This is a genomic window from Nocardioides silvaticus, from assembly GCF_003160695.1.
Lineage (GTDB): Bacteria > Actinomycetota > Actinomycetes > Propionibacteriales > Nocardioidaceae > Nocardioides > Nocardioides silvaticus.
The window spans coordinates 224,398-281,241 of sequence record NZ_QGDD01000003.1 but is presented as its reverse complement, the minus strand read 5'-3'; the positions used below and the strand labels follow the sequence as shown (position 1 = coordinate 281,241).

At 72.1% G+C, this 56,844-nt stretch carries 50 protein-coding genes (2 of these 50 cut by a window edge); 23 read left to right on the top strand and 27 right to left on the bottom strand.

What is annotated here, in order from left to right; all coding sequences use genetic code 11:
* Window positions 1-590 carry the 5' portion of a magnesium transporter gene (locus DJ010_RS09420; RefSeq protein WP_211318730.1) on the bottom strand. Its footprint begins 319 nt before the window's first position, so the window shows 590 of its 909 coding nt (coding positions 1-590); the start codon lies at window positions 588-590; its stop codon lies beyond the left edge, outside the window.
* 67 nt (window positions 591-657) lie between these two features.
* Window positions 658-1,245: a CBS domain-containing protein gene (locus DJ010_RS09415; RefSeq protein WP_158282982.1), complete on the bottom strand. Its 588-nt coding sequence runs from the start codon at window positions 1,243-1,245 to the stop codon at window positions 658-660.
* 198 nt (window positions 1,246-1,443) lie between these two features.
* On the opposite strand from DJ010_RS09415, the gene DJ010_RS09410 reads away from it, so the two are divergent.
* From DJ010_RS09410 to DJ010_RS09400, 3 genes are read left to right on the top strand one after another with little or no spacing between them, the layout of a single operon-like run.
* Window positions 1,444-3,948 carry a cation-translocating P-type ATPase gene (locus tag DJ010_RS09410; protein ID WP_109693408.1) on the top strand — a complete coding sequence of 835 codons (2,505 nt, stop codon included), beginning with the start codon at window positions 1,444-1,446 and terminating at the stop codon, window positions 3,946-3,948.
* Window positions 3,912-4,457 carry a flavodoxin family protein gene (locus tag DJ010_RS09405; RefSeq protein ID WP_109693407.1) on the top strand — a complete coding sequence of 182 codons (546 nt, stop codon included), beginning with the start codon at window positions 3,912-3,914 and terminating at the stop codon, window positions 4,455-4,457. The genes DJ010_RS09410 and DJ010_RS09405 overlap by 37 nt, the downstream gene beginning before the upstream one ends.
* 31 nt (window positions 4,458-4,488) lie before the next feature.
* Entirely contained in the window at window positions 4,489-6,906 is a 2,418-nt protein-coding gene (locus DJ010_RS09400) for a phosphoketolase family protein (RefSeq protein WP_245927393.1), read from the top strand.
* Here the strand turns inward: DJ010_RS09400 and DJ010_RS09395 are convergent.
* The 5 genes from DJ010_RS09395 to DJ010_RS09375 all read right to left on the bottom strand — a co-directional run bounded on the left by DJ010_RS09395 (window position 6,874) and on the right by DJ010_RS09375 (window position 15,036).
* A complete protein-coding gene (locus DJ010_RS09395) occupies window positions 6,874-8,031 on the bottom strand; it encodes an acetate/propionate family kinase (RefSeq protein ID WP_109693406.1) in 1,158 nt (385 codons plus the stop codon). The genes DJ010_RS09400 and DJ010_RS09395 overlap by 33 nt on opposite strands.
* A 75-nt stretch (window positions 8,032-8,106) precedes the next feature.
* Window positions 8,107-9,096 (bottom strand): Acg family FMN-binding oxidoreductase, encoded by a 990-nt coding sequence (locus tag DJ010_RS09390; RefSeq protein WP_109693405.1) that lies wholly within the window; start codon window positions 9,094-9,096, stop codon window positions 8,107-8,109.
* Between the two features lie 138 nt (window positions 9,097-9,234).
* Entirely contained in the window at window positions 9,235-12,537 is a 3,303-nt protein-coding gene (gene cydD, locus DJ010_RS09385) for a thiol reductant ABC exporter subunit CydD (RefSeq protein ID WP_245927392.1), read from the bottom strand.
* Between the two features lie 17 nt (window positions 12,538-12,554).
* Window positions 12,555-13,583, bottom strand: coding sequence for a cytochrome d ubiquinol oxidase subunit II (cydB, locus tag DJ010_RS09380; RefSeq protein ID WP_109693403.1), 1,029 nt, complete (start codon window positions 13,581-13,583; stop codon window positions 12,555-12,557).
* A 13-nt stretch (window positions 13,584-13,596) separates the two neighbouring features.
* Complete coding sequence (locus tag DJ010_RS09375; protein ID WP_109693402.1) at window positions 13,597-15,036, bottom strand: cytochrome ubiquinol oxidase subunit I; 1,440 nt, start codon at window positions 15,034-15,036, stop codon at window positions 13,597-13,599.
* 250 nt (window positions 15,037-15,286) lie between these two features.
* Between DJ010_RS09375 and DJ010_RS09370 the strand changes: the two genes are divergently transcribed.
* On the top strand, window positions 15,287-16,570 hold the full coding sequence (locus DJ010_RS09370) for an ArgE/DapE family deacylase (protein WP_109693525.1): 1,284 nt from the start codon (window positions 15,287-15,289) through the stop codon (window positions 16,568-16,570).
* Between the two features lie 135 nt (window positions 16,571-16,705).
* Window positions 16,706-18,952 (top strand): catalase, encoded by a 2,247-nt coding sequence (locus DJ010_RS09365; protein ID WP_281271131.1) that lies wholly within the window; start codon window positions 16,706-16,708, stop codon window positions 18,950-18,952.
* A 15-nt stretch (window positions 18,953-18,967) separates the two neighbouring features.
* Here the strand turns inward: DJ010_RS09365 and DJ010_RS09360 are convergent, their stop codons facing one another.
* Window positions 18,968-20,350: an NAD(P)/FAD-dependent oxidoreductase gene (locus DJ010_RS09360; RefSeq protein WP_109693400.1), complete on the bottom strand. Its 1,383-nt coding sequence runs from the start codon at window positions 20,348-20,350 to the stop codon at window positions 18,968-18,970.
* 67 nt (window positions 20,351-20,417) lie between these two features.
* On the bottom strand, window positions 20,418-21,452 hold the full coding sequence (locus tag DJ010_RS09355; RefSeq protein WP_109693399.1) for a quinone oxidoreductase family protein: 1,035 nt from the start codon (window positions 21,450-21,452) through the stop codon (window positions 20,418-20,420).
* A gap of 58 nt (window positions 21,453-21,510) precedes the next feature.
* On the opposite strand from DJ010_RS09355, the gene DJ010_RS09350 reads away from it, so the two are divergent.
* Window positions 21,511-22,125 (top strand): acyl-CoA-like ligand-binding transcription factor, encoded by a 615-nt coding sequence (locus tag DJ010_RS09350; RefSeq protein WP_109693398.1) that lies wholly within the window; start codon window positions 21,511-21,513, stop codon window positions 22,123-22,125.
* Window positions 22,122-23,312: a sulfotransferase family protein gene (locus DJ010_RS09345; protein ID WP_109693397.1), complete on the top strand. Its 1,191-nt coding sequence runs from the start codon at window positions 22,122-22,124 to the stop codon at window positions 23,310-23,312. The genes DJ010_RS09350 and DJ010_RS09345 overlap by 4 nt, the downstream gene beginning before the upstream one ends.
* 3 nt (window positions 23,313-23,315) lie before the next feature.
* Here DJ010_RS09345 and DJ010_RS09340 read toward each other — a convergent pair whose 3' ends face one another.
* Entirely contained in the window at window positions 23,316-23,606 is a 291-nt protein-coding gene (locus DJ010_RS09340; protein WP_109693396.1) for a hypothetical protein, read from the bottom strand.
* A 10-nt stretch (window positions 23,607-23,616) separates the two neighbouring features.
* Window positions 23,617-25,341 (bottom strand): sodium:solute symporter family protein, encoded by a 1,725-nt coding sequence (locus tag DJ010_RS09335; RefSeq protein ID WP_170124628.1) that lies wholly within the window; start codon window positions 25,339-25,341, stop codon window positions 23,617-23,619.
* A 127-nt stretch (window positions 25,342-25,468) separates the two neighbouring features.
* Between DJ010_RS09335 and DJ010_RS09330 the strand changes: the two genes are divergently transcribed.
* Window positions 25,469-26,179 (top strand): VOC family protein, encoded by a 711-nt coding sequence (locus tag DJ010_RS09330; protein WP_109693394.1) that lies wholly within the window; start codon window positions 25,469-25,471, stop codon window positions 26,177-26,179.
* An 80-nt stretch (window positions 26,180-26,259) separates the two neighbouring features.
* Window positions 26,260-26,826, top strand: coding sequence for a type 1 glutamine amidotransferase domain-containing protein (locus tag DJ010_RS09325; RefSeq protein ID WP_109693524.1), 567 nt, complete (start codon window positions 26,260-26,262; stop codon window positions 26,824-26,826).
* Window positions 26,827-26,865: 39 nt separating this feature from the next.
* Here the strand turns inward: DJ010_RS09325 and DJ010_RS09320 are convergent, their stop codons facing one another.
* Both DJ010_RS09320 and DJ010_RS09315 read right to left on the bottom strand, forming a co-directional pair.
* Window positions 26,866-28,170: a cation:proton antiporter gene (locus DJ010_RS09320; RefSeq protein ID WP_109693393.1), complete on the bottom strand. Its 1,305-nt coding sequence runs from the start codon at window positions 28,168-28,170 to the stop codon at window positions 26,866-26,868.
* 7 nt (window positions 28,171-28,177) lie between these two features.
* Window positions 28,178-28,369: a hypothetical protein gene (locus DJ010_RS09315; RefSeq protein WP_109693392.1), complete on the bottom strand. Its 192-nt coding sequence runs from the start codon at window positions 28,367-28,369 to the stop codon at window positions 28,178-28,180.
* Between the two features lie 60 nt (window positions 28,370-28,429).
* On the opposite strand from DJ010_RS09315, the gene DJ010_RS09310 reads away from it, so the two are divergent.
* Genes DJ010_RS09310 through DJ010_RS09295 form a run of 4 tightly spaced genes read left to right on the top strand, consistent with a single transcriptional unit; the run spans window position 28,430 to window position 30,526 of the window.
* Complete coding sequence (locus DJ010_RS09310) at window positions 28,430-28,642, top strand: hypervirulence associated TUDOR domain-containing protein (protein WP_109693391.1); 213 nt, start codon at window positions 28,430-28,432, stop codon at window positions 28,640-28,642.
* A 4-nt stretch (window positions 28,643-28,646) separates the two neighbouring features.
* Complete coding sequence (locus tag DJ010_RS09305) at window positions 28,647-28,982, top strand: DUF3140 domain-containing protein (RefSeq protein WP_245927391.1); 336 nt, start codon at window positions 28,647-28,649, stop codon at window positions 28,980-28,982.
* A gap of 9 nt (window positions 28,983-28,991) precedes the next feature.
* Entirely contained in the window at window positions 28,992-30,245 is a 1,254-nt protein-coding gene (locus tag DJ010_RS09300; RefSeq protein ID WP_245927390.1) for an MFS transporter, read from the top strand.
* On the top strand, window positions 30,242-30,526 hold the full coding sequence (locus tag DJ010_RS09295; protein ID WP_109693390.1) for a hypothetical protein: 285 nt from the start codon (window positions 30,242-30,244) through the stop codon (window positions 30,524-30,526). The genes DJ010_RS09300 and DJ010_RS09295 overlap by 4 nt, the downstream gene beginning before the upstream one ends.
* Here DJ010_RS09295 and DJ010_RS09290 read toward each other — a convergent pair.
* Genes DJ010_RS09290 through DJ010_RS09280 form a run of 3 tightly spaced genes read right to left on the bottom strand, consistent with a single transcriptional unit; the run spans window position 30,504 to window position 32,511 of the window.
* Window positions 30,504-31,331 (bottom strand): DUF72 domain-containing protein, encoded by an 828-nt coding sequence (locus DJ010_RS09290; RefSeq protein ID WP_109693389.1) that lies wholly within the window; start codon window positions 31,329-31,331, stop codon window positions 30,504-30,506. The two genes, DJ010_RS09295 and DJ010_RS09290, sit on opposite strands and share 23 nt — an antisense overlap.
* Window positions 31,328-31,528, bottom strand: coding sequence for a CDGSH iron-sulfur domain-containing protein (locus DJ010_RS09285; RefSeq protein ID WP_109693388.1), 201 nt, complete (start codon window positions 31,526-31,528; stop codon window positions 31,328-31,330). Before DJ010_RS09285 ends, DJ010_RS09290 begins: the two co-directional genes overlap by 4 nt.
* Window positions 31,525-32,511: an iron-containing redox enzyme family protein gene (locus tag DJ010_RS09280; protein ID WP_109693387.1), complete on the bottom strand. Its 987-nt coding sequence runs from the start codon at window positions 32,509-32,511 to the stop codon at window positions 31,525-31,527. Before DJ010_RS09280 ends, DJ010_RS09285 begins: the two co-directional genes overlap by 4 nt.
* 90 nt (window positions 32,512-32,601) lie before the next feature.
* Here DJ010_RS09280 and DJ010_RS22045 point away from each other — a divergent pair, with 90 nt between their 5' ends.
* Window positions 32,602-32,751, top strand: a complete 150-nt coding sequence (locus tag DJ010_RS22045) for a hypothetical protein (protein WP_158282981.1) — start codon at window positions 32,602-32,604, stop codon at window positions 32,749-32,751.
* A gap of 16 nt (window positions 32,752-32,767) precedes the next feature.
* On the opposite strand, the gene DJ010_RS09275 is transcribed toward DJ010_RS22045, so the two are convergent.
* From DJ010_RS09275 to DJ010_RS09255, 5 genes are all read right to left on the bottom strand, one after another.
* Window positions 32,768-33,394 carry an ANTAR domain-containing protein gene (locus DJ010_RS09275; RefSeq protein WP_109693386.1) on the bottom strand — a complete coding sequence of 209 codons (627 nt, stop codon included), beginning with the start codon at window positions 33,392-33,394 and terminating at the stop codon, window positions 32,768-32,770.
* 192 nt (window positions 33,395-33,586) lie between these two features.
* The gene (locus DJ010_RS09270; RefSeq protein WP_109693385.1) at window positions 33,587-34,051 is read right to left on the bottom strand and encodes a hypothetical protein; all 465 of its coding nucleotides are present in this window, start codon (window positions 34,049-34,051) and stop codon (window positions 33,587-33,589) included.
* A gap of 1 nt (window position 34,052) precedes the next feature.
* On the bottom strand, window positions 34,053-36,395 hold the full coding sequence (locus DJ010_RS09265) for a molybdopterin oxidoreductase family protein (RefSeq protein WP_109693384.1): 2,343 nt from the start codon (window positions 36,393-36,395) through the stop codon (window positions 34,053-34,055).
* Window position 36,396: 1 nt separating this feature from the next.
* Complete coding sequence (locus DJ010_RS09260) at window positions 36,397-37,071, bottom strand: DUF6766 family protein (RefSeq protein ID WP_109693383.1); 675 nt, start codon at window positions 37,069-37,071, stop codon at window positions 36,397-36,399.
* Between the two features lie 89 nt (window positions 37,072-37,160).
* On the bottom strand, window positions 37,161-37,565 hold the full coding sequence (locus DJ010_RS09255) for a hypothetical protein (RefSeq protein ID WP_109693382.1): 405 nt from the start codon (window positions 37,563-37,565) through the stop codon (window positions 37,161-37,163).
* Between the two features lie 60 nt (window positions 37,566-37,625).
* Here DJ010_RS09255 and DJ010_RS09250 point away from each other — a divergent pair, with 60 nt between their 5' ends.
* From DJ010_RS09250 to DJ010_RS09225, 6 genes are all read left to right on the top strand, one after another.
* Entirely contained in the window at window positions 37,626-39,428 is a 1,803-nt protein-coding gene (locus tag DJ010_RS09250) for a thiamine pyrophosphate-requiring protein (protein WP_109693381.1), read from the top strand.
* Window positions 39,425-40,387: a TIGR03557 family F420-dependent LLM class oxidoreductase gene (locus DJ010_RS09245; protein WP_109693380.1), complete on the top strand. Its 963-nt coding sequence runs from the start codon at window positions 39,425-39,427 to the stop codon at window positions 40,385-40,387. Before DJ010_RS09250 ends, DJ010_RS09245 begins: the two co-directional genes overlap by 4 nt.
* An 837-nt stretch (window positions 40,388-41,224) precedes the next feature.
* Window positions 41,225-42,604, top strand: a complete 1,380-nt coding sequence (locus DJ010_RS09240) for an HNH endonuclease signature motif containing protein (RefSeq protein ID WP_109693379.1) — start codon at window positions 41,225-41,227, stop codon at window positions 42,602-42,604.
* Window positions 42,605-42,702: 98 nt separating this feature from the next.
* Window positions 42,703-43,074: a hypothetical protein gene (locus DJ010_RS09235; RefSeq protein ID WP_109693378.1), complete on the top strand. Its 372-nt coding sequence runs from the start codon at window positions 42,703-42,705 to the stop codon at window positions 43,072-43,074.
* Between the two features lie 539 nt (window positions 43,075-43,613).
* Entirely contained in the window at window positions 43,614-45,749 is a 2,136-nt protein-coding gene (locus DJ010_RS09230) for an MMPL family transporter (RefSeq protein ID WP_109693377.1), read from the top strand.
* 23 nt (window positions 45,750-45,772) lie between these two features.
* The gene (locus DJ010_RS09225) at window positions 45,773-46,501 is read left to right on the top strand and encodes a hemerythrin domain-containing protein (protein WP_109693376.1); all 729 of its coding nucleotides are present in this window, start codon (window positions 45,773-45,775) and stop codon (window positions 46,499-46,501) included.
* A gap of 11 nt (window positions 46,502-46,512) precedes the next feature.
* Here the strand turns inward: DJ010_RS09225 and DJ010_RS09220 are convergent, their stop codons facing one another.
* From DJ010_RS09220 to DJ010_RS09200, 5 genes are all read right to left on the bottom strand, one after another.
* Window positions 46,513-49,851 carry an ATP-binding protein gene (locus DJ010_RS09220; protein WP_158282980.1) on the bottom strand — a complete coding sequence of 1,113 codons (3,339 nt, stop codon included), beginning with the start codon at window positions 49,849-49,851 and terminating at the stop codon, window positions 46,513-46,515.
* A gap of 72 nt (window positions 49,852-49,923) precedes the next feature.
* A complete protein-coding gene (locus tag DJ010_RS09215) occupies window positions 49,924-50,613 on the bottom strand; it encodes a PaaI family thioesterase (protein ID WP_109693374.1) in 690 nt (229 codons plus the stop codon).
* A gap of 34 nt (window positions 50,614-50,647) precedes the next feature.
* Entirely contained in the window at window positions 50,648-52,114 is a 1,467-nt protein-coding gene (locus DJ010_RS09210) for a hypothetical protein (RefSeq protein WP_109693373.1), read from the bottom strand.
* 7 nt (window positions 52,115-52,121) lie between these two features.
* A complete protein-coding gene (locus DJ010_RS09205; protein ID WP_109693372.1) occupies window positions 52,122-52,748 on the bottom strand; it encodes a hypothetical protein in 627 nt (208 codons plus the stop codon).
* 124 nt (window positions 52,749-52,872) lie between these two features.
* Window positions 52,873-53,169: a hypothetical protein gene (locus DJ010_RS09200; protein ID WP_109693371.1), complete on the bottom strand. Its 297-nt coding sequence runs from the start codon at window positions 53,167-53,169 to the stop codon at window positions 52,873-52,875.
* 196 nt (window positions 53,170-53,365) lie between these two features.
* Here DJ010_RS09200 and DJ010_RS09195 point away from each other — a divergent pair, with 196 nt between their 5' ends.
* Together DJ010_RS09195 and DJ010_RS09190 are read left to right on the top strand one after the other, a co-directional pair.
* On the top strand, window positions 53,366-54,778 hold the full coding sequence (locus DJ010_RS09195) for an NAD-dependent malic enzyme (RefSeq protein WP_109693370.1): 1,413 nt from the start codon (window positions 53,366-53,368) through the stop codon (window positions 54,776-54,778).
* A gap of 39 nt (window positions 54,779-54,817) precedes the next feature.
* Window positions 54,818-55,819 carry a zinc-binding dehydrogenase gene (locus DJ010_RS09190; protein WP_109693369.1) on the top strand — a complete coding sequence of 334 codons (1,002 nt, stop codon included), beginning with the start codon at window positions 54,818-54,820 and terminating at the stop codon, window positions 55,817-55,819.
* A 1-nt stretch (window position 55,820) separates the two neighbouring features.
* On the opposite strand, the gene DJ010_RS09185 is transcribed toward DJ010_RS09190, so the two are convergent.
* Window positions 55,821-56,516 (bottom strand): TetR/AcrR family transcriptional regulator, encoded by a 696-nt coding sequence (locus tag DJ010_RS09185; protein ID WP_109693368.1) that lies wholly within the window; start codon window positions 56,514-56,516, stop codon window positions 55,821-55,823.
* A 124-nt stretch (window positions 56,517-56,640) separates the two neighbouring features.
* Between DJ010_RS09185 and DJ010_RS09180 the strand changes: the two genes are divergently transcribed.
* Window positions 56,641-56,844 carry the beginning of a VOC family protein gene (locus DJ010_RS09180; protein WP_109693367.1) on the top strand. 930 nt of this gene lie beyond the right edge of the window, so 204 of the gene's 1,134 nt are visible here — the first part of the coding sequence; the start codon lies at window positions 56,641-56,643; its stop codon lies beyond the right edge, outside the window.

Sequence of the window (56,844 nt, the reverse complement as noted above, 5' to 3'; positions counted from 1 at the left end):
CGGACGATGAGGGCCTCGGTCTGCGTCCCGACCGCGTCAGCCAGGTAGACGACACCGGGGACGAAGAAGGCGATCAGCACCTCCTTCTCCAGCTGGGCCTGGAACAGACTGACGAGCAACGCGGAGAGGACGGCGCCGGCGAACCCGACGACGAGCCAGGGCAGCCGGACGGCCAACCGGTGCCGCACCGGCGCGGTGGTCGCCGCCCGCGCCTGCGCGGATGTGGCGAGGAACCCGCCGACCCGGGCGACGTCCTCGTCGTGCTCGCTCAGCAGCACACCGAACAGCTGTTGCGGCGAGATCAGTCCGACGAACCGGTCGTCGTCGTCGACGACCGCCAGGCCGGGCTCACCGTGCTGGAACGCCACCCACGCCGCGTGCTCCTGATCGGTGGCTGGTGTGACGACGGGTGGATCGGGATCCATCACCGCCGCCATGCTGGCGCCGAGCGGGGCGGCGAGCAGCCGCTCGATGGTGACCAGGCCCTCGAGCCGCCCGTGCTCCACGACGGCCACGACCGAGGCGGCGTCGAACTGTCGGCCGCGAAGCCCGGTGAGCACGGCTTCGACGGAGTCCCTGCGCACGGCCATGGGCACCCGGTCCGTGGCGTGCTGACGTGCGGTGCCGAGGAAGGGGGGCCGCAGGACCGGTGTCGGGTCAGGCGACATGGACCTCGACGATCCCGGGCACGGCGCGGGCGAGGACCCTGGCGAGGATCCGCTCGTGGTGGTCGGCTGCCCCGGTGATCTCGGCGACCCCGTCTTTGATGTCGACCAGGCAGTCGCGCATCCCGGCAGAGACCAGGAGGGCGTCCACCTCCTGCTCGAGGAGGTCGTCGCTGCGTGCGAGCATGCGGACGATGTCGCGGCGGCTGATCATCCCGACCAGTCGGTCGTGCTGGTCGACGACCGGCAGGGACTTCACCGCGGTGGAGGTGACCAGGTCGACAGCCACGGCCAGATCCGTCTCCTCGTGCACCGTGATGACGTGCGTCGTCATCACGTCGCCGACGCAGTGAGGACCGTCGAGGAACGTCTCCCCGGGCGGGATCATCAAGCGCGGGTCCTTGTCGACCAGGTCGCGGAGGAGGTCGGCCTCGCTCACGACACCGCGCACCTTCCCGTCGGAGGTGACGACGGGAAGCGCCGTGATGTCGTTCTCGTCGAGGAGGGCGAGGGCCTCCTTCACCTTCGTGCTGGGGCGGACCGACACCGGGTCGGTCGTCATCAGGTCCCTGACGATCATGGCTCTTCCTTTCGACGTTGACGTGGAGAGGGTCCGCCCTGGAGGCTCTGGCAGACAGGGACGAAGGTCACCGACCGGTCGGGACACCTGAGATGGATCTCGATCGCTCCCCGACCCCTCGGCGGACTGGTCGTTGGTCGCCGTGCAGTGGGACCTTTGCCCCTTCGGCCGGTGCCGGAGGAGCAGAAGCATGGGGGCATGACCAGCGACCTGGTGGCCGGCGCCGGAGCCCACCGCGGGCTCACGACGGCCGAGGCGGCCGCGAGGCTGGCCGCCGACGGCGCCAACGTGGTGCCCGCTGCACCGCGCCGAGGCGTCGGAGCCCGCCTGTCGGCGCAGCTGCGTGACCCGATGATCCTGCTGCTCTGCGTCGCCTTCGTGGTCGTCCTGCTCCTCGGGGACGTCTCCGACGCCGTGATCATCGCGCTCGTCGTGGTGCTCAACAGCGCGATCGGGGTGATCCAGGAGGTCAGGGCCGAGAACGCGATCTCCGCGCTGGACCGGATGGCCGCCCCTCGGGCGCGGGTCCGGCGAGATGGCAACGTGCACGAGATCGCCGCTGCCGACCTCGTGGTGAACGACGTCGTCCGGCTCGAGGCAGGAGACGTGGTGCCCGCGGACCTGGTCCTCGACGAGGCGGTCGACCTCGAGGTCGACGAAGCAGCGATGACCGGCGAGTCGGTCCCGGTGCCGCGGACGGTCGGCGACGTGGCGATGTCGGGAACCACCGTGACGCGCGGCCGTGGTTTCGGCGTGGTCGTGCGGACCGGCGCGGACAGCGGCCTGGGTCGGATCGCGGCCCTGATCGCGTCGACCCGGATGCGTCCGACGCCCCTGCAGCGACGGCTCGCACGACTGTCCCGCGAGCTCGTCGCCGTCACTGCGGCGCTGTGCCTGGTCGTACTCGTGCTGAGCGTGCTGCGGGGCGGGTCGTGGGTCGACGGACTGATCCTCTCCGTCAGCCTCGGTGTGGCGGCGATCCCCGAGTCGCTCCCAGCCGTGGTGTCGGTCGCGCTCGCCATGGGGGCCTATCGCATGGCCCGCCGCTCGGCCCTCGTCCGCTGGCTCCCGGCGGTCGAGACGCTCGGGTCCGTCTCGGTGCTGGCGTCCGACAAGACCGGCACCGTCACCGAAGGTCGGATGACGGTCGAGCGGTTGTGGACCGGAGAATCCGACGATGCCGCCGCCACCGAGCGGTTGCTGCGCGACATGGTGCTCTGCAACGACGCCGGACTCCACCCCGGGTCCGCGACCGGGTGGTCGACCATCGGCGACCCGATGGAGGCCGCCCTCCTCGTGGCCGCCGCCGAACGAGGGGTCGCGCAGCCCGAGCTCCGTGCACACTGGACGCGCACCGACGAGACGCCGTTCGACAGCGGCCGGCAGTACATGCGCACGGTCGACCGCGGACCGCAGGGGCTCGTGGAGGTCGTCAAGGGCGCCCCCGAGGTGGTCCTCGCCCGGGTCGGTTCCGGCGACCACGTCGACCGTGCCCACCAGCGCGCGACCGAGCTGGCGGAGCAAGGCTTCCGGGTGCTCGCCGTCGCCGACCGCACCGTGACCCCTGGAGCCGAGCTCGAGCTGGTCGGCCTGGTCGGCATCACCGACCCGCCTCGCGCGGACGCCGCCGACGTCGTGGCAGCCTGCCGGGAGGCCGGGATCCGCACCGTGCTCGTGACCGGTGACCATCCCGCCACGGCCAGGGCCATCGCTGCGCGGATCGGTGTGGCTCGGGCTGACGGCGAGGTCGTGGACGGCGACGCCGTCGCGCGCGGTGAGCACGCCGATCGGGTCGAGTCCATCGACGTCTACGCCCGGATCCGTCCCGAGCAGAAGGTCGACATCGTCGACGCCTGGCGTGCCCGCGGACACGTCGTCGCCATGACGGGCGACGGCGTCAACGACGCCCCGGCACTCCGCAGGGCCGACATCGGTGTCGCGATGGGGGACCGGGGTACCGAGGTCGCCCGTCAGGCGGCCGACCTGGTGCTCGCCGACGACAACCTTGGCACGGTCGTGGTCGCGGTGGGCGAGGGCAGGCGGATCTACACGAACATCAGGACCTTCCTGCGTTACGGCCTGGCCGGCGGCCTCGCCGAGGTGCTGGTGATCCTGATGGCGCCCTTCCTCGGTGTGCTCGTCCCGTTGCTGCCCGGCCAGATCCTGTGGATCAACATGCTCACCCACGGCGTTCCGGGGGTGGCCTTCGGCAGCGAGCCGCTCGACCGACGCGTCATGCGCACACCCTCGCCCTCGCCCGAGCGGTCGGTCCTCGGCGGCGGCTTGGTCCGGCAGATCCTGTACGGCGGAGCATTGATCGCCACCGTGAGCCTGGCGGCCGCTCTCGCGGCGCAGAACCAGGGGTGGCACGTGCAGACCGCCGTCTTCCTGACCCTCGGCCTCGCTCAGCTGGGCCTCGCCCTGGCCCTGCGTGCGCCTCGCACCGGCTCGGCGTTGCGGCAGCGCTGGCTGGAGGCTGCCGTCGGCGTCGCCGCGGTCCTCCAGGGGTTGGCGGTCGCGTGGGCGCCGCTACGGGACCTGCTGGGCACCCAGCCGTTTCCCGCGGCCGGCGTTGCTGCGGTCGTCGTCCTGGCAGCGGTGCCGGGGGTGGCGACGGCGATCGGCCGTCGGACCACCCGCTCGATCCACACGGAAGAGGAGGAATCATGTGCACATCACCCGAGGAACCGCGCGCACTCGTGATCTACGAGTCGATGTTCCTCAACACCGAGAAGGTGGCGGAAGCAATCGTCCGCGGACTTCGCGACGCGGGTTGGGCCGCGAGCGACGTCGACGTGAGGTGGGCGCCCTCGACCTTCGACGGCGTGGACCTGGTCATCCTCGGGGCACCGACGCATGCGTTCTCCCTGAGTCGGCCGAGTACCCGAGCGGACGCGCTGCGGCAGGGTGCGGCACCAGGCCGGGTCGACCGCGGGCTACGGGAGTGGCTGGCCGGCCTGCCGCCCGCGGGTGACCCTGCGCCAGTGGTCGCGGTCTTCGACACGCGCGTCTCGAAGGTACGACGGTTGCCGGCTTCCGCTGCACGCACGATCGCCAAGCTCGTGCGCCGGCGGGGGCTGCGCTTGGTGGGCCGGCCCACAGGCTTCCTGGTCGAGGACGTCGCGGGTCCGCTGTGCTCTGGCGAGCTCGATCGCGCGATGGAGTGGGGCCGCGACCTCACCAACGCCCTCGGCCTGAGGCGGTTCGCTTGATGTTCGCTTCTCGGCGTGCTGTCGTGAGCGGGTGACCGAGGACAGCCGTACGGCGACGAGCATCGCGAGCGACCTGACCCAGCTGACCGATGCCGACCTGGCGGCGATCGACGCTTGGTGGCGGGCGAACAACTACCTCACCGTCGGTCAGATCTACCTGCAGGCGAACCCGTTGCTTCGGGAACCCTTGCGGCCTGAGCACGTCAAGCCGCGGCTGCTCGGGCACTGGGGCACCAGCCCCGGCCTGTCGCTGCTCTTCGCCCACGCGTCACGGCTGATCAGGCTCACCGGTCAGGAGATGATCTACCTCGCGGGTCCCGGTCACGGGGGTCCCGCGCTGGTCGCGGCGGGCTACCTGGAGGGCGCCTACACCGAGACCTATCCCGAGGTGACCCAGGACGAGGAGGGGATGCGGCGGCTGTTCCGCCAATTCAGCGCGCCCGGCGGGATCCCGAGCCACGTCTCGGTCACGACGCCCGGCTCCATCCACGAGGGCGGCGAGCTCGGCTACGTCCTGGTGCATGCCTTCGGCGCCGTCATGGACAACCCCGACCTCATCGCCCTCGCGGTCGTGGGCGACGGCGAGGCGGAGACCGGTCCGCTCGAGGGTTCGTGGAAGGGCATCTCCTTCCTCAACCCCGCCCGCGACGGAGCGGTGCTCCCCGTCCTGCACCTCAACGGCGCCAAGATCGCCGGGCCGACGGTGCTGGCGCGCAAGGACCCGGCGGAGGTGCGCCGCCTCTTCGAGGGCCACGGCTACGAGGTGATCGAGGTGTCCGGGGAAGACCTTCCCGGCATGCACCACCGGGTGGCCGAGGCGCTGGCGACGGCGTACCTGCGGATCAAGGAGATCCAGGAAGCCGCCCGCACCGGCGGCTGGGACGGTCGCCGGCCGCGCTGGCCGATGGTGGTCCTGCGCAGCCCCAAGGGGTGGACCGGCCCCGACGTCGTGGACGGCACCCAGGTCGCCGGCACCTGGCGAGCTCACCAGGTGCCTCTCTCCGGCGTGCGGGACAACCTCGAGCACCTGGCGATGCTCGAGGACTGGATGCGGTCGTACCGTCCGGAGGAGCTGTTCGGCAACGACGGTGCGCCCGCTGCACCGGTCCTGGCGGCCAACCCGGACGGGCCGCTCCGGATGAGTGCCCATCCGGCGGCGAACGCCGGCAGCGGCAAGGACGAGCTGGTCGTCCCGGACTTCCGGGACTTCGCCCTCGACGTCGCCGCGCCGGGCACGTCCCGAGCTGAGTCGACCCGGCAGCTGGGAGCGATGCTGGCCGAGACCTACCGCCGCAACCCGCACGACTTCCGTCTCTTCTGTCCCGACGAGACCAACTCCAATCGGCTGGGTGCGGTCTTCGACGTGTCCGACCGAGCGTTCGCCGAATCGGTCACTGCTGCCGACGTGTCCCTGTCGCGTGACGGTCGGGTGATGGAGGTGCTGAGCGAGCACAACTGCCACGGGTGGCTGGAGGGCTACACGCTCACCGGACGCCACGGCCTCTTCGCGACGTACGAGGCGTTCGCCATGGTCAGTGCCGCGCAGACGATCCAGCACAGCAAGTGGCTCGAGGAGTCGTCGGCACTCAGCTGGCGCAAGCCGCCGCCGAGCCTCAACATCCTTCTGACGTCGACGGCCTGGCGCAACGACCACAACGGGTTCTCCCACCAGGGGCCCGGACTGATCCAGAACGTGATCGCGCAGCGCGGGTCGGTCTCGCGGGTCTACCTGCCGCCGGACGCCAACTGCCTGCTGTCCGTCGCGGACCACGCCCTGCGGTCGCGTGGCTACGTGAACCTGGTCGTCATCGACAAGCAGCCGCAGCTCCAGTGGCTGAGCATCGACGACGCGGTCGAGCACTGTGCCCGGGGCGGCGGCGTCTGGTCGTGGGCCGGGTCCGACGACGACACGGTCGATCCCGACGTGGTGCTCGCCTGCGCCGGCGACGTCGTGACGATGGAGACGGTCGCCGCGGCCGCGATCCTCAAGGAGCGGCTGCCCCGGCTCCGGGTCCGCGTCGTCAACGTGGTGGACCTGATGGCACTGCCGCGTCCGGTCGACCACCCGCACGGGATGGCGGACACCTTGTTCCGGGAGCTCTTCACCGACCACGTCGACGTCGTCTTCGCGTTCCACGGTTATCCCGGGGCGGTGCACCAGCTCGTGCACGGGCGGCCCGACGCCGACCGGTTCCACGTGCGGGGCTTCATCGAGGAGGGTACGACGACGACGCCGTTCGACATGACCGTGCGCAACAGGACGTCGCGCTACCACCTGGTCATGGACGCAATCAACAACGCGGGGCGCACGCCCAGCGGCGCGACCGAGCTCAAGCGCTGGTGCGAGGAGCAGCTCCGGCTCCACCACGAGCACGTGATCGCGCACCTCGAGGACATGCCGGCGGTCCGGGACTGGTCACTGCCCGTTCCGGGGCCCGGGGAAGGCTGACGCCGCCTGCCGGGCGACCTCGGCGCCCTCGTCGGTCGGGACGACCAGAACGGTCGGACGGTCGCCGCGACCGATCCGGACCGGACCGTCCGGGCCGGTGGCCGACCGGTTGGCGTCCCGGTCCAGCTCGAGCCCGAGATGTGACAACGGTTCGATCACCTCCGCACGCAGCGCCGGGTCGTGCTCGCCGACCCCGGCGGTGAAGACCACCGCACGGAGGTCCGGCAGCAGTCCGACGTAGGACGCGACGATCCCGCGCAACCGGTGCGTATAGACAGCGAGCGCGAACGAGGCGTCGGCATCGCCGGCGTCCGCGCGCTCCCTGACCTGCTTCATGTCCGAGTCGCCACACAGGCCGAGGACCCCGCTCCGGTGCTGGAGGATGTCCTCGATCTCCTCCAGCGACAGGTCGGTCTGCCGGGCGAGGTGGAAGACGAGGCCGGGGTCGATGCTGCCGCTGCGGGTGCCCATCACGGCTCCCTCCATCGGGGTGAAGCCCATCGAGGTGTCGATGCTGCGTCCACCGCGGACGGCCGTGACCGACACCCCGTTGCCGATGTGGCAGATGACGAGGTCCGCCTCCTCGGCCGGGAGGCCGAGAGCCTCGGCGGACCGACGTGCGACGTACGCGTGGCTGATGCCGTGAAAACCCCACTTGCGGAGCTGGTGGCGACGGGCGAGGTCGACGGGAACGGCGTACGTGCTGGCCACCTCGTCGATCGTTTGGTGGAAGGCGGTGTCGAAGACAGCGATCTGCGGCAGCTCCGGCCACTCGGCCCGGACCGCACGGATGCCGGCGAGCGCGGCGGGGTTGTGCAGCGGCGCCAGCGCCGAAGCGTCGACGATCGCGCCCTCGCTGTCCTCGTCGATCAGCGCCGGGGCCGTCAGCGTTCCGCCGTGCACGACGCGGTGAGCCACGGCGACCAGCGAGTCGAGTCCCGGATCGCGCCGCAGGTCGTCGAGCGCGGAGCCGAGGGCCGCCTCGTGATCCGGGACCCGGTCGGTGCCCACGCCCTCGACGGCGCCGTGCGCGACCCGCGTGGGGTCGCCGTTCGCGGGCCAGGGCGCGAACACGTCGTACTTGAGGCTGGACGAGCCGGCGTTGAGGACGAGCAGCTGGCTCATGAGCGTGTCCGCCCCTCCGTCGGGTTCTCGGCGACCATGACCACACTACGGGCGGACGACCGAGGTGCCGGGGGATCAGACCGCCGAGGAAGTCCCCCGTGACGACGTCCCGGCGTCCTCGCCGACCACGAGCACGTCCGCGACCGGTCGCCGCGGGGTCCGCGGCAGCTCGCTCCGGCCGATGGCCTGCCAGCCGATCCTCAGCAGGATGTGGGGGACCACGTTCGGTTCCTCCAGCGCAGCGGTCAGCTCACCGCGGACCGAGGGCACCTCGACCGGCAGGCTGAGCGGTACGACGGAGAGGCCGTCCCTGGTGGCGCGCAACCACAGGGAGCTGAGGGCCTCTCCCGTGCGGAGCCAACCAGCCCGGTCGTCGTCGCGCCCACCCAGCACGATCATGCCGTCGGTGCTCTCGACGACGGCACGCTCCTCGGTCAGCGTCCCGGGGCCGAAACGGGTCGGAGCCGGCCCCACCTGGTCGGGGAGGACGCTCGACGGGATGCCGTCGGTCGGACGACCTGGACCCACCCAGGACGCCTGTTCCTCGAGCGCGGCCCGATTGAGGGACCGCAGGTGGTGGGCGCGCCGGGAGAGCAGCTCGAGCTCGATCCGTTGCCCGGGTTCGGTGACGGCGACCGCGAGCGCGCCCCGCCGCCGGGCGGCGGCGACGAGAACTTCGCGGGCAAGAGCGTGCACCGGCCACGAGGTGAAGCGCCGCCGGTCGGTGCAGCGTTGGCGGAGCAGCGCGATGTCCTCGGCGGCTGTCGGTGAGGGGAGGCCGTGGCGGAGGTCGACCACGGCAATGAGATCGCTCCGTGGACCGTCCGGGAAGCGGGTGATGTCAGCGGTCAGCCCTAGGGCACGCGCCGCGAACCGGAGGTGGTCGAGCGCGGCCCCGCAGCTGATGACCAGGTTCCGCCCCGACGGGTCCTCGTGGACGAGCTGTCGGCTTCGGTCGGCGTGCAGGAACAACCGGTCGCCGACCGCGTGCCAGCGCCACGGCTGTGTGTTGTGCACGCTCGGCGCGAGACAGGCGAGCTCGACCAACCGCTCGACCAGCAGCATCGTGTGTTCCCCTTGTCCTTCGCTGTCGATCCATCGTCGCCGCTCGGGGCAGCGAGCAGCAGGGACCAAAGTCCCGACCGGCAGGGCACGGCTACCCGTCCCGTCGCGAGACCCGCTGGCCGAGAGTGCGCCGGGTCGTCAGTGGCCGAGCGGCGACTCGTGGTCGTGACGGTGCCGCTCCCGGTCGAGGTCGAAGACCCGGTCGACGAGGTCGAGCCCGGCGGTGCCGTGGGTGATCCAGAGGACCGATCGGTCGCGGGTGGCCCCGAGGACCTCCCGGGCCAGCTCGGTCGCCGTCGCGTGGTCCAGGTGGGCGGCCGGCTCGTCGAGCACGAGCACCGGCTGGTCCGCCAGCAACGACCGGGCGATCCCGATCCGGGCGCGCTCGCCTCCGGACACCGCGGCGTGCCCGTCGCCGAGCCAGGTGTCCAGTCCCTGCGGCAGTGAGTCGAGCCACTCGCCGAGACGGGCACGGCGCAGCGCTGCCTCCACCTCGGCGTCCGTCGCGGACGGCCGCGCCAGCCGGACGTTCTCCGCCAGGCTCGTGGCGAACACGTGGGGATGGTCGTCGACCAGCCCGGTGAGTCGGCGGACGTCGTCGAGGGTCAGGTCGGGCAAGGACCGGCCGCCGAGCCGCACCTCCCCGCCGACGGGGTCGAGGAAGCGCATCAGCAAGGCGGCGAGGGTCGACTTGCCGGACCCCGAGGCGCCCACGACCGCCACCCGGTCGCCAGGGGACAGCCGGAGGTCGACTGCGGAGGTGATCCGTCCGCCGCGCTCCCACTGGCCGCGGGCTCCCTCGACGTCGACGTTCGTGCCGTCCGGGCGCCCCAGCGGAGCGGTGTCCCGCACGGCCGGTGAGGTCCGGGCGAGGATCCGCAGACGTGCGTCCGCGGCCCGGGTGCGCGCGGAGAGCGTCCCGGCATCGGCCATCGGCGCGACGACGTCGGCGAGTGCGAGAGGCAGCAGGACCAGCAGCGCCATCATCGGACCGGACAGGGTGCCCGCGGAGACCGCAGCCGCCGTCACCGCAGCAGTGGCTGCCACGCTGACGCCGCACGCCGCGAGCACGAGGGCCCGACCCGCAGCAGCCCAGGCGGCGGCCGCGGTGCCGGCGGCGGCCATCCGGGCGCTGGCGCCGGAGACCTTGCCCGCGGCCCGGTCACCCGCCTGCCACATCCGGAGGTCGTCGGCGACCTGGATCGACTCGACCACCGCGGTGGACAGGTCCGCCCGCAGGGTGACGAGCCGGCGCTCGGCCGCGCGTGCGCCCCGCCGGGCGAGGAGGAAGGCCCCGGGGCCGGTGGTGAGCAGGAAGGCGAGGACCACCAGCCCGGCCGTCGGCAGCAGGAAGGACGCCACGACCACGGCGAGCAGGCCGACGAGTACCAGCTGCCGCACGGGCATCCGCACCCGCAGCTCCCGGTCGACCAGCCCGTCCACGTCGTCGACGATCGTGCTCAGCAGGTCACCACGGCGCCGACCCAGCCGCCCGGGGACCAGTGGCACGAGCGCGTCGTACACCTCGACCCGGCGGCGGGCCAGCAGCCGTAGCGCGGCGTCGTGGGCACGCAACCGCTCGACGTAGCGCAGCACGGGTCGCGCCAGCCCGAAGGTGCGGACGCCGACGATCGCGACCAGGAGCGTGAGGACCGCCGGCCGGGTCGACGCCTGCACGATCAACCACCCGGCGGTCGCGGTCAGCGCCACGCCGGACGCCGAAGCGAGCGCGCCCAGTGCGGTCGCGACGAGGAGCGGTCGACGTCCAGGCTCCTCCACGTCCGCAGCAGGTGCCGAGGCGGGAAGAGGTACGACGGGCGCCGGCTCGTTCTCGAGCGGCCACCCCGCGGCGGGACCGGTCGGCCGGGTCAGCGCGATCTGGTGGTCGGCGAGGTGGAGCAGGGCCGGCTTGTGGGCGACGACGACCACGGCCGACCGGCGCGCGAGCTGGGCCACGGTGTCCACGATCACCTGCTCGGTGAGCTCGTCGAGGTGTGCGGTCGGCTCGTCGAGCAGCACCCACGGCCGCTCGGCGAGGACCACCCGCGCCAGGGCGAGCCGGGCCCGCTCGCCGGCCGACAACGTCGCGCCGTCCTCACCGAGCGGCGTGTCGAGACCGTGGGGGAGCGCCTCCACCCGGACCTCGAGCGCCACCTGACGCAGCGCGCTCCAGAGCGCGCGGTCGGGGGCGTCGGGACGGGCGAGTCGCAGGTTGTCGGCGATCGTGCCGGCGACGAACTGCGGCTGCTGCGGCAGCCAGGCGACCTGGGCCTGCCAGGGTGGGCCACCGACGGTCACCCCGGCGGCGGTCACCTCCCCGTCGGCGGGGAGCAGGCCGGCGAGCACGGCGAGCAGCGTCGACTTCCCGCACCCCGACGGTCCCGAGACCGCAGTGACCCCGCGCGACGGGATCCGCGCCGCCGGCAGGACCAGCGCCGGTGCTGTGCGTCCGGGGTAGGTGGCGCGGAGCCCGCGGAGCTCCAGGTCTGCGTCCGGCGCTGCGGCCGCACCGACAGACGCGCCCTGGGGGTGGTCGGCGAGGACGCCGTCGGCGGCCTCGAACGCGGCGGCTCCCTCCGCCGCGGCGTGGAACTCGGCTCCGACCCGTCGCAGCGGCCAGTAGGCCTCGGGCGCCAGCAGCAGCACGACCAGAGCGGTGCGCAGGTCCATGCTGCCGGAGGCGAGGCGGACGCCGACCGTCACCGCGATGAGTGCCACGGACAGGGTCGCGACGAGCTCGAGGACCGCGGACGACGCGAACGCCAGCCGGAGGGTGCGCAGCGTCGCCCTCCGGTAGCGGTCGGTGATCTCGGCGATCCGCCCGGACTGGACCCGCGCGCGGCGGTGGGCGACGAGCGTCGGCAGGCCGCGCACGACGTCGACGAAGTGCCCCGACATTGCCGAGAGCGCGCGCCACTGCTCCTCGGCCCGGTCGCGGGTGGCGAGCCCGACGAGCGCGCCGAAGACCGGCACGAGCGGCAGGGTCGCCAGCACGATCACGGCGCTGAGGACGTCCTGGGTCGCGATCGCGACGACGGTGAGGGGCGGCAGCACGGCCGCGAGCACCAGCGCCGGGAGGTATCGGGTCAGGTAGGGCTCGGTCGCGGCGGCCCCCCGGGTGAGGAGGACCGCGCGTTCCCCACTGGCGTCGGCGCCGCCGGACCCGTCGATCGTGGCCCGTAGCAGCCGGTACCGGAGGATCGTGCTGACGATCCCCGCCGCCCTGGCAGCCAGCACGTCGCCGGCCGCGCCGACGAGCCCGCGAGCAGCCAGCAGTCCGGCGGTCACGAGGCCCCAGCGGAGGACGTCGCCTCCGTCGAGGGCCGCCACCACCAGCGCCGCGACCGACCAGGCCTGGCCGATGACGAGAAGCCCGGTGACGACACCGAGCCCACCCACGGCGCCGAGCTGACGGCCTGCGGGCCGGAGCTGGGCCCGCACGCGGGGGTCCGACGGCCTCATCGGGCCGCCGGTGCCGGGTCGGTCGCGGGTGCCGTCGGGATGTGGTGCGCGGCGATCCGCTTGCGGAAGACCCAGTAGGTCCAGCCCTGGTAGATGAGCACGATCGGCGTGAAGCACACGGCGACGACCGTCATGATCTTCAACGTGTACGACGTCGCCGCCGCGTTCGTGGTGGTGAGCCCGGCGCCGTCGGCCAGCGTCGTCGGCATCACGTCGGGGAACAGCGCGAGGAACAACCCGGCGACGGCGAGCGCGATCGCCACGAACGTGCCGAGGAAGGCCCACCCCTCTCGCCGCCTGATCGTGGCGACGAGGGCGGCGCCCAGCGCTGCTGCTGCTGCCAGGAACGCGACACCAGATCCCATGGTCCCGGTCTCGGCCTGGGTCCACACCAGGAACACCGCAGCCGCACCGACCGCCGCGGCGGTCAAGGTCGAGGCGAGGGTTCCGGCCCGGTGTCGGATCGGTCCGTCGGTCTTCAGGGCGAGGAACACCGCACCGTGCGAGAGGAACAGGAGCAGCGTGGTGAGGCCCCCGACGAGCGCGTAGGGGTTGAGCAGGGTGAAGAACCCGCCGACGTACTCGTGGTCGGCGTCGATCGGCACCCCCCGCAGGATGTTGGCGAAGGCGACGCCCCACAGCAGCGCCGGGACGAAGGAGCCGACGACGATCGCGATGTCCCAGTTGCGCCGCCACTTCGCGTCGTCGCGCTTCGCTCGGTACTCGAAGGCGAGCCCCCGCACGATCAGCGCCACCAGGATGAGCAGCAGCGGCAGGTAGAAGCCGCTGAAGAGCGTCGCGTACCACTCCGGGAAGGCGGCGAACGTGGCGCCGCCCGCGACCAGCAGCCACACCTCGTTGCCGTCCCAGACGGGGCCGATGGTGTTGATCATGACCCGACGGTCGGTGTCGTCCTTCGCGAGGAAGGGCAGCAGCATGCCGACTCCGAAGTCGAAGCCCTCGAGGCAGAAGTAGCCGATCCAGAGGACGGCGATCAGGATGAACCAGATGGTGGTGAGCTCCATGTGTCTTCCTCGGTCAGTAGGCGAAGGCCAGCGGACGGTCGTCGCCGTCGGTCGCGGTCGGGTCTGGGTCCGGGAGCGGGTCGGCCCCGCGTCGGGCGTACTCGAGGAGCAGCCGGACCTCGACGACGGCGAGCACGCCGTACACCCCGGTCAGGACGATCAGTGAGGTGAGCACCTCGGCGGTGGTGGTGCCGGGTGAGACCGCCTGGTCCGTGGTCATCAGCCCGAACACTGCCCACGGCTGCCGGCCGACCTCGGTGAAGATCCAGCCGAACGCGTTCGCGGCGAGGGGCAGCAGCGGGAGGGTGACTGCCGACCACAGCAGCACGCGCCCGCGTGGCACCCGATCCCTCCTGGTCGCCCACAGGATCCATCCGGCGATGGCAGCGGCCGCGAAGCCGAGCCCGATCATGAACCGGAACGACCAGTAGGTCAGTGGGACCACCGGCGTGTAGTCGCCCGGCGAGTAGTACTTCTCACCAGGGTCCTGGCCGTAGGTCTCGATGTACTTCTCACGGAGCGGGTTGATGCCCTCGACCTTGCCGTCGGTGGTGCCCGTCGCCAGGAACGACAGCAGTCCGGGGACCTTGACGGCGAACTTCTCCTCCTTGCCGTCAGGCGTGCCGATGGTCAGCAGCGAGAAGTCGGCAGGGGCCTCGTCCTCGTAGAGGCCCTCGGCCGCAGCCATCTTCATCGGCTGGACCTCGGTCATGATCTTGCCCTGGACGTCACCGCTGACGGCGACGCCGATGCCGCTGGCGAGCACGATCGCCGCGCCGGTGCGGACCGCCTTGCGGTAGAGCGCCCGGTCGTCGTCGGTGCGCGCCTTGCGGACCAGCTGCCAGACGGCCACGCCCACGACGAAGGCGGCTCCGGTGAGGTACGCCGAGAAGATGACGTGCGGGAACGTCACCAGCTGCACCTTGTTCAGCAGGACCGCTGCGAAGTCGTTCATCTCCGCCCGGCCGGTGTCGGGGTTGTAGGCGAACCCGACCGGGTGCTGCATCCAGGAGTTGGCGGCCAGGATGAAGTACGCCGAGAAGAGCGTCCCGACGTGCACCAGCGCGATGCAGGCGGCGTGCAGCTTCTCCGGCAACCGGTCCCAGCCGAAGATCCACAAGCCGAGGAAGGTCGACTCGAGGAAGAACGCGAGCAGTCCCTCGACCGCCAGCGGAGCGCCGAAGACGTCGCCGACGAACCGGGAGTAGTCGCTCCAGTTCATGCCGAACTGGAACTCCTGGACGATGCCGGTCACCACGCCGATCGCGAAGTTGATGAGGAAGAGCTTCCCGAAGAACTTCGTGAGCCGGAGCCACTGCGGGTTGCGCGTCCGGAGCCAGGTGATCTCGTAGCCGGCGATGATGGCGGACAGGCCGATCGTGATCGGCACGAAGAGGAAGTGGTAGACGGTCGTGATGGCGAACTGCCACCGCGCGATGTCGGTCGGATCCACGAAAGTGCTCCTGGCGTGCGTGTCGGAAGAGACGACCTCACGCTAGGAATGGAGAAACCTCGGGAGCACGGCACGATGGCCCAGGTGCCCGGGACCTTGGTCCCAGGAGTCCCTGAGCCCGCGGTCAGGGCCGGGCCGTCCGTGCCAGCCTCCGCCGGAGAACACTGGTAACCGAATGACCAGGCGGATGGGTCAATTCGAGCTATTCCGCCGGAGGGCACCCACCCCGTAGGTTCCCGCGGTGACCACCATGGCGCGCCCGGACGAGGCGCTCACCCGCGTCGAGGCGCGCGTGCTCGAGGCGATCGACGAGCAGGCGCTCGTCGATGAGCTGGTCGCGCTCATCCGGGTCCCGAGCGTGACGGGCACCGACGCGGAGTCCGACCTCCAGCAGCGCCACGCGCGGGAGCTCGCCGACCTCGGGTTCGCCGTCGATCACTGGCAGCTCGACCTCGACCGGCTCGCCGACCACCCCGACCACCCGGGGACCGAGGCGCCCCGCACCGAGGGGTACGGCGTCGTCGGGGTGCTCGGCGACGGCACGCCCGCCCTCGTGCTGCAGGGGCACGTCGACGTCGTACCGACCGGGGACCTGGAGCAGTGGCCCGACCGCGACCCGTTCGGCGGCGCCGTGCGCGGCAACGCCGTGCACGGTCGCGGCGCCTGCGACATGAAGGCGGGGGTGGCCACCAATCTCGCCGTGGCCCGCGCCCTCGTCGCCTCCGGGGTGCGGCTCGAACGCGCCTTCGCGGTGCACGCCGTGATCAGCGAGGAGGACGGCGGGCTCGGTGCTTTCGCGACGATGCTGCGCGGCCACACCGGCGAGGCGGCGGTGATCACCGAGCCCACCAGCGGCAACGTGGTCGTCGCGAACGCCGGCGCACTCACCTTCGAGCTCCGGGTCCGCGGCCGCGCGACGCACGGCAGCTCCAAGCACGTCGGCGTCAGCGCGTTCGACGCGTTCCTGCCGGTGTACGCCGCGATCGGCAAGCTCGAGGCGCGGCGCAACCGGTGGCCGGACCCGCTCTTCGACGGCAACCCGCTGCCCTACCCGATCTCGATCGGCACCGTGCGCACGGGCGACTGGGCCTCCAGCGTGCCCGACCTGCTCGTCGCCGAGGGCCGCCTCGGCGTGCAGATCGACGAGACGCCCGAGGCCGCCCGCGCCGAGCTCGAGGCGGAGGTCGCCGCGGTGTGCGCGACCGACCCGTGGCTGCGCGACCACCCCGTCGAGGTCGCCTGGACCGGCGGTCAGTTCGGCCCCGGTCGGATCGCGACCAGCGACCCGCTCGTCGACCAGGTGGCCGAGGCGATCCGGTCCGTCGAGGGCCGCGACACCGCGCTGGCCGCGGCGCCGTACGGCAGCGACTTGCGGCTGTACGCCGGCATCGGCCGCATCCCGACCCTGCACTACGGCCCGGGGGACGTGCGGTTCGCCCACGGGCCGCGGGAGCAGGTCGACATCGACGAGATGGTCCGCTGCACCCGCTCGCTCGCCGTGCTGGCCGCACGCCGCTGCGGCGCCCACTTCTGAGCCTCTCCGGTTCCGGTCGCTCCTTGCCCGGATGGGCCGCCCCTGCCCGGGTATCCGCCCGGTCTGGGTAACGAGCCGATCGAGGGAGCGAAGATGGCGGACGCCGGCAGGACCGCACGAGTAGTGAAGAACGCAGTGCGCAGCGCTGTGACGCAGGCCGCCGAGGTGGCTTTGGAGAAGGTCGCCGGGCTCGACACCCCACGGGCGCCGGGGGTGCCGGCAGCGAAGCCGCCGAAGGTGGCCGAGCCGACCAAGCCGATCGAGCCGCTGCCGCCGAAGCCGGACCAGACCGGCCCGGACCGTCGTACGCCGACGGGCGCGGAGACCCTGGTGACGCGCGACCAGGTCGCGCAGCAGGGCAAGTTCCTCACGACCTCCACCGGTGCGCGGCTCCGCGACACCGACCACTCGCTCAAGGCCGGCGACCGCGGTCCGACGTTGCTGCAGGACCACCACCTCCGCGAGAAGATCACCCACTTCGACCACGAGCGGATCCCGGAGCGGGTCGTGCACGCGCGCGGGTCGGGCGCGCACGGCGTCTTCGTCGGCTACGGCAACGCCAAGCCGATCTGCCGGGCCGGGTTCCTCGCCCGCGGCAAGGAGACGCCCGTCTTCGTGCGGTTCTCGACCGTGCTGGGGTCGCGCGGGTCCGCCGACACCGTGCGCGACACCCGCGGCTTCGCCACGAAGTTCTACACCGACGAGGGCAACTTCGACCTGGTGGCCAACAACATCCCGGTGTTCTTCGTCCAGGACGGCATCAAGTTCCCCGACATCGTCCACGCCGGCAAGCCGCACCCGGACCGGGAGATCCCGCAGGCCCAGAGCGCGCACGACACGTTCTGGGACTTCGTGTCCCTCCACACCGAGGCCCAGCACCACACGATGTGGAACATGTCCGACCGGGGGATCCCGCGGTCCTACCGGACGATGGAGGGTTTCGGGGTCCACACCTTCCGGACGGTCAACCAGCAGGGCGAGACCGCGCTGGTGAAGTTCCACTGGAAGCCCAAGCTCGGCGTCCACTCCCTCACCTGGGAGGAGGCGCAGCTGATCGGCGGCATCGACCCCGACTTCCACCGCCGCGACCTCGCCGACGCCATCGAGTCCGGCGCCTACCCGCAGTGGGAGCTGGGCGTGCAGGTCTTCGAGGACACCGCGGACGAGACGTTCCAGGGCATCGACCTGCTCGACCCGACCAAGATCGTCCCGGAGGAGCTGGCCCCGGTGCAGCCGATCGGGCTGCTGACGCTGACCGGCAACACGACGAACTTCTTCGCCGAGACCGAGCAGATCGCGTTCCACGTCGGCAACCTGGTGCCGGGCATCGACGTCACCAACGACCCGCTGCTGCAGACCCGGCTGTTCTCGTACGTCGACACGCAGCTCACCCGGCTGGCGGGACCGAACTTCAACCAGATCCCGATCAACCGGCCCCACGCGCCGGTCAACGACATGTTCCGCGACGGCTTCCACCAGCACGCGGTGCACGCCGGCGTCGCGCCGTACAAGCCGAACTCGCTCGACGGCGGCTGCCCCTTCCACGCCTCGGGCCCGCGCGACGGCGCCTTCGTCGACGTGCCGGTGCGGGTCGCGGAGTCGGTCAAGGAGCGGGACGTGCCGGTGTCGTTCGCCGACCACTTCAGCCAGGTCCGCCTGTTCTGGCTGAGCATGACGCCGGTGGAGAAGCAGCACATCATCAACGCCTACACGTTCGAGCTGTCGCGCTGCTACGAGCAGGCGATCCGGGAGCGGCAGCTCCTGGCGCTCGCACGGATCGACCCCGAGCTGTGCGCCGAGGTCGCCACCGGGCTCGGGCTGCCGGCCCCGACAGCCGAGGAGGCGCTGCCGGTCGTCGAGGCCAGCCCGGCGCTCTCGCAGCTCGGCCAGGAGTGGCCGACCGACGGGCGGATCATCGGCATCGTCGTGGCCGACGACGGCGACCTGGACGGCGTGGACGACCTGGTCGACGCGATCACCGACCACGACATGGTGGCGTTCGTGATCGGGCCGCACGGCGGCAAGCTGTCGAACGGCACGGTCGTGCAGCGCACCTTCGCCGCGGGTCGCTCGGTCGAGCTGGACGCCGTGCTCGTGGCCGGCTGCCCGGCGCCGGCGCCCGACGCGTTCCCGGTGCGCGACGCGAAGGCGGACGAGCCACTCGCACCGCTCGACCCGCGGGTCCGGTTGATGCTCGAGGAGTGCTATCGGCACGCCAAGGCCATCGGCGCCTGGGGCAGCGGGATCGAGGCACTCGCCGCCGCCGGCGTGCCGGTCGACGTGACCGGGGTCGTCACCGGGACCAAGGGCAGCGACGTGCTCGCGGAGGTCGAGGTGCTGCTGCGCAGCCACCGGGTCTGGGAGCGGACGGTCGTCGGCTGAGCCGGGGCCGCCGGTTCAGTGCTGGCCGGAGATGAGGTTCGCGACGCGGGCGAGGGGTGAGGTCGTCGTACGCCCCTTGCCCTCGGCGCGGTCGGCGGCCCGGTAGGCGCCGTAGATCCCCTGCACCGCGAGCCAGCGCAGGGGCTCGACCTCCCACCGGCGGGCGCGGTGGCCGACCCAGGGCAGCCGGGTGATCTCGGTGTCACGGCCGAGCACGAGGTCGGCCAGGGTGCGCCCGGCGAGGTTGGTGGCGGTGACCCCGGTGCCGACGTAGCCGCCGGCATGGCCGAGGCCGGTGGCGCGGTCGAGGGTGACGGTGGACGACCAGTCGCGGGGAACGCCGAGGACGCCCGACCACGCGTGGGTGATCGGAACGTCGGCGAGAGCCGGGAAGAACGCGCGAAGCAGCCGGGTGAGGCTCTCGATCGTGCGGTCCTGGGTGCGACCGTCGGCGTCCACCCGGGACCCGTAGCGGTAGGGCACGCCGCGACCGCCGAACGCGATCCGGTCGTCGGCGGTGCGCTGGGCGTACATGTAGACGTGCGCCAGGTCGCCGAGCGTCTCGCGGCCCTGCCAGCCGAGGCGCTCCCAGAGCTCGGCCGGGATGGGCGCGGTCGCGACCATCGAGGAGTTCATCGGCAGCCAGGTGCGGTGCTCGCTCCGGATGCGGGCGGTGAAGCCCTCGGTCGCGCGGAGGACGTGGTCGGCACGCACCACGCCGCGCGCGGTGCGCGCCCGTCCGGGACCGATCTCCTCGACCGGGGTGTCCTCGTGGACGACGACGCCCAGCCGCTCGGCCGCTGCCGCGAGCCCGACCACGAGCTTGGCCGGGTGGATCCGCGCGCAGTGGGGGTGCCACGAGCCGCCGAGGGCGCCGGCGATGTCGACGCGCGCGGCGGTCTCCGCCGCGTCGAGGAGCTGGAGGTCCGTTGCCGGCCACTCCGCCTCGGCGGCGACCGAGGCCCGCAGCCGGGCCAGCTGGGGCTCGCTCCGCGCCACGTCGAGCTCGCCGCCCTTGACGATGTCGGCGTCGATGCCCTCGTCCCGGGTGACGGCGATGACCTCGTCGACGGTGGCGTTCAGCGCGCGCTGCTGGGCGATCGCCGCGTTGCGGCCATGGCTGCGCGCGTAGCGCTCCCGCCCGCCGGTGACCGAGTTCGTCAGCCAGCCGCCGTTGCGCCCCGAGGCCCCGAACCCGACGAACCGGCCCTCCAGCACGACGATCCGGAGGTCGGGCTGGGCCCGTTTGAGGTAGTAGGCCGTCCAGAGGCCGGTGAAGCCGCCGCCGACGATGCACACGTCGGCCGCAGTGGACCCCGGCAGCGGCGGACGGGTGACGCCCGGTGACCCCAGCTGCTGCCACCACAGGGAGACCCCGCCGTTGACGACGTCGCTCATCCCGGGCCCGCCCGCATGCCGCCCAAGCCTGTCCGGTGGCCCGCGGTCAGGCAAGGGCGGCGCGCGCTCAGCGGGCGATGCGGACCACCGTGCGACCGATGGAGCGGCGGTGCTGGTGGTCGGCGAGGGCGGCGGGCGCCTCCTCGAGCGACACGACGCGACCGACGTGCGGCCGGACGGTGCCGGCGGCGACCCACTCCAGCAGGGCGGCGTGCACCTGGTCCCCGGTCTCGCGGAGGAAGGGATGGAGCCCGAAGCGCCGCAGCATCGGGTCGACGTGCTCGACCCAGGCCGACAGCACGCCGACGACGGAGAAGTTGCCGATGCCGACCATCCGCAGCGGGTGACCGGACATGCCGGCCTCCGGGTCGCCGGTGAAGCCGAGCGGCAGGTAGCGGCCCTCGCGTGCCGTGCACGTCCACAACCGACCGGTCAGCTCGCCGCCGACCAGGTCGGCGACCACGTCGGCGCCCGCGTCGTCGGTGGCGGTGAGCACGGCCTCGGGCAGCGAGGCGGGGTCGGGGTCGAGGACCTGCTCGGCGCCCAGCGCCCGGCACAGCTCGGCCTTCTCCGGCGAGCTCGCCGTCGCCAGCACCCGCGCGCCGGCCGCGACGCCGACCTGGACGAGCGCCGAGCCGACACCGCTCGCCCCCGACGTCACCAGCAGCGTCTCGCCCGGTTGCAGGGCCGCGCGCACGACCAGCGCGAGGTAGGCGGTGTGGAACGGCAGCAGGAAGCCGCCGGCCTCCTCGTCGCCGAGCTCGGGCGGGGCCGCGAACACCCCCGCGGCCGGAGCGAGCGCGAGCTCGGCCAGCCCGCCGAAGGCGTCCTTGCCGACGGCGACGACCCGCTGCCCGACCCACGCCTCGGCACCCTCGCCGGCCGCCTCGACCGTGCCGCACACGTCCATGCCCAGGGTGTACGGCGGCTCCTTGCCCATCGTGACCAGGCCACCCAGGCAGCGCTGGACGTCGCCGTTGTTGAGCGCACCGGTCGCGACCCGCACCAGCACCTCTCCCGGTCCGGGCGTCGGCGGCTCGACGTCGACCACCGCCAGCACGTCGAGCGGGTCGCCGTGCCGGGTCACCTGCAGTGCTCGCACCGGACCTCCTTGGATCATAGACAACAGAAGTTGATACTCTGTATCATTTTGTACCACCATGACCGAAGCCGCACCAGAGCCACGGGGACGCCGGGAGCTCAACCGGATCCGCACCCGCCAGGCCATCGCCGACGCCGCCGCGCGGCTCGTCGGCGAGCGCGGGATCGAGAGGACGACGGTCGACGACATCGCCGCCGCCGCGGGCATCGGTCGAGCGACCTTCTTCCGGCACTTCGAGTCCAAGGAGCTCGCGATCGCCGCCGGTCTCTCGGGCGCGGCGATCTTCGTGCTGGTGGGGATCCTCGAGGAGATCCCGGACGAGGTCGGCCCGCTGGACGCCGTACGACGCGCCTCCGCCCGGCTGGGTGAGGACTTCGAGGCGCAGCGCGCGATGTTCCTCGAGCAGGCGCGCCTGAGCTGGTCCTCGCCCGCGCTGATGGCGTGGACGCTCCACCTCTACGTCGACTGGGAGGTCGCCATCGCCGCCTCGGTGGCGCGCCGCTTCGACGATCTCGTGCCCGGCGACCCCCGCCCGCGCCTGGTCGGCGCGATCACGATGGCCGCGTGGCGGCTCGCCGTCGACGCGTGGCTGACCGACGACGGCGCCGGCGACCTGCCCCGGCTCATCCAGGACCACCTCGCCGCGATCGACGTACCCAGGAGGAACCCATGACCCAGCTCCGTGAGACCGCCACCCAGCGTGCCGACCGCCTCGTCGAGGCCGCCGTCGCGGCCGCGGGCGCCGACGACTTCGGCGCCGACACCTGGCGCACGGGTCTCGAGATCTACCTCGCCGACCTCGAGGAGCACGCCCAGCTCAACGAGATCGGCGTCGGCGTCGCTGAGGACGGTGTGGTCGCCGACCTGGCCAACCGGCTCCGCATCGAGGCCTGGCGCAAGGAGCACCCCGCCGTCGCCGAGCAGGAGGTCCGGCAGCCGGTCATCATCGTCGGCCAGCCTCGCACCGGCACGACGATCCTGCTCGACCTGATGGCCCAGGACCCGGCGAACCGGGCGCCGCTCAGCTGGGAGGTCGAGCGGCCGGTGCCCGCCCCGCGGACCGAGACCTACGACACCGACCCGCGGATCGAGGAGTGCCAGGCGCAGTTCGACCTCGTCGACTCCTTCATCCCGGGCTTCGCGGCGTTCCACGAGCTGGGCGCCCGGCTGGCGCAGGAGGACGTGCGGATCTTCACCGGCGACTTCAAGTCGATGCAGCACGCGCTGCAGTTCGAGGTGCCGACCTACAACCGCTGGCTGCTGCACGAGGCCGACATGGGCGAGGCCTACGCCTATCACCGCCGGTTCCTCCAGCACCTGCAGTCCGAGCACCACGGCGAGCGCTGGCTGCTGAAGTCGCCGGCGCACCTGTGGTGCCTGCCCGACCTGATGGCGACCTACCCCGACGCCATCGTCATCCAGAACCACCGCGACCCGCTCAAGGTGATCGCCTCGATCAGCGCCCTCGGCGCCAGCCTGCGGGAGATGACGACCGACCACTTCGAGGTGACCCGGCTGGCTCAGCAGTACGGCGAGGACATCGTCGTGGGTCTCGACCGCGCCCTCCAGGCCCGCGCCGACGGGGTGTTCGACACCGGACGCGTCATCGACATCCGCTACCAGGACATCCGGCACGACCTGATCGCCGCCGTCGCCCGGATCTACGACCGGCTCGGGTTCGAGCTCACCGCCGAGGCCGAGTCACGGATGCGCGCGTTCCTCGCCGCCCACCCGGGCGACCAGGCCGGCAGCCTCAAGCGCTACACGTTCGCCGACACCGGGCTCGACGAGGGCGAGCTGCGGGAACGGGTGCGGGCCTACCAGGAGTACTTCGACATCGAGTCGGAGCCGCTCGGCTGACCGCTACCGGTCGGAGTCCTGGGGGACCACGATCGGCCGGAGCCGCCACCACAGCAGGAACCCGCCGCCGACGACCAGCAGCGCCAGCCCGGCCCACAGGTTCGCGTTGACGTCGCCGCCGCCGCTCGGGGCGTCGGGCGAGGCCGGCTCGGTGCTCGCGAACAGGCCGAGCAGCAGGAGGATCACGCCGTAGATCGTCAGCAGGAAGCCGATGATGCTGCGCACGTCGAGGGCCCCGGCGGTCCGCTTCCTGCCGGTGCCGGTGTCGTCTGCGTGGCCTGCGTCCGTTGTCATTCCTGTCTCCTCAGAAGATCACGTTCAGCACGGTGACCATGACCAGGGCCAGGCCGGCGAGCGGGACGGTCCGGCGGTACCAGGGGTACGACGCCTCGTCGGGGTCGGTGCGCTGCTCCTTCGGGGTCTCGGAGTAGACCAGCCCCGCGAGCTCCTTGACCGGCTTCGGCTTCGTCACCAGCGACACCGCGATGCTGAGCGCGATGTCGACGACGAAAGCGGTCGACGCCGCGATGAACGCCGCCCCCTGGCCGCTGACGGGGATCACGCCGGTGCTGAGCGACCCGAAGCCGTCCTCGCTGAGGAAGGCGACCAGCACCGCGGACGCCGTACCCGCGACCAGGCCCATCCACCCGGCGGTCGGCGTCATCCGGCGCCAGAACATGCCGAGGATGAAGGTCGCGAAGAGCGGGGCGTTGAAGAAGCCGAACAACGTCTGCAGGTAGGTCATGACGTTGGAGAAGTTGCCGGCGATGGACGCGGTCAGGATCGCGACGCCGGTTGCCGCCACCGTCGCGATCCGTCCGACCTTCAGGTAGTAGTCGTCGTCGCGGTCCTTGACGACGTAGTCCTGCCACAGGTCGTAGCTGAAGACGGTGTTGAACGCCGACACGTTGGCCGCCATGCCGGCCATGAACGCGGCCAGCAGGCCGGTGATCGCCAGGCCCAGCAGGCCGTTGGGCAGCAGGTCGCGCATCAGGTAGAGCAGCGCGTCGTTGTAGGCGACGCCGTCGCCGGACGCGCCGCCCTTCGGTGCGCCGCCGGCCTTGAGGTCGGCCATCTCGGTCACGAGGACCGCGGCGATCATGCCGGGGATGATCGTGATGAACGGGATGAACATCTTCGGGAAGGCGCCGATCACCGGTGTCTTCCGGGCCGAGGAGATGGAGTCGGAGGCCATCGCGCGCTGCACCTCGACGAAGTTCGTCGTCCAGTAGCCGAAGGACAGCACGAAGCCGAGGCCGAAGACGATGCCGATCACCGAGAGGATCGAGGAGTCGAACCCGGAGAGCGCCTGGCCGGGCCACGACTCGAGCTGCTGCTCGGCCGGGGGCCCCGCGCCGTCGTTCGCCGCGGCGGTGATCTTGTCGGTGAGCCCGTCCCAGCCGCCGACCCGGTGGAGCCCGAGCAGGGTGAGCGGCAGCAGCGCCGCCACGATCACGAAGAACTGCAGCACCTCGTTGTAGATCGCGGCCGAGAGCCCGCCCAGCGTGATGTAGGACAGCACGACCGCGGCGGCGACGATCAGCGCGACCCACAGCGGCCAGCCGAGCAGCGCGTGGACGATCGTTCCGAGCAGGTAGAGGTTGACGCCGGCGATGAGCAGCTGCGCCAGAGCGAACGAGATCGAGTTGACCAGGTGCGCCCCCGGGCCGAACCGGCGCAGCATGAACTCCGGGACCGACCGCACCTTCGAGCCGTAGTAGAACGGCATCATCACGACGCCGAGGAACAGCATCGCCGGGATCGCGCCGACCCAGAAGTAGTGCACGGTCGGCAGCCCGAACTCGGCGCCCGAGGCCGACATCCCCATGATCTCGACGGCGCCGAGGTTGGCGGAGATGAACGCCAGGCCGGTCACCCACGCGGGAAGCGAGCGCCCCGAGAGGAAGAAGTCGACGGAGTCGGACACGTGCCGCCGGGCCATCAGGCCGATGCCGAGCACGAAGACGAAGTACGTCGCGAGGATCAGGTAGTCGACGGGATCGGCATCGATCAGCGTCGTGGCCAGCACGGTGACCTGGCCGTTCGGAGCGGTCACGTGCCTGTCAGTGCCCGCCGGTCGCCCGTTGCATACCTCCCCGGGCGCGCGGGCGGAATCTCGGTGGCGACCCGGCCGGAGGGACACCTAGCGTGCAGGGATGCCTTTGCGACTCGTGGCGGTGACGTACGACGCCCGCGACCCCGAGCAGCTGGCGGCGTTCTGGGGCGGGGTGCTCGGCCGCACCGCCAAGACCGGGCGCGGGCCGGAACGCGGCGTGCTGCTGCCGGGCGATGACCGGCAGGTAGGCCTGCGGTTCGTCGCCGGGCCGGCTGCGCCGCCCGGCGAGCGCGACCTGCACCTGCACCTCACCAGCGACGGCGCGGAAGGGCAGGACGAGGTCGTCCAGCGGGTGCTCGACCTCGGCGGCCGGCACCTCGACGTCGGGCAGCTGCCGGAGGAGCGCCACGTCGTGCTCGCCGACCCGGAGGGCAACGCGTTGTGCGTGATCCCGCCGGACAGCACGTTCCTCGCAGGCTGCGGCCCGTTGGGCGAGGTCGCCTGCGACGGCAGTCCCGAGGTCGGACGGTTCTGGAGTGCCGCGCTCGGCTGGCCGCTGGTCTGGGACCAGGACGGGGAGACCGCGATCCAGTCACCAGCGGGCGGCACCAAGCTCGCGTGGGGCGGCCCGCCGTACGAACCCAAGCGCGGGCGCAACCCGCAGCGCTTCGACCTGACGGCCGACGACCTCGACGCCGCCGTATCCGAGCTGCTCGCGCTGGGTGCGACCGAGCTCGGCAGGGCCGGCGCCGGCGAGGTGGTGAAGCTCGCCGACCCCGACGGCAACGAGCTCCGGGTGCTCCCGGCCTGATCTCCGGCGGCAGGGCCCGTGTGCGATCGCCGGCACCGGGCACCGCCCTGGTCGACACCAAGACCGAAGGAGACCGCCTGATGAAGTCCATCGCATTCCTCGTCGCCACCGAGGGCACCGAGCGGGTGGAGCTGACCGAGCCCTGGGACGCCGTCAAGGACGCCGGCCACCGCCCGGTCCTGCTGAGCACCGAGAGCGGACAGGTGCAGACCTTCGACCACCTGGACAAGGCCGACACGTTCGACGTCGACGCCGTCGTGGCCGACGCCTCGCTCGACGAGTACGACGCGCTCGTGCTGCCCGGAGGCGTCGCGAACCCCGACCAGCTGCGCACCGACGAGAAGGCGGTCGGCTTCGTCCGCGACTTCCTCGCGTCGGGCAAGCCGGTCGCCGCGATCTGCCACGCGCCGTGGACCCTCATCGAGGCCGACGTCGTCCGCGACCGCACGCTCACGTCCTGGCCGAGCCTGCGCACCGACCTGACGAACGCCGGCGCCAACTGGGTCGACGAGCGGGTCGTCGCCGACGGCAACCTCGTCACCAGCCGGAAGCCCGACGACCTGCCCGCCTTCATCGGGGCGCTGCTCGAGGCCGTCGACCACGGCCCGGACAACGCCGGAGCTGCGCAGGACGCCGTCCGGGCCTGAGCCCGACCGGTCCGCGCCACCGCGGCCCCGGGGAGCTCCTCAGCCCACGGGGTCGCGGTCGTCGTCGCGGTCGTTGTCGCGACTGTCGTCGCGGCCGTCGTCGCCGATCCTGCGCATGACCGGCGTCGCGAGCACGCCGTGCAGGACGACCGAGGCGACGACCGTGAACGCGATCGTCGACCACATCCACTCCGTGACCAGGTCGTCGGCGTGCCCGGTCGCGTAGGCCAGGTAGTAGATCGAGCCGATGCCGCGGACGCCGAAGAAGGCGATGGCGACCCGCTGGCCACCGGTGAGCCGTGACTTCGAGCCGGCCATCGCGACGATCCCGGCGATCGGGCGGATCACGAGGATCAGCCCGAGCCCGACCAGCACGCCGCGCCAGTCGAGGTGGTCGAACACCCCGCGGGTGAGCGCGACGCCGAGGGCCAGCAGCACGATCAGCGTCAGCAGCCGCTCGAGCCGCTCGGTCACCTCGTGCATCGCCTCGTGGTAGTCGTGCGACCGCTCCGCGGACCGGAACGTCATCGCGCAGGCGAAGACGGCGAGGAACCCGTAGCCGCCCAGGACCTCGGTCAGGCCGTAGGCCGTCACCAGCGCCGCCACGGCGGTGAGCGCCTCGCCGCGCTCGGCCACCCGCAACGACGGGCGCGGGGCCCGGAAAGCCACCCAGGCGAGAGCCCGGCCGACCGCGATGCCGGCCAGGATCCCAATGACGATCTTGCCGACGACGTACCAGCCCAGCCACTCACCCCACGGGAAGGCGCCGGCGCCGGCCAGGAGGATCGCCGCGTAGACGAACGGGAACGCGAGCCCGTCGTTGAGCCCGGCCTCGCTGGTCAGCGTGAACCGCACCTCGTCCGGCTCGTCGACCTCGTGGTCGCCGGTGCGGGGACCGGCCACCTGCACGTCCGAGGCGAGCACCGGGTCGGTCGGCGCCAGGACGGCTCCGACCAGCAGCGCAGCCGCCAGGCCGAGGCCGAGGGCGTGCCCGAGCACCGCGACGGCGGCGATGCACAGCGGCATCGCGATCCCGAGCATCCGCCAGGTGGGGCCCCACGTGCGCCAGGTCGCGAGGCGTCGTACCTCCAGCGGCCGGTCGAGCGCGAGCCCGACGCCCATCAGCGCCACGATCACGGTGACCTCGGTGAGGTGCTCGACGAGCAGGTGGTTCTGGATCGGGTCGAGGGGCGCTCCGTCCGGCAGCGGCGTCAGCCCGATCAGCATGCCGACCGAGACGAGCACGATCGGCGGCGAGGCCGCCGAACGCTGGAGCAGCGCCGGCAGCACCACCGCCAGCAGCAGGCCGATCCCGGCGATCAGGTAGACCAGGTCGGCCTTCATCCGGTCCTCAGTTTGGCTTGATGTCGCGGTGCGGGTCCGCGTTGGGTCCCGACTCGCCGGGCTCCTGTGCGTCGCCGCTCTCGCTGTCGGGGTAGCCGGAAGTGGCGTCGCCGTCCACGATCGGGGTGTCCGCCTCGTCGCCCTCCATCGCCGACACCTCGGAGACCTGGCCCTCCTGCTCGTCCTTCTTCTCGCTCATGTCGCTGAGGTACCCAGCGCGGAGGTGGATAGCCACGCCGCCCGGGGGTATCGCAAAGGGATGACCAAGAGCTTCAAGAAGGGCGACCGGGTGACCTGGCAGAGCCACGGAGGCACGGCGGAGGGCGAGGTCGTCCGCAAGGTCACCGAGGACACCGAGCTCGCCGGTCGCACCGTGCGGGCGAGCAAGGACGAGCCGCAGTACCTCGTGCGCAGCGACAAGAGCGGCGGCGAGGCCGTGCACAAGCCGTCCGCGCTCACGAAGAAGGGCTGATCCCGTGGCCACCCAGGACGCCGTCGCCGAGGTGTGGGACGACTGGCAGGACGCCGTCAACATGGCGCCGAAGGAGATCGAGGACTTCCTCGAGACCGAGGAGTCGCAGTCGGTGGGCGACACCGGCGGTGAGGGCGAGTCGACCGGGCACAAGTCCGGACGGCGGATCGTGGAGATCCTGCGGACGAAGAAGGACGACCTCACCGACGCCGACGCGGCGCACATGCGCAAGGTCGTCGGCTATGTCCACCGCCACCTCGCCCAGCGTCCGTCCGGCGACGTCGCGGACTCCAAGTGGCGCTACTCCCTCATGAACTGGGGCCACGACCCGCAGAAGTAGGATCGCGGAGTGGTGGAACGGGCCTCGCAGGTCGTCGACGAGGCTCAAGCCATCGCCGGCACGCGGGGGCAACGCGTCCTCCTGGTCGTCGGGATCGTCGTGCTCGGCTTCAACCTGCGCCCGGCGGCGGTCAGCGTGGGCCCCGTGCTCGACGAGGTGCGGACCCAGCTGGGGATGTCGCCCGTCGCGGTGGGAGTCCTCACCAGCCTGCCGGTCCTGGCGTTCGCCCTGTTCGGCGGTGCCGCCCCGTGGCTGGCCGGCAAGGTCGGTGTCCACCGCCTGACGCTGCTGTCGCTGGTCGGAGTCGTCGTCGGTCTGGGGCTTCGCGCGCTGGTCGACTCGGTGCCGCTGTTCCTGGTCCTCTCACTGCTCGCCCTGGCCGGTATGGCTGCGGGCAACGTCGTGCTGCCGTCCCTGGTGAAGCTGCACTTCCCGGACCGGGTGGGGTTGTTCACCTCGCTCTACACGACGGCGCTCGCGGTCGGCCTCACCTCGTCGTCCGCACTGACCGTGCCGCTCTCGGACGCCGGCGGGTCGTGGCGCTGGGGGCTCGCGGCGTGGGCCGCGACGGCGCTGGTCGCGGCGGTCCCGTGGCTGGGGCTCCTGCGACACGACGCCACCCTGGGCCGGCAGCGCCGCAGCGTGGGACTCCTCGACATCGCGCGCACCCGCCTGGGCTGGGCGATGGCGACCACCTTCGCCCTGCAGTCGACGCAGGCCTACATCATCTTCGGGTGGTTCGCGCTGCTGTTCCGCGACTCCGGCTACACCGCGGCGCAGGCCGGCCTGCTGCTGGGACTGGTGACCGGGATCTCGATCCCGTTGTCCTTCCTCGTGCCCTACGCGGCGGGGCGGATGCACAACCACACCGTGCTGCTGATCGCGCTGCTGTCGTGCTACGCGATCGGGTACACCGGGCTGCTCCTCACGCCCGGCACCGCGACCTGGCTCTGGGCGGCGTTCGTCGGAGCCGGGACGTCGATCTTCCCGCTGGTGCTGGCCCAGATCGGTCTGCGCTCACGAAGTGCCGAGGGGACCGCCGCGCTGTCGGGGTTCACGCAGTCGATCGGCTACCTGCTCGCAGCGCCGGGGCCGTTCGTCGTGGGGGTCCTGCACGACCGGACCGACGGGTGGGACGTCCCGTTGCTGTTCCTCCTCGGCCTCACGGTCCTGCTGGCCGGGACCGCACTGCTGGTCGCCAGGGACCAGCACGTCGAGGACCAGCTGGTCAACGAGCGGCAGCGGGGTACCTCACTCCCGTGAGCTCCTCCGTCTACCTCGCCTGGTGCTCCGAGCCGGTCCCCGCGGACCTGCCCGGGCCCTGGCTCGAGCTGCGGCCGCTGGCCGACGGGCTGGTGCTGGTCGAGAGCGACGAGGGGCTGTCGCGGGTCTACCACGAGATCAAGTGGGCGGTCGCCGACGGCGCGGCGCTCCTGGTGGTGCCCGTGAACGAGCGGCCCAAGCTGAAGGGCCTGCCGGCCGGGACCACGACCTGGCTCCGCGACCGGGTGCCCCGCACGGTCACGCCCGAGCAGCCGGACTGACCTGCAGGCGGCGGAGCAGCCCGAGCGCGTCGTGCGGCGCCCGGCCCTTCGCGTCGTTGTCGAAGTACACGTGCACCGGGCCGGCATCGGCCCACCGGGTGCAGCGGTCGGCCCAGGCGTCCAACGACCCCGAGCTGTAGCCGCTCGTGTAGAGCTCGGTGTGCCCGTGCAGCCGGGCGTAGACCAGGTCGGTCGTCTGCTGCTCGAACATCGGCCAGGTCGGGCTGTCGGACACCACGTTGGCCACGTCGTGCCGGGACAGCAGGTCCCAGAAGCGAGGGTCGTCGAACGAGGGGTGCCGGACCTCGAGCGCGTGCCGCACCGGACGGTCGACCAGCGCCTCGGTCGCCGCCCGACCGCGGAGCCGGTCGTCGTGCCGCTCGGCCAGTTCCGCCATCGCGCCGGTGGTCCGCGGCAGCCGGCCGAGGAAGTCGTCGATCAGGTCCGCGTCGAACGCGATCGCGGCGGGCAGCTGCCACAGGATCGGACCCAGCTTCTCGGCGAGGACCAACGGACCCGAGGCGAAGAAGTTCGCCAGCCCCTGCTCGACGCCACGCAGCCGTTTGAGGTGGGTGATGAACCGCCCGCCCTTGAGCGCCAGCTCGAAGCCGGGCGGCGTGTCGTCGTACCACCGCTGGTAGGTCGTGGGCCGCTGCAGCGAGTAGAACGAGCCGTTGACCTCGACGGTGTCGAAGTGCTCGGCGACATAGCCGAGCCGCTTCCGCGCAGCGAGCCCCCGCGGGTAGAAGTCCCCCTGCCAGCGGGGGTAGTCCCACCCTGAGAGCCCGACGCGGATCCGGTTCAAGCCTGCGCGACCTTGCTGCTCTGACCGACCTTGTGGGTGGCGTCGCACCACGGTGCGCGCTGGGTCAACCCGCACGCGCACACGGCGACGACGGGCCGCTCGACCCGGTGCTCGTTGCCCTCGTCGTCGTGGATCACGTCGGCACCGCGGACGATCTTCGGCCCACCCGGGATCTGGGTCACCCGGCACTCGCTCATGCGACCTCCCTCCCCAGCTCGGGCAGGAGGGTGGAGCTGTCGCGCATCCACGCGTCGATCATCTTCTCACCGGCGACGGCGTCGAGGTGGACGCAGGCCGCGGCGCCGAAGAGGACGTCCTCGCGCAGGGGGGGGTCGGCCTCGACCAGCGAGCCACAGATGTCGCGCGCCGCGATGTGCTCGTGCACCGCGTCGGCCTCGACGTGCTCGTCGAAGTAGTGGCGGACCGCCTGCGGCAGGTCCAGGCGCTCCGCGCCCTGCAGGTAGCGCCGGCAGGGCAGCGAGCTGGTCATCTCGAACGCCGCGAGGTGGCCCATCGCCGCGCCGCGCAGCCGGCGGTGGAGGCCGAACAACGACATGGCGTTGTTGACGGCGAGGGCGTACGCCGGCACCCGGTCGATGTAGGCGCCGTAGGTCGGGTCGAGCCCGCTCTCCTCCAACGCATCGGCGTAGAGCTGGGAGTGCAGCGCCTCGGGGCGGCCGCCGCCGAACTCGTCGTACTGCAGCTCGGCGAGGGCGACCTTCGCCGCACCCGCGAGGCGGGGGACGACGAACGCGTGCGGGTCGCTCTCCTTCAGGTGGTAGATGCTGCGCTGGACGAGGAACTCCAGGTACTGGTCGCTGGTGGCTTCCCGCTGGAGGAAGCGCGGCAGCGAGGTGCCGTTGTCGTAGGCCGTGATGTCCTCGAGCTGGGTCGGGACCCAGTCGGAGTCGCCGGCCAGTGCGACGACCGGTGCGCAGGCGTCGCGCAGGTCCGCCTCGAACTGCTCCTCCAGCCCCGCGCGCAGGCCGATGAGCGCCGGGTCCCACTCGCGCCGGTCGTCGACCTCGTCGAAGCCGCGGTAGTGCAGCTCGTAGAGGACCCACAGGCTCAGCTGCAGGTCCTCCTTGCCGCTCGTCGTCGAGCCGGTGACAGGCGCGCCGTCACGCAGTGCCCGCACCAGCTGGCCGCTCAGTTGTCCCCGGGGTTCGGGAAGGTTCATGCCGTCCTCCGCTCTCGCTGACGGGAGTTACCCACTTCCCGCGCGCGCATGAGCGGTATCGACTCGGGTGCCCCCGGGTATCCCCCTGCCATGGGCATCGACGACCTGCTGGGGTTCCTGGGTGAGCGCGACGTGGCGCGCCCGGACGTCCCTGCCGACCTCGCGCCGTACGTCGACGAGGCGCTCGACCGCGGTCTCGTGATCGAGGACTGCCGGGACCGGCTAGCGAGCGTCTTCTAGACGGACGACCCCGCGCTCATCGGCTGTCGTTGCCGGTGAGGTCGTGCAGCAGCCGGTCGACCTGGGTCCGGAACTGCTGGCCGCTGGCGGCGCCCTCCTCGCTCGCCCGCATCAGCTCGGTGGCCAGGTCGCGCACCTTGATGTTCCGGTTGCGCGACCACCACGACAGCATCGAGAACGCGGCGTCCTCGTCGAACCCGTAGGCCAGCATCAGCGCGCCCTTGGCCTGCTCGATCACGGCGCGGTGCTCGGCGCTCGCCTCCACCGCAGCGTGGGTGGCCTCGCCGACCACCTCGGCGACGTCGGGCGTCAGGTCGACGAAGAAGCCCTCGATGACGCTGACCTTGTCCGGCGCGGCGCAGAGCGCCCGCTCGCCCACGAGCAGGACGTTGCGCTCCTTCCCGTCGCCTGCCTTGACGCGGTAGGCGACGCTGAACGACTCCGTCGTCTCGATCATCTTCTCGAGCAGCTCCTCGACCCGCTTCGCGTCGCCGGGTGCCGCCGATCCGAGGACGTGGGAGGTCGTCGGCTCGATGTCGGCGGGCAGGCCGTGGATGCGGTGGATCTCGGTGTCCCAGTGCCACGCGTCCGACCGCACGTCGTAGGAGAAGCGGCCGGTCAGACCCCCATCGAGCTCGCTCATTCCGGCAGTGTGACACTCCCGGATCGAATGCCGCGCAGGATCCTGGGATCCGGTCTGCTCCGGCGGTGGCCGGGTATCGCACCCGGCACGGTCGGCCCGTAGCTGCAGATATGGATCGGTCGAGGCCCCCGAGGTTGATAGCGACCTGCTTCGGGGGCCGATCCATCCGAGGGCCGCCGCCCGCGGGCCCGGTCAGGGGCTGACGATCAGGGCCTGCGGCGCGGCGACCTTCATCCTCGTGTTCAGCCAGGACAGCTGCCGCGAGGTCTCGGCGTTGCAGTGGTGGGCCACCTCGAGCAGCTCGGTGTCGCGCAGCCCCTGGGCGCCCTGGGCGACCACCGTCCAGGTGGTCTGCACGAGCGAGGCGAGGACGTGCAGGTCCTGGAGGTCGCGCAGCAGGCCGACCTCGCCCTCGCGCACCTCGGCCAGACCCGCGGCGTGGAGCCGCTCGGGCTCGTCGATGTCGGTGTCCTCGCCGTACCGCTCGACGACCGACGCGAGCCGGTGCCGGTGGTCATCGCTCCAGCCGGCGAGGGTCAGGCAGGTGAAGTGCACGTCACTGACGTGCGCGTGCCCGTCGGCGACGGCGCGGAAGGAGTCGGCCAAGGTCTTCTCGCTGTGGTCGGCGAGGCCGACGTAGGTGGACAGGTGCGGCACGTCAGCCTCCGATCCTGGTGACCTGGCAGGCCGCCGTCTTGAAGACGGGCTGCTTCGAGACGGGGTCCCACACGGTCATCGTCAGCTCGTTGGCCTGCCGAGCGTCCGCGTCCTCGGCGGTGCCGGCGGGGTCCCAGTGGCCGTAGTGGAACGGCGCGAAGACGGCGCCCTCCATGACGCGACCGATCCGCGCCCGCACCTCGATGGCGCCGCGCGGCGACTCGACCCGGACCCGGTCGCCGTCGGCGATGCCGCGTGCCTCGGCGTCCGCGGCCGCGAGCTCGACCCAGGCGTCCGGGGCGGCGTCGTCGAGCGGCCGCGAGCGGCCGGTCTTGGTGCGCGTGTGGAACTGGTAGACGCTGCGGCCGGTCGTGTAGCGCAGCGGATAGGCGTCGTCGGGCTCCTCGTGCGGGGGCAGGTACGGCGCGCCCTTGAGGAACGCCCGCCCCCCGGGCGCCAGCGCGCGGTGCTCCTGCTCGGTCACGGTCGCGCCGGTCACCAGGTCGTGGCCGTAGGTCTCGCAGACGTCGGTGTCGCTCGGGAAGACGCCGTCGGCGTAGAGCCGGGCGGTCCCGTCGGGGTGCTCCTCGTTCACCGGCCACTGGATGCCCGACGGGCCCCGCAGCTTGGCGTAGGTGAGGCCGGTGTAGTCGACCGGCCGGCCGCGGGTCGACTCCTTCCACGCCTCGAAGACCTGCTCCGGCGTGCGCCACTTGACCAGCGGGGCGCCGTCGCGGTCGACGAAGCCCATCGCGTCGGCGTAGGCCACGAAGATGTCGAGGTCGCTGCGGGCCTCGCCGGGCGGGTCGACGGCCTGCTCGGACAGGTGCACGGTGCGGTCGACGTTGGTGAAGCAGCCGGTCTTCTCGCCCCATCCCGCCGCCGGGAGCACGACGTCGGCCAGCTCGGCGGTCTCGGTGAGGAACAGGTCCTGCACGATCACGAAGACCTCGGGCTTGGAGAGGATCCGGCGGATCCGGGCGGACTCCGGCATCGACACCGCGGGGTTGGTCGCGGAGATCCAGAGCAGCTCGATGCTGCCGGCCTCGGCGTAGGAGAACATCTGCATGACGTGCGTCGGCGGTGCCCAGTGCGGGATGGTCATCGGGTCGACGTTCCACTGGTCCGCCAGCTGTCGGACGTGCTCGGGGTTGTCCCAGTTGCGGAAGCCGGTGAGGTCGCCGTCGGCGCCGCACTCGCGGTTGTTCTGCGCGGTCGGCTGCCCGTTCATCTGCAGCACCCCGGCGCCCGGCCGCCCGATCATCCCGCGCAGCAGGTGCAGGTTGTGCACGGCGACGGACGCCGCCGTCGCCTGGTGGGACTGGTAGAACCCCTGCAGCACCGTCGACAGCGGCGCCTCGGCCTCACCGAAGATCCGCGCCGCCCGCCGGACGTCGTCGGCCGGGACACCGCAGACCCGCTCGGCCTCCTCGGGGGTATACGGCGCCACGACGCTCCTCAGGTCGTCGAAGCCGATCGTGTGCGTGGCGACGTACGCCTCGTCGACCCAACCGTTCTCCATGAGCTCCCGGGTGAGGGCGTTCATCAGCGCCTGGTTGGTCCCGACGCGTGGCCGGAGATGCACCCCTCCGGTGCGCTCGGCCTCGGCGGCGACCGTGGTCCGGCGCGGGTCGACGCACACGACCCGCGGCGGGTCGTCGCCGTGGGTGCGGTCGAGGACCCGCGACCACAGCACGGTCTGGGTCTCGGCCATGTTGTGGCCGTACAGGAAGAGCGCGTCGCAGTGCTCGATGTCCTCGTAGGAACCGGGCTGGCCGTCCGCGCCGAAGGACTCCTTGAACGCCGCGGCGCTGGTGGCCGTGCAGAGCCGGGTGTTGCCGTCCATGTGCGGCGTGCCGATGCCGGCCTTCCCGACGACGGCCTGCACGTAGTACTCCTCGAGGAAGAGTTGGCCGCTGGTGTAGAAGCCGTGGGTGAGCGGCCCCTCCTCGTCGAGGAGTTGCCGGGACCGCTCGACGATCCGGCCCATCGCGGTGTCCCAGTCGGTCTCGACCAGCCGTCCGCCCTCGCGCACCAACGGGCGGGTCAGCCGGTCGGGGGAGGAGGCCCACGGTGTGCTGCCGTAGAGGCCCTTCGGCCCGAGCCGGCCGTGGTTCACCCGGTCGGTCTCCCTGCCGCGGACGCCCACCATGCGGCCGTCCTTCACGGCGATGTCGCACCCGCAGCCGTTGCTGCAGAGCAGGCAGGCCGACTGCACCCACCGGTCGACGTCGGCCTCGGACACCCCGTCCTCGAGGTGGAGGTCCACCCTCGTCGGCCACGCCGTCGCGCGCGGGTGCGGGGTGCGTGCTCCCCAGACGTCGTCGATGCGTTCGGTGGTCATGTCAGCCTTCGATCCCTGTTGCGTCGTGCGCCTCACCGACCGGCTTGCTCTCCGGCGATCCGCGCTGACGGAGGTAGATGGCGAGCACGGCCATCGAGCCGACCGCGAGGAACTCCGACTGCCAGTTCTGCAGCGTGCGCGACCAGAAGTCGGCGTTGGTGAGGTAGGAGGTCCAGCTCACCGGGTCCTGGAACCGCTCCAGCCTGGTCTCGTTGTAGGCGACCCTCCCGGCGACCGACTGCGCGAGCCAGGACAGCAGGAAGATCGTGCCCATCGTGAGTGTGAGCGACCACGAGAAGAGCGTCGTACGGAAGCCGCCGACGGCGGCCCAGCGCGGCGACCTCTCGTCGGCGTGCCTCCCGACCTTCTGGTCCTCGTCGGACTCCAGCCCGGCCTTGTGCAGCTCCTTGGACTCCGGCGACCCGCGTTGGAGGAACCACACCGTCGCGGTGATGTAGAGGAGGAACTGGAGGTACTCGCTCTGCCAGTTCTCGGTGACGTCGACTGCGAAGTCGGAGGAGACCAGGTAGCGACCCAGCGAGAGCGTGCCGAACCCCTCGGCGGTCTGCACGGCGTTGAACTCCTGCCAGCCCGCCAGGGCGTGCCCGACGAGGCTGAGCAGGAAGAGGAGGCCGAAGAACAGGCCGAGCGAGTGGTTGCGGAGTGCCGAGCGCACGACCCTCACCACCGCCCGAGACCGATGGCGAGGAAGAAGGCCAGGCCGAGCGCGATGACCGTCAGGTAGCCGAGGAAGATCGCTCGCACTCAGCCCACCTCCACCGAGCAGTCGTGCGGCTCGTCGCCCGTGGCCGGCTCGCAACCGACCGCGACCAGCAGCCAGTCGTCGCCGTACCGCGACAGGAACGCGGTCTCGTCGGGGAAGGTCACCTGTGCCATCGACCCGAAGACCTGGACGTCGGCCTCACCGACCATGTCCGGGAGGCCCTGCTTCAGGATCGCCTCGGCGCACGGCTTCCCTTCCTGTTGCTCGAGGGCCTTCCGTGCCTCCGGGGCCAGGTCCGCGCACGCCGCGGCGCCGTCCTTGTGCGAGACCGACGCGTAGAAGTGCTGCGCACGGTCGATCGCCGGGTCGCCCGACTGGGCGCACGCGGACGTCGCCATGCCAGCGACGAGCGCGGCGCCGATCGCGACCCATCGGGGCACCCGCATGGCCGGGTCGGTACCCGGCCCACTGGGATGCAACGGGCCGGAACGGGTACGCGAACTCCCATGGCTCGGCTGGTGGCGGATCTGGTGGTCGACCGGCTCCGCGCGGCCGGCGTACGACGGCTGTTCGGCTACTCCGGCGACGGCATCAACGCCCTCCTGGGCGCGGTCCGCAGGGCCGACGACGGCCCTGAGCGCATCGACTTCGTGCAGGCGCGGCACGAGGAGGCCGCCGCGTTCATGGCGGTCGCCACCGCGAAGTACGGCGGTGGGCTCGGGGTGGTCACCAGCACCCAGGGACCCGGCGCGGTCCACCTTCTCAACGGCCTCTACGACGCCAAGCTCGACCACGTGCCGGTCCTGGCGATCGTCGGGCAGCAGCAGCGGAGCGTCCTCGGCAGTGACTACCAGCAGGAGACCGACCTCCAGCTGCTCTTCCGCGACGTCGCCGGCTACGTGCAGACCGTGATGACCGCGGAGTCGGCGCGGATGGTGGTCGACCGGGCGATCCGCGTGGCCGTCACCGGACGGACGCCCGCCGTCGTCGTGCTGCCGCACGACGTCCAGAAGGAGGAGGACCCCGGCCCGGCGCACGAGCACGGCGTCGTGACGACCTCCGCCGGCTGGAACCGGGCGCGGGTGACGCCTGACCGCGACGACCTCGAGGCCGCCGCCGCGCTGCTGCGCTCGGCCGAGCGTCCCGCCGTCCTGCTCGGACAGGGCGGGCGCGGTGCTCGCGACGCCGTGGCAGAGCTCGCCGACCGGCTCGGCGCCGGCGTGACCACCAGCCTGCTCGGCAAGCCGGTGTGGGACGAGCAGTCGCCGCTCAGCTGCGGGGTGATGGGCCACCTCGGGACGCCCGCCTCGGCCTGGCTGATGGAGCGCTGCGACGCCCTGCTCGTCGTCGGCAGCAACGACCCGTGGACCGAGTTCTACCCGGCGCCCGGCCAGGCGCGCGCCGTACAGATCGACATCGAGCCGTCCCGCATCGGCGACCGCTATCCCGTCGAGATCGGGCTGCACGGCGACGCCCGTCCGACGATGGAGGCGCTGCTCGACCTGGTCCCGCCCCGCGACGACTCCTCGTGGCGCGACGAGGTGACCGGTCAGGTCGCCCGCAGCCGCGCGATCCTGCGGCAGCGCACCCAGGTCGAGGCTCGGCCGCTCAACCCCGAGCTCGTGGTGGACCGGCTCAGCGACCACCTGCCCGCCGACGCCGCGGTCGCCGTCGACGTGGGCTCGGTGACCTACTGGTACGCCCGGCACCTCCGGCTCCCCGACGGCGTGCCCGCCCACCTCTGCTCGACGCTGGCCTGCATGGGCGCCGGCATCCCCTACGGCCTGGCCGCCAAGCTCGAGAACCCGGACCGGCCGGTCGTCGTGCTCAGCGGCGACGGCGCGTTCCAGATGGCCGGCCTCGCCGAGCTGGTGACGGTGGCCCGCCGCTGGCGCGACTGGGCCGACCCGCGCTTCGCCGTACTCGTGCTGCACAACCGCGACCTCGCCGAGGTGACCTGGGAGCAGCGGGAGATGGAGGGCGACCCGCGCTTCGACAAGAGCCAGGAGCTGCCCGACTTCCCCTACGCGGCGTACGCCGAGCTGCTCGGCCTCACCGGCATCCGGGTCGCCGACCCCGGCGACGTCGACCAGGCCTGGAAGGAGGCGTTGACGGCCGACCGGCCGGTGCTCGTCGAGGCCGTCGTCGATCCCGACGTACCGCTGCTGCCGCCGTTCCCCGACGGCGAGCAGAAGCTCGACTCCTTCCACCGCGGCCTCGCCCAGGAGGGCGACGCCGGCGCCCACGCCGCCGCCCTGCTCGAGCAGCACGCCGACCACGAACGCACCGACCCGAGGGAGCAACCATGACCGACCGTCAGCCGTTGATCGGCTACTTCCTGTCCTGCGAGGAGTACGGCGTCGACGAGCTCCTCGAGCAGGCCGTGCTCGCCGAGGAGGCCGGGTTCGAAGGCCTCTGGATCTCCGACCACTACCACCCGTGGAACGACGAGCAGGGCGAGAGCGCGTTCGTCTGGTCGGTGATCGGCGCCCTCTCCCGCGTGACGCGCCTCCCCGTGACCACCGCCGTCACCTGCCCGACCGTCCGGATGCACCCGGCCGTCGTCGCGCAGGCCGCCATGACCTCCCACGTGCTGCTCGACGGCCGGTTCCGCCTCGGCGTCGGCACCGGCGAGGCCCTCAACGAGCACATCCTCGGCGACGCCTGGCCGCCGGAGAAGGTGCGGCTGGAGATGCTCGAGGAGGCGATCGAGGTGATGCGCGAGCTCTGGAAGGGCGAGGCCGTGCAGCACCACGGCCGCCACTACACCGTCGAGAACGCCCGCATCTACACCCGCCGCGACGACCCGCCCCCGGTCTGGGTCTCCGCCTTCGGCCCCCGCGCCGCCGAGGTGGCCTGCCGGATCGGCGACGGCCTGATCACGATGACGCCCGAGGGCGAGGTCGTCGACATGTTCCGTGACTCCGGTGCGGGCAAGCCGCTGGCCGGCGGCTACAAGGTCGCGTGGGCGCCCACCGAGGACGAGGGCGTCGGCCACGCCCACCGGCTCTGGGCCAACGCGGGCCTCCCCGGCGAGCTCGCCCAGGTCCTCCCGTCCCCGCAGCACTTCGCCCAGGCCAGCTCCCTCGTCACCGAGGAGTCGACCCGCGAGAGCACCGTCTGCGGCCCCGACACCGACCGCCACATCGACGCCTTCAAGCCCTTCATCAGCGCCGGCTTCGACGAGATCTACGTCGCCAACATGGGCCCCCACTACGCCGACATGATCAAGGCGTACGGCGAGAAGGTCCTCCCCGCCCTCCGCTGAGCTGCGGCCGGTCGTCGAGCAGCCCGCTTTGGTCGTCGAGTAGCCCACGTCGGTCGTCGAGTAGCCCGCTTCGGTCGTCGAGTAGCGCCGAGCGCTCTGCGCGAGGCGCGTATCGAGACGCCGCAAGTTGTCCGCGGCCTTGGGACCGTGGGTGGTAGCGATCTAGACGAATTACATGGTTGGGCGCCGTCGTTGGTCGCGTGACTTTTCCCCCTAGCCCTGCGCCGGTGACGGGAGGCCTGAGGTGCTCGCTGTGGTTGCGGCTGCGACCGGGAAGACGAGTGGTCGCGGAGGGTTCGCGGCTTGCGGCCTCCCGGTCGTCGAGTAGCCCTCGCCTCCCGGTCGTCGAGTAGCCCTCGCCTGTCGGTCGTCGAGTAGCCCGAGCCGCTAGGCGAGGGCGTATCGAGACGCCGCAAGCTGTCCGCGGCTTGGGACCGTAGGTCGTAGCGATAGAGACGAATCACATGGTTGGGGGCCGTCGTTGGTCGCGTGACTGTTCCCCCAGCCCTGCGCCGGTGACGGGAGGCCTGGGGTACTCGCTGTGGTTGCGGCCGCGACCGAGAAGACGGATGGTCACGGTCGGCAGGCGGCTTGCGGACCTCGAGTAGCCCTCGTGGTGGTCGTCGAGTAGCCCTCGTGGTGGTCGTCGAGTAGCCCGAGCCGCTAGGCGAGGGCGTATCGAGACGCCGCAAGCTGCCCGCGGCCGTCGGGCCGTGGGTCGTTGCAGAAGCGAGTTCGAGCCACCTGTCGTCCACAACTCGATCGCAAGGAATCCTCTGTCCACAGGCGGATTCCGCCCGCTTCGAACTGTCGGTGGTCCCATGTTGAATAGGCGTCATGGATCTCGGGACCGCCCCGCTCTTCGACCTCCCCGCCCCGCTGGGCGGGGTGGTCGTCGAGCCGGTCGCGCCCGAAGCCGAGCGGGTCGTGGTGACCCGCTCGCAGGAGCTGCTCGCCAGCATTCGTGAGCGCCGCACCGTGATCGCCGACCAGGAGATCGCCGTTCTTCGGGAGATCGCCGAGTGGGCGCTCGAGCACGTAGTGGACGACGAGGCCGACGCCGCCACCCTGACCGAACGGGGCCTGGACACCGGACTCCCGCTCGCCGGCCCCGGCGCCCCGCTGATCAGCGACTTCGCGGTCATGGAGCTCAACGCCCTCCTCGGCCGCTCCCTGGACTCCGGCCGCAACTACGTCGGCCAGGTCGTCGAGCTCTCCCACCGCCTCCCCCAGCTGTGGCAGCGGACCCTCGACGGGCAGGTGCCGGTGTGGAAAGCACTGCGGGTCGCCGACCTCACCAGGTCCCTCTGCGAGGACGCCGCCGCCTACGTCGACCGGCAGCTCGCCATCAGCGCCCAAGGCTGCACCTGGCCCCAGGTCGACCGCCTCGTCGAAGAAGCCCTCGTCCGGTACGACCCCGCGGCCGCCGAGGAACGCCGCCGCCAGGCGCAGGAGCACCGGCACGTGAACACCGGTCTGGATGCGGTCGGGTTCGACGGCACCGCGAACGTCTCCGCGACCCTGGATGCTGCTGACGCCCTCGACCTGGAGAACGCGATCAGCCGCCGCGCGAAGCTGCTCGGTCAGCTCGGCGACGAGGACAACCTCGACGTGCGCCGGTCCAAAGCGCTGGGGGAGATGGCGCGTGAGGACCTGATGCTCGACCTGCAGGTCGTCGACCCCGAGACCGGGGAGATCTCCCGCACGGTGCCCGGCCGCAGGACCGAGCTGGTCCTGCACCTCAACCCCGACGAGATGACCGTGGGTCGGTTCGGCAACACCCGGACCCCGATCTCGCCGGAGCAGATCAAGGACTGGCTCGGCCTCCCCGGCACGACGGTCCTCGTCAGGCCAGTCGTGGATCTCGCCGGTCACCAGCCGGTCGACTCCTACGAGATCCCCGACCGCCACCGGCGTCAGGTCACCGAACGCGACCACCACTGCGTCTTCCCCCACTGCACGGTCTCGACAGGCTCGACCATCAGACCAGGACGCTGCGACCTCGACCACCTCGAATCCCATGCCGACGGCGGTGTCACCTGTCCGTGCAACCTCGCCCCCTTGTGTCGCGGCCACCACCGGATGAAGACCGCCGGTCGAGCCGCCTACCGGATGCTCCACCCCGGCACCTACACCTGGACCCTCGACTCCGGCACCTACCTCGTCGACCCCACCGGCACCCACCCGCTCACCGGCACCTCCCCGCCCGACCACTAGCTGCCACGCCCCGAACCCCGCCACACAGCACCACCGGCGGGGCCATCGGCATGCCCGAACCTCTGTCAGCGGGCTGGCAGGATCGGAGATACTGCGGCATGACCCTCGGACTGCCTGCCGACTACTTCATCCGCGAGCTGTTGGTCGTGGCGGTCTACGCCGCGGCCGCGATCGCCTGTGCGACGCGCTGGCGCGAGGGGATGTGGGCCCGGATCGGTGCCTGCGCCGCGACACTGGGTGCCGCGCTGGCGGGGTTCTCGCTGTCGGCGTGGGTGCTGTACTCGAACGACCTTCCTGCCTTGATGGACTTCAGGTCGAACGAGGCCGTTGGAGACGCCCTGAGCTGGCTCGGGCTGCTGGCCCTCGCCGGCGTGCTCGTCGCCATCGTCCTCGACCGCGGAACCAGCCCGTCCCCGAACCGCTCGGGACGGCCGACCGTCGACGAGGGCGCGCAGCCGGCGTCGCAGTAGGACGCCAGCCGAGCGCTCTACGCCCCCATCGGTCGTCGAGCAGCGCACCCACCGGTCGTCGAGTAGCGCCGAGCGCTCTGCGCCTCCACCGGTCGTCGAGTAGCGCCGAGCGCTCTGCGCGAGGGCGCGTATCGAGACGCCGGAAGCCGCACGCCGACCGCGACCCAAAGGCCGCGGGCAACGAGCGGCGTCTCGATACGCCCTCGCCTAGCGGCTCGGGCTACTCGACGACCGACTAACGCCTGGCGGCTCGGGCTACTCGACGACCGACTAACGCCTGGCGGCTCGGGCTACTCGACGACCGACTAACGCCTGGCGGCTCGGGCTACTCGACGACCGAGGCGTCTCGATACGCCCTCGCCTGGCGGCTCGGGCTACTCGACGACCGACTAACGCCTGGCGGCTCGGGCTACTCGACGCCCGAGTTCGCTCGGGCTGCTCGAGAGGTGACTTGATTCCGGGCTCAAGTCGGGCCCAAGAGGGACTCAAGGGGTCTCCACGACCGTGGTTCTCACGATCCACCGATCAAGGAGAACCTGATGAATCCCCTGCACCGAGTAGGCCTCGCGACGGCCCGCCACCCCTGGCGCACGATCGCGGCCTGGATCCTCGTGCTCGTCGCGCTCGGAGGTCTCGCCGCCACCCTCGGCGGAGAGCTCCGCGACAACTGGAACGTCCCCGACACCCGTGCGCAGCACGGCGTCGACCAGCTCCGGGAGCACTTCCCGGACGCCGGCGGCTCGAGCGCGCAGGTCGTCCTCCACGACGACGCGCGCCTCGACGCCGCGGTCGTTGACGAAGTCGTCGCCGAGCTCGAGGGCTCCGAGCACGTCACCACCGTGACGCCGCGGCTGTCCGAGGACGGCGACACCGCCCTGCTGTACGTCCGGTACGACGTTCCGACGACCGACACCGACATCTACGGCATCGTCGACCCGCTCTGGGAGGCCGCGGAGCCTGCCGAGGAGGCCGGCTACCAGGTCGAGCTCGGAGGCGAGCTGCCCGGGACCGCGACCGAGATCGAGGGCCGCGGCGAGCTGATCGGCATCCTGGTCGCGCTCGCGCTGCTGGTCATCGCGTTCGGGTCCGTCGTGGCCGCCGGCCTGCCGATCGCCGTCGCGGTGGGCGGACTCGTAGCCGGCTCGTCCGGTGTCATGCTGCTCGCGGGCCTGATGGACGTCTCCACCTCCGCCCCGACCATCGCGACGATGGTCGGCCTCGGTGTGGGCATCGACTACGCGCTGCTCATCGTCACCCGGCACGTCGCCCGCCTCCGGGCCGGCGACACCCCGGTCGAGGCGGCCGCGCGCGCCACTGCCACCGCGGGTCGCTCGGTCGTGGGCGCGGGCCTGACCGTCCTCGTCTCGTTGATGGGACTGCGGCTGGCCGGCCTGCCGACGTACGACGCCTTCGGCTTCGCCACCGCCATCTCCGTCGTGTGCGTCATGGCGGCTGCGCTGACGCTGGTCCCCGCACTGTGCGCGCTGGCGGGTCGCCGGCTGATGCCGCGGAAGGTGCGGCGTCTCGATACGTCCTCGCCTAGCGGCTCGGACTACTCGACGACCGAACGCGGCTCCTCGACGACCGACGACACCTGGACCGCCCGTTGGGTGGCCACGGTGGCCCGGAAGCCGGTCGCCTGGGCGCTCGTCGCGCTGACGGTCCTCCTCGCGCTGGGCGCCCCGGCGCTCGGCATGCGCACCTGGCCGCAGGACGGCGGGTCGGACCCGAAGGACAGCACCACTCGTGCGGCGTACGACCTCATCACCGACGAGTTCGGCCCGGGCGCCAACGGCCCGATCACCCTGGTCGCGGACCTCGACGAGGTCAGCCCGGGCGAGGTCGAGGCGCTGCACCGCGAGGTCGCCGACCTCGACGAGGTCGCCTCCTCGACCCCGGTCAGCACGTCCCCCGACGGCCGGCTGGCGGTCTGGGACATCGAGCCCACCACGTCGCCGATCGACGAGGACACCACCGTGTTCCTCGACGAGCTGCGAGCCGACGTGCTGCCGGACGGTGTCGAGGCGACGGGCTACACCCCGATCCTCGGCGACATCTCCGAGCTGCTGCAGGAGCGCCTGTGGCTGGTCGTCGGGTTCGTGGTGCTGGTCTCGATCGTGCTGCTGACGGTCATGTTCCGCTCGATCGTGGTGCCGCTGAAGGCGGCCGCCATGAACCTGCTGTCCATCGCTGCGGCGTACGGCGTGCTCACGCTCGTCTTCCAGCACGGCTGGGGCTCGGCGCTGCTCGGCGTCGACCACGCCATCCCCGTCTCGAGCTGGGTGCCGATCCTGATGTTCGCGGTGCTTTTCGGGCTCTCGATGGACTACGAGGTGTTCCTGCTGTCGGCCGTCCGTGACGACTGGCTCGACACCGGTGACGCCAAGGGATCGGTCGTGCGCGGCATCGCCTCGACCGGCCGGGTGATCTCGGTCGCCGCGGCGATCATGGTCGCCGTCTTCCTCGGCTTCGCCACCGAGTCCGCGGTCGTCGTGAAGATGCTCGGCGTCGGCCTGGCCGTCGCCGTCGCCCTCGACGCGACCGTCGTCCGGATGATCCTCGTCCCCGCCACCATGACCCTCCTCGGGAAGTGGAACTGGTGGCTGCCCGGCCGTTCCTCGGCCGCCCGCCAGCTGGACGACGAGCTCGACGTCACCCCCACCCCCACCCACTGAGAAGACCCGAAGAGAGAGCAGTCATGACCAACACGAAGACCGACCATCCCGAGCAGCTGAAGCTGCCCGGCCAGGCCGCCGCACCGGGCGGGCCCGTGGACATGAAGGTGATGTACCTGATGCACCACGCATTCCGCCGCGACCTCCGCAAGTTCGCGGAAGCGGTGCCCCGCACGCCGGTCGACGACCGCGCCACCTGGGTGGCGCTCGCCGAGCGGTGGGAGCGGTTCAGCGAGATCCTGCACCACCACCACAGCGGTGAGGACGCGGGCATCTGGCCGTTCCTCCTCGAGCGGGCCGACGAGTCGGAGCGGGAGACGCTGCTGGCGATGGAGGCCGAGCACGAGAAGATCGACCCGCTGCTCCAGCGCGCGAGCGACGGCTTCGCGCAGCTCGCGGCCGGCGCCGACCGGCCCCGCGACGAGCTGCGGGCCGCGCTCGCCGTACGCCTGGCCGAGGCGCAGCAGCTCCTCGGCGACCACCTGCGTCACGAGGAGACCGAGGCGATCGTGATCATCCAGCGGTACCTGACGCCGGAGGACTGGGAGCGGATCGACGAGGAGTACTTCAAGCCCGGGGTGTCGATCGGCTTCCTGCTCTACGCGGTGCCGTGGATGGCCGAGGAGCTGCCGCGGCCGGTGCTCGACGAGGTGCTCGCCGAGGCCGGCCTGCCGATGCGGGTCATGAAAGGACTCGGCAGCCGGCTGAAGTTCCGCAGGTTGGAGAGCAAGGCGTTCAAGTACGCCGCGTGACCGGCCACGAATCAGAAGGCGTAGCGGTCCCGCAGGCCGAGGAACCACTTCTCGACCTGCGGGATCCGCCAGGCCGCGATCAGCTCGAGCGCGTTCTCGGCGTGCTCGGTCGCGAGCCGCGTCTCGCCGGTTGCCGCCGCGGCCAGCGCCAGGTAGGCGTCGACCGGACCGTGAGCCGGCGAGGTGCCGGCGACCACGCACGTCCCGCGGTACGGCGCGAGCTTGCCGTACGACGCTGCCGCCACGTCCGGCTCCCCGAGGCGGAGGCCGATCTCGGCGCCGAGCGCCCAGACGAACGGCGAGAACCAGTTGTCGGTGTCCAGGTCGATCCCGAACGCGTCGAAGACGACGTGGGCCACGTCGTCCCGGCCGTGCCGCAGCGCGAGCACTGCTGCGGCGGGCCCGGCCGGGATGGCCGACTCGTTCATGAAGTCCGCGACCTCCTCCTCCGACGGGAGCGAGGACGAGGGGTTCCAGAGCGGCTCGAGCAGCTGGGCGCCCCGCACCGTGTCGACCTTGTGGGCGGTCGAGACGCGGTCGAACGCCCGGTAGAGCCGGTCGAAGATCGACCGCAGGGCAACCTGGTCGCCGCGCATCGACGCCCAGCAGTGAGCGTGGTTGAGCGTGACCATCTCGACGAAGTACTGCTTCTCCTCGTGGGCCACGCGCATGATGTCGGCCAGCTCCTCGTCGAGGCCACCGAGCTCGCCGAGCTCCACCCGGATCGGCGCCAGTAGCGCCCGCAGGTTGGTCCGGGCGCGCACGTCCCCGGCCCGGTTGGCGAGGACCAGACCCTCCTCCACCCAGCGACGCCGCAGATCGGCGTTCTCCCGGCGGAACGTCGCAACCGCGGACCCGCCCAGCGCGTCCATCAGCAGCCGCTCGTCACCCGAGGCCCGCGCGATGTCGATCGCCTCCTCGCAGAGCGACTCCAGCTCCGTCGGTGTCGCCGCGTAGTACGCCTCGGCCGCGAGCGCGAGCAGGAGCCGGCACCGCACGGCGCTGTCGCGGGGGAGCACGGTCAGCGCGCTGCGCATCACGTCGATCACGTCGTGGTTGGCCTCGCCGTAGGCCCGGGCCGGCCAGAGCGCGTCGGCCGTCGCGGTGCTCGCCGCGCGCACGACCAGGTCCGGGTCGCCGAGCCGGCCGGCGATGACGACCGCCTCGTCGACCGCTCCGTGCATCTCCAGCCGGCGGGTGCTCCACCGGCAGGCCTCGGCGTAGTCGACGAGCAGCTCGTAGCGCTCCCGCTCGGTGCCGGTCGGGTCGGCGGCGTGCAGGTCGAGCGCGTGCCGCAGGTGCTGCGTCGCCTCCTCCGGCGCGTGCGCCGCCATGGCCAGCTCGCCCGCCCGCGCGGCCGCCTGGTGGGCCGCGCGCAGGTGCCGGCGGCCGGCGGCCGCCCAGTGGCGGGCGATCTCCGCCGCCCGGGCTGCGGAGTCCGGGGACGCCTGGACCAGGCCGGCCAGCGTGGCGTGGAGCCGCTCGCGGCGCGACGGGCTGAGGGCGCCGTACGCCGTGTCCCGGACGAGCGCGTGCACGAACCGGAACCGGTCGCCGCCCAGGTCCTGGACCAGGTCGACGGCCAGGGCCGGCTCGAGCAGGTCGAAGACGTCGAGCTCGTCGGCGTCGAGCGACCCGGACAGCAGCGTGAGGTCGAACTCGCGACCGATGGCAGCACCGGCGGTGAGCGCGCGTCGCGACTCCTCCGGCAGCTGCGCGATCCGGCGGTCCACGACGGCGGCGACCGTCGGTGGCATCGCGTCGAGGACCTCGTGAAGGGCACGCTGCTCGTCGCGGGCGAGCCGGCCGTACTCGATGAGGAAGAACGGGTTGCCCTCGGTGCGCTGGTGCACGTCGGTCGCGAGGCCGGGGTCGGCCTCGCCGGTGATCGCCGCCAGCAGGTGCGCGGTCTCGTCCGCGGACAGCCCGGCCAGCTCGAGCGTCGTCGCGTGTCGGCGCGCCAGCGCCTCCGCCACCTCGGCGAGCGGACCTTCCTGGGTGCCGCGTCGCCAGGTGCACAGGACGAGGAGCCGCCCGCTGTCGAGGTGGCCCACCAGGTGGCGCAGCACGCGCAGCGACGACGGGTCCGCCCAGTGCAGGTCTTCGAGGACGAGGAGGACCGTGCGGTCGCGGCTGAGCTCGGAGAGCCGCTGACGGACGCTCTCGGCGATCGCGAACCGGGCCGCGTCGTGGTCCCCGTCGTCCGCCTCCGGCACCGCCGGGAGGCGCGGGCCGAGGGCGGTCGCCCAGGGCCAGAGCGGCGGGGCGTCCTCCTCCTGCGAGCAGCGCCCGACCAGCACCACGGCTCCATCCGCTTGCGCCCGGAGCGCGATCTCGGCGCCGAGCCGGGACTTGCCCGCCCCCGGCTCCCCGATGACGGTGACGAACTGCGGCTGACCCCGGTCGGCCTGCGCGCGGAGCGCCTCGACCACGTCGACGTGGGCCTCGCGTCCCACCAGCGGCCAGTCCGGCACGGAGATCTCGACCTCGGGGAGCTCGCCCTCGTCCTCGACCGCAGCGGCGGTGATCGTCGGTGCGGCTCCCGTCGTCGGCGCGGCCTCCACCTCGTGCCGCAGGATCGCGGTCTGCAGCTCGCGGGTCGCGGGCCCCGGCTCGAGCCCGAGCTCCTCGTCGAGCGTGGCCCGCAGCCGGTCGAGCGCCGCCAGGGCGTCGGCCTGACGGCGGGTGCGGGCGAGTGCGACGGCGAGCAGCGTCCACAGCCGCTCCCGCAGCGGGTGCTCGGTGGTCAGCGCCTCGAGCTCGGGCACCGCCTCGGCGTCCCGGCCGGTGGCGAGCAGCAGGGCGGCACGGTCCTCGATCGCGAGCAGCCGCAGCTCGCTGAGCCGGGCGCGAGCGGCGGCCGCGGCGTCGGAGTCGGCGAGGTCGGCGTACGGCGTCCCGCGCCACTGCGCGAGCGCTCCTTCGACCGCGGCCAGGTGCGCCTGTGCCTGCCCGACGTCGGTGGCCACCGGCACCGCGCTGGTCGTCATCGGCGCGATCGCGTCGTGCACCTCGCGCACGGTGCCGGCGAAGTCCTCGGCGTCGAGGCCGGCGTGGAGCAGGTAGCCGAGGTCGCTGCTGACGAGGTAGCTGCTCGGCGAGCGGGCGGGCAGATCGGGCTCGAGCGCGCGTCGTACGACGGAGACGTAGGTCTGCAGCGTGCCGAGGGCGCTCGGCGGTGCGTCCGGACCCCAGATCGCGTCGACGAGGACGTCGGCCGACGACGGGCGTCCGGCGTGGAGCGCCAGCGCGGCCAGCAGCGCGCGGTGCTTGGCGGCCGGCAGCGGGATGGGGCGGTCGCCGGTCGGCGTCTCGGACACCACCGTCGGTCCGAGCACTCCGACCCACATGCGGCGCAGCATAGGACCGCCGATTTGCTGCCGGCGACCTCTTTCAGAGGTTCGGCGGTGGGGCGGAGGGGGTCAGTCGAGCGAGCCGATGCCGCTCGGGGCATCCGGCTCCTGCGCCCAGCGCGGGATGATGAACAGTCCGGTCGCCTCGACCGCGGGCGCTGGGTCCGCGTCCGGGCCGTCGGGCGCGATCCACCCGGTGACCGTGACCTTGCGGTCAGTTTCGTCGGTGATCCGCGCCTCCATCCGCACCGGGCCCAGCGGCAGCGGGTTCACGTAGCGGAGGGTGAGGGTGCCGGTGACGGTGACCCGTGTGTGCGCCGCGCTGGCGGTCTCGCCCATGAGGTGGTCGAGGACCATCGCCGAGACGCCGCCGTGGACGCTTCCCGGCGGCCCTTCGTACGCCGCGCCCAGGTTCAGCCGCGAGCGGACCGCCCCGTCCTCCCCCCACTCCAGCGTCACCGGCGGCGCGACGGCGTTGCGGACGCCGACGACGGCGTTGCCCCAGTTCCAGGAGCGACCCTCGCCGTTGAAGTGGATGCCGGCCGGTCCCGGGGGAGCGTCGGCGGCGAGCAGCTCCGCGGCCTGCTGGACCAGCGCGCGCGCCTGCGCCACCCGGGCCTCGTCGACGCGGGTGCGGATCGACACGTCGTTGAGGACACGGACGTCCGCGGCCAGCGCGCCGTAGAGCGCCTCGGCCGCATCGATCTCGCTGGTCGGCACGTCCTCGAAGGAGAAGGAGGACAAGGAGAGGCTGGACACGTGTCCAATGTAGTGGGGCGGGAGGTCGCGCCGGTCACCCGGCCAGCGTCGCGACCACGCCCACGGTCGCCACGGTCGCGGCGGACAGCGTCCACTGCAGCGCGGTGAGCAGCGGCGCCGGCTCGTCGCCGTCCTCGACCGGCGGACGACGGATCGCGTCGTACGCCGTGCGCGCCAGCACCACCACCGCCAGCCCACCGAGCGCGCCGGCCGTGGTCCAGTAGCGCGAGCCGGACAGGTGGACGAACGGCTGGGTGAGGAGCGCGAGCAGGCCGACCTTGAGCAGCACGGCGAGCGCCTGGTCGGAGAACCGGCGCCTGCTGACGACCAGCAGCGCCGCGGCGACCAGCCAGGAGACCGGCCCGAAGATCTCCAGGCTCAGGTCGCGGGCCACCCACTGCCAGAACCCCTCGTCGTGCGGGGCGTCCGGGGGCTTGAGCAGCGCACCGAACCCGTCGATCGCGCGGTAGCGCTCGAAATTCTCGACCACGTCCTGCGCATAGCTCCTGGCGGTGACGTCGCGGCGGGCGTGCTCCGACATCTGGTCGAGCACGGTCACCTCGCCGTGACCGGTCGCGCGGGCGACCTCCCGGGCGTAGCGGACCGGTGCGAACCACACGGTGCTGCCGGGATCGCACGGTCCGAAGCAGACCTCCGAGCGGTCGCCGAACGTGTTCGCCAGCGCTGTCGGCACCGACGTCGTGGTGATCACCCGGTCGTCGAGGGCCACCGACGCGCCGACCGACCAGGGCAGCAGGAGGCCGGCGAAGACGGCGCCGGCTGCGACGGCAGACACGGTGACCGGCTTGAGGGCGGTGCGCCCGGCCCGTCGGTGCAGGGACGTGACCAGCACGACGGGGGCCACGAGGGCCGTCGCGCCCACGGCCAGCGCGGCGCTGGAGCGGAGGTGGACGACGGTGATCGCGAGGAAGCCGAGGACCAGCCCGTCGCGCAGGGTCGGCGGCTCGCCGGCCCGGCCCGCGCGGAGCACCTCGACCAGCCGGACGAGGAGCAGCACGAGCACCAGGCCGGCCAGCAGGTCGCCGTACGCCGTCCAGGAGAGGAGCGCCCACACCGGCACCAGCGCGGGGAACGCGCACAGGGCGACGGCGTACCAACGGCCGAGGGAGCGGCGGACCGCCAGCACGGTGAGCACGAGGACCCCTGCGGACACCAGGCCGAGCCAGAGCCGGGCCGCCGTGTCGTCGGCGGCGGGTGCGACCAGGTAGAGCGGCGCGAGCACGATGCCCATGCCCGGCATGAACCAGCCGCTGCCGACCACGTCGCGCGCGAGCTCGGCGCTGTCCGGGCCGCGCAGCGCCACCAGGTCCCGCACCAGGTTGGCCAGCGCGCAACCGGCGTCGCGATAGGCCACCTCGTCGCCGCGCAGAGGCAGGTCGGCGACGCGGACGAAAAGCACGGCCTTGAGGAGCAGCGCCGCGGCCAGGCACGCCGTCAGCACGGGATCGGCGCGCAGGCGGCGGAGGACGAGGCCCGTCATCCGCCCGTCACCCGTACGTCGTCGACGGTGCCCAGTCGGGCGGGAACCGCTTGGTGGTGGCGGGGTCCTGGCACTCCGGGTCGTCGCTCGCGAGCCGGGCGAGCGGTAGCCGCAGCACGACGGTCCCGCGGACGACGGCGTCCCGGGGCAGGTCGGGGAACGGGGTGACCGTCGCGGCGTCGCGCGGCAGCCCGGCCCGGTCGAGGGCAGTGTCGAGGCGTCGTCGTACCTCCGCGGCGTCGAGCTCGTCCCAGTGCAGGGTGAGCACGCGCCGTCCACCGAGGTCACCGTCGCTCCGCACCTGGTAGGGGAAGTCCAGGGTGAGGCCGCGGGGGAGCGGGTAGCAGCCGAGCTCGATCGGGTCGGCCGGCAGGTCGGGACGGTAGCTGCTCGACGGCTGCGCGCGACCCAGTGCGGGGCTGACCAGGACCGCCGTGACGGCGAGCACCGCGAGCACGACGACGACCGCGGTCGTCACCCTCCGGTGCGCGAGCAGCCCGGCGCCGCGGCGGCGGGTGTCTGCCACCAGGTCGGAGGTGACGGCAGGTCCGGGGATCAGCTCGTCGACGGCGTGGAGGTCACGCCGCAGCCGGTGCTCGATCCGGCCCTCGTCCGGTGCTGCCAGGTCTGCCACGCAGGTTCAGATGCGGCGGGAACCCCCGTGGGTTGGGCGATCCGCGGTTCTCGGCTGAAAAACGCGAGGAGCCCGCGCCGTCCGGCGTGGGCTCCTCGGAGTCGTTCGCTGAGGCGTCAGCGGGTCACTCGGAGTCGGTGATGCACTTGGTCAGCGCCTCGGTGAGAACCTCGCCGACCTCGGCCTTCTCGTCGGAGTCGAGGCCGCCCTCGTCGTCGTCGGCGACCGCGTTGAGCTGGTCGTCGGACAGGTCGGAGTCGAGCAGCTCGTCGGCTGCGCAGTCGGCCTGGTCCTCGGGGAGGTCGGCGTTCTCGACGAGCGAGTCCTTGAGGTCGTCCTTGCTGGGGGTCCCACCGCAAGCGGACAGCGTGAGCCCGGCTGTGAGGAGGGTGGCTGCGAGAGGCAGTCCGATGCGCTTCATGAAGTGGGGTCCTTTCGAGGGGAGAGCTCTCGTGCGGTCAGGCTAGGGGGCGCGCACCGGTGCGGTCGCGCTTTGCCTGGGTAAATCTTTTGAGCCCGGTCCCAGAAACCTAGTAGAGGAGCCGGGGCTCTGGACAGTCGGCACGCCTGATGCCCGTTACTTGTGAGTACCGCGCACCGGGGTCTTAGGTTGACGTATGAGCGTCACGCCGTCGTCGTACTCGATCACCATGCGTCTCTACGCCGAGCCGGACTTCGCGGTCGTCGGCCGGGTGGCGACCAAGATCGCGGAGGCGGGGGGCATCACCACCGCGATGGACGTCGCGGACTCCAAGCACGACCGGCTCGTGCTCGACGTGACGTGCAGCGCCACCGACTCCGGTCACAGCGAGCGCGTGGTGCAGGCGGTCGAGGACATCGACGGCGTCACCGTGCACAAGGTCTCCGACCGGACCTTCCTGCTGCACCTCGGCGGGAAGATCCAGGTGAGCAGCAAGGTGCCGCTGAAGAACCGCGACGACCTGGCGATGGCCTACACGCCGGGCGTCGGCCGGGTCAGCCTGGCGCTGGCCGAGCACCCCGAGGACGTCCCGAAGCTGACGATCAAGGGCAACTCCGTCGCCGTGGTCACCGACGGCTCGGCGGTCCTCGGCCTGGGCAACATCGGCCCCGGCGCGGCGCTGCCGGTGATGGAGGGCAAGGCCGCGCTGTTCAAGCGGTTCGCCGACATCGACGCCTGGCCGATCTGCCTGGCCAGCCAGGACGTCGACGAGATCGTCAAGGCGGTCGAGATGATCGCGCCCGGCTTCGGCGGCATCAACCTCGAGGACATCGCGGCGCCGCGCTGCTTCGAGGTCGAGGCCCGGCTGCGCGAGCGGCTCGACATCCCGGTGTTCCACGACGACCAGCACGGCACGGCGATCGTCGTGCTCGCCGCGCTCCACAACGCCTTGCGCGTCGTCCGCAAATCGCTGTCGGCGACGCGGATCGTCGTCGCCGGCGGCGGTGCGGCCGGCTCCGCGATCGTGTCGCTGCTGCTCGCGGACGGGGCGCAGGACGTCACCGTCTGGGACCGCGAGGGCCTGCTGTCGTACGACGACGAGAGCCTCTCGCCCGCGAAGCGGAACCTCGCCTCGATCACCAACCCGCGCCGCCAGCGCGGCACCCTGCACGACGGGCTCCAGGGCGCGGACGTCTTCATCGGCGTCAGCGGTCCGGGCGTGCTGAAGCCGGAGTGGATCGACGACATGGCCGAGGGTGCGGTGGTGTTCGCGCTCGCGAACCCGGATCCCGAGATCGACCCAGCGGAGGCCGCGAAGCACGCTGCGGTGGTCGCGTCGGGGCGGTCGGACTACCCCAACCAGATCAACAACGTGCTCGCGTTCCCCGGTGTCTTCCGCGGCCTGCTCGACGCTCGGGCGTCCCAGGTCACCACCGAGATGCTGCTCCGCGCCGCTCACGCGATCGCCTCGGTCGTCACCGACGAGGAGCTGCACGCGAGCTTCATCATCCCGAGTGTCTTCCACCCCGACGTGCCGGGTGCGGTGGCGGCCGCGATCCGCGGCCAGTCGGCGCCGCCGCGGACCGAGGTCCCCGAGCTACGACCGTAGGAGGACGCGCCCGCCCGGCTGCGTCACTAGCCTCCGGGGATGCGCGCTGTCGTCATCACCCGTCACGGCGGACCCGAGGTCCTGAAGGTCGAGGAGCGTCCCGATCCGGCCCCACCCGGTCCCGGACAGGTCACCGTCGACGTCCGCGCTGCCGGGGTGAACTTCGCCGACACCATGGCTCGCGTCGGCTTCTACCCCGACGCGCCGAAGGTGCCGTCCGTCGTCGGCTACGAGGTCGCCGGGGTGGTCTCGGCGGTCGGCGACGACGTCGAGGAGGTCGCGGTCGGCGACCGGGTGCTGGCCGGCACCCGGTTCGGCGGGTACGCGGAGCGCGTCGTGGTCGGCGCGCGCGACGTCGTCCCGCTCGACGAGCGGCTCGGCTTCGAGCAGGGCGCGGCGATCCCGGTCAACTACGCCACCGCCTGGGCCGGGCTGGTGCGCTACGGGTCGCTGCAGCCCGGGGAGCGGGTGCTGCTGCACGCGGCCGCCGGCGGGGTCGGCATCGCCGCGACCCAGATCGCGAAGTCCGTCGGCGCAGAGGTGCACGGCACCGCCTCGCCGGGCAAGCACGACTCCATCCGAGGATTCGGCGTCGACGTCGCTCACGACTACACGCGGTCGGGCTGGCACCGCGACCTGCCACCGTTCGACCTGGTCATGGACGCCATCGGCGGGCCGAGCTTCCGCACCAGCTACGACCTGCTGCGGCCCGGCGGCCGGCTGGTCGCGTTCGGCGCCGCCTCGGTGATGGACGGCGCCGGCCGCAACCTGCTCCAAGCCGCGAAGACAATGATCCGGATGCCGCGGTTCAACCTGGTGAAACAGATGTCGGTCTCGAAGGCGGTCATCGGCCTCAACATGCTGGCGCTCTGGGACGACGCCGGCACGCTCGAGCCGTGGACTGCGCCGCTGCTGCCGATGATCGAGGACGGCACCGTGCAGCCGGTGGTGGCCGAGGCCTTCCCGTTCGAGCGAGCGGGGGATGCCCACCTGATGCTCGCTGAGCGCCGCAACGTGGGGAAGGTCGTCCTCGTCCCCTGATTCAGGCAGGACCGGGGTCAGCGGACTGCTGGAGCCCGGGCATCGCCTCTTCGAGCAGCTCGGTCACGCTCGGCAGCGGCGTGCTGCAGACGGCTGCCGCGTCCTCCGCGGTGAGCCCGAGCATCCGCAGCACACCCTCGGTCACGCGGTCGCTGAGCTCGGCGTCGTCGCGCTCGGGGTGGTCGTGGACGGCCTGTCCGAGCGCCAGCGCGGCCCCGCCGGCGATGACCAGCGCGGAGTAGGGATCCGCGACGTTGAACCGTCCGGTGTCGCAGCCGCGCTCGATGTCGCGCAGCGCTCGGGGACCCAACCCGTGTTCCGAGGAGATCAGCTCCAGCCCGCGGGACAGGATGACGCGGCTGAGCTGGGGCTCGACCCGGTGGATCCGTCCGGTGAGCCGGAAGCTGCGCGCGAACACCTCGGCCGGGTCCTCGATGTCCTTGGTCCAGGCGTCGAGCACCGCCCCTTGCAGCTCGAGGGCGGACTCGACGGCGGCCTCGAAGAGCTCTTCCTTGGTGTCGAAATGGTTGTAGAACGAGCCCATCCCGACGTCGGCCAGCTCGGTGATCTCCAGGATCGGGACGCTGGTGCGGCCTTCGGCCAGGAGCTGCTGAGCCGCCCGGATGAGCGCAGCCCGGGTCTGCGCCCTACGTCGCTCGCCACGCTTGCGCGCAGCCGCTGCCACGGCGTCCGACATCGCACCTCCTCTCGCCGGCGCGAGCCTAGCAGCGGTGTCGCCATTTCTGACGATTTCCTCAAATACGGTTGACGCGCCATGAATCGTCAGTGATGATTTCGTCATTCACGAAGGCGAGGCATCGATGAGCACCCACCACACGCACCGCGACCTGCACAGCGAGCAGGGCGCCCGCCCCGGCGATCACCCGGGCCGCGCGGCCAACCCGGTGATCAAGGTGGAGGACCTGGCCTGGCTCGAGCTCGAGAAGCCGGACCTCGACCGCGCTGAGGCGTTCGCCCATGCCTTCGGCTTCGCGACCGCGGCCAGGTCTGCCGACGAGCTGCAC

Coding starts and splice junctions, on each gene's coding strand:
- DJ010_RS09415 (WP_158282982.1), bottom strand. CDS start 1,245: ATGATCGTCAGGGACCTGATGACGACCGACCCGGTGTCGGTCCGCCCC.
- DJ010_RS09410 (WP_109693408.1), top strand. CDS start 1,444: ATGACCAGCGACCTGGTGGCCGGCGCCGGAGCCCACCGCGGGCTCACG.
- DJ010_RS09405 (WP_109693407.1), top strand. CDS start 3,912: ATGTGCACATCACCCGAGGAACCGCGCGCACTCGTGATCTACGAGTCG.
- DJ010_RS09395 (WP_109693406.1), bottom strand. CDS start 8,031: ATGAGCCAGCTGCTCGTCCTCAACGCCGGCTCGTCCAGCCTCAAGTAC.
- DJ010_RS09390 (WP_109693405.1), bottom strand. CDS start 9,096: ATGCTGCTGGTCGAGCGGTTGGTCGAGCTCGCCTGTCTCGCGCCGAGC.
- cydB (WP_109693403.1), bottom strand. CDS start 13,583: ATGGAGCTCACCACCATCTGGTTCATCCTGATCGCCGTCCTCTGGATC.
- DJ010_RS09370 (WP_109693525.1), top strand. CDS start 15,287: ATGGCGCGCCCGGACGAGGCGCTCACCCGCGTCGAGGCGCGCGTGCTC.
- DJ010_RS09360 (WP_109693400.1), bottom strand. CDS start 20,350: ATGAGCGACGTCGTCAACGGCGGGGTCTCCCTGTGGTGGCAGCAGCTG.
- DJ010_RS09350 (WP_109693398.1), top strand. CDS start 21,511: ATGACCGAAGCCGCACCAGAGCCACGGGGACGCCGGGAGCTCAACCGG.
- DJ010_RS09345 (WP_109693397.1), top strand. CDS start 22,122: ATGACCCAGCTCCGTGAGACCGCCACCCAGCGTGCCGACCGCCTCGTC.
- DJ010_RS09340 (WP_109693396.1), bottom strand. CDS start 23,606: ATGACAACGGACGCAGGCCACGCAGACGACACCGGCACCGGCAGGAAG.
- DJ010_RS09330 (WP_109693394.1), top strand. CDS start 25,469: ATGCCTTTGCGACTCGTGGCGGTGACGTACGACGCCCGCGACCCCGAG.
- DJ010_RS09325 (WP_109693524.1), top strand. CDS start 26,260: ATGAAGTCCATCGCATTCCTCGTCGCCACCGAGGGCACCGAGCGGGTG.
- DJ010_RS09320 (WP_109693393.1), bottom strand. CDS start 28,170: ATGAAGGCCGACCTGGTCTACCTGATCGCCGGGATCGGCCTGCTGCTG.
- DJ010_RS09315 (WP_109693392.1), bottom strand. CDS start 28,369: ATGAGCGAGAAGAAGGACGAGCAGGAGGGCCAGGTCTCCGAGGTGTCG.
- DJ010_RS09310 (WP_109693391.1), top strand. CDS start 28,430: ATGACCAAGAGCTTCAAGAAGGGCGACCGGGTGACCTGGCAGAGCCAC.
- DJ010_RS09285 (WP_109693388.1), bottom strand. CDS start 31,528: ATGAGCGAGTGCCGGGTGACCCAGATCCCGGGTGGGCCGAAGATCGTC.
- DJ010_RS09280 (WP_109693387.1), bottom strand. CDS start 32,511: ATGAACCTTCCCGAACCCCGGGGACAACTGAGCGGCCAGCTGGTGCGG.
- DJ010_RS22045 (WP_158282981.1), top strand. CDS start 32,602: ATGGGCATCGACGACCTGCTGGGGTTCCTGGGTGAGCGCGACGTGGCG.
- DJ010_RS09275 (WP_109693386.1), bottom strand. CDS start 33,394: ATGAGCGAGCTCGATGGGGGTCTGACCGGCCGCTTCTCCTACGACGTG.
- DJ010_RS09265 (WP_109693384.1), bottom strand. CDS start 36,395: ATGACCACCGAACGCATCGACGACGTCTGGGGAGCACGCACCCCGCAC.
- DJ010_RS09255 (WP_109693382.1), bottom strand. CDS start 37,565: ATGCGGGTGCCCCGATGGGTCGCGATCGGCGCCGCGCTCGTCGCTGGC.
- DJ010_RS09250 (WP_109693381.1), top strand. CDS start 37,626: ATGGCTCGGCTGGTGGCGGATCTGGTGGTCGACCGGCTCCGCGCGGCC.
- DJ010_RS09245 (WP_109693380.1), top strand. CDS start 39,425: ATGACCGACCGTCAGCCGTTGATCGGCTACTTCCTGTCCTGCGAGGAG.
- DJ010_RS09240 (WP_109693379.1), top strand. CDS start 41,225: ATGGATCTCGGGACCGCCCCGCTCTTCGACCTCCCCGCCCCGCTGGGC.
- DJ010_RS09235 (WP_109693378.1), top strand. CDS start 42,703: ATGACCCTCGGACTGCCTGCCGACTACTTCATCCGCGAGCTGTTGGTC.
- DJ010_RS09230 (WP_109693377.1), top strand. CDS start 43,614: ATGAATCCCCTGCACCGAGTAGGCCTCGCGACGGCCCGCCACCCCTGG.
- DJ010_RS09225 (WP_109693376.1), top strand. CDS start 45,773: ATGACCAACACGAAGACCGACCATCCCGAGCAGCTGAAGCTGCCCGGC.
- DJ010_RS09220 (WP_158282980.1), bottom strand. CDS start 49,851: ATGTGGGTCGGAGTGCTCGGACCGACGGTGGTGTCCGAGACGCCGACC.
- DJ010_RS09210 (WP_109693373.1), bottom strand. CDS start 52,114: ATGACGGGCCTCGTCCTCCGCCGCCTGCGCGCCGATCCCGTGCTGACG.
- DJ010_RS09200 (WP_109693371.1), bottom strand. CDS start 53,169: ATGAAGCGCATCGGACTGCCTCTCGCAGCCACCCTCCTCACAGCCGGG.
- DJ010_RS09195 (WP_109693370.1), top strand. CDS start 53,366: ATGAGCGTCACGCCGTCGTCGTACTCGATCACCATGCGTCTCTACGCC.
- DJ010_RS09190 (WP_109693369.1), top strand. CDS start 54,818: ATGCGCGCTGTCGTCATCACCCGTCACGGCGGACCCGAGGTCCTGAAG.
- DJ010_RS09185 (WP_109693368.1), bottom strand. CDS start 56,516: ATGTCGGACGCCGTGGCAGCGGCTGCGCGCAAGCGTGGCGAGCGACGT.